This is a genomic window from Pedobacter suwonensis (assembly GCF_044762335.1).
Lineage (GTDB): Bacteria > Bacteroidota > Bacteroidia > Sphingobacteriales > Sphingobacteriaceae > Pedobacter.
Genome location: NZ_JBIWEB010000002.1, coordinates 460,700 through 518,370, shown reverse-complemented (window position 1 = coordinate 518,370; position 57,671 = coordinate 460,700). Strand labels below are relative to the sequence as shown.

The 57,671-nt window shown below is 45.3% G+C and carries 53 protein-coding genes and 1 pseudogene (2 of these 54 running past the window's edge); 40 read left to right on the top strand and 14 right to left on the bottom strand.

The window, feature by feature from the left end; translation table 11 throughout:
• The 5 genes in view from gcvP to ACIQXP_RS05785 are tightly spaced (at most 29 nt apart) and all read right to left on the bottom strand, a layout consistent with a single transcriptional unit that may run on beyond the window.
• Nucleotides 1–1,064, bottom strand: the 5' portion of a protein-coding gene (gene gcvP / locus ACIQXP_RS05805) for an aminomethyl-transferring glycine dehydrogenase (protein WP_387504835.1). Its footprint begins 1,822 nt before the window's first position; the window shows 1,064 of its 2,886 coding nt (coding positions 1–1,064); its start codon is at nucleotides 1,062–1,064; its stop codon lies off the left edge, out of view.
• A gap of 12 nt (nucleotides 1,065–1,076) precedes the next feature.
• The gene (gene gcvT, locus ACIQXP_RS05800) at nucleotides 1,077–2,159 is read right to left on the bottom strand and encodes a glycine cleavage system aminomethyltransferase GcvT (protein ID WP_387504834.1); all 1,083 of its coding nucleotides are present in this window, start codon (nucleotides 2,157–2,159) and stop codon (nucleotides 1,077–1,079) included.
• 5 nt (nucleotides 2,160–2,164) lie between these two features.
• A complete protein-coding gene (gcvH, locus tag ACIQXP_RS05795; protein ID WP_387504833.1) occupies nucleotides 2,165–2,551 on the bottom strand; it encodes a glycine cleavage system protein GcvH in 387 nt (128 codons plus the stop codon).
• A gap of 19 nt (nucleotides 2,552–2,570) precedes the next feature.
• Complete coding sequence (gene pckA, locus ACIQXP_RS05790; RefSeq protein ID WP_387504832.1) at nucleotides 2,571–4,145, bottom strand: phosphoenolpyruvate carboxykinase (ATP); 1,575 nt, start codon at nucleotides 4,143–4,145, stop codon at nucleotides 2,571–2,573.
• Nucleotides 4,146–4,174: 29 nt separating this feature from the next.
• Complete coding sequence (locus tag ACIQXP_RS05785) at nucleotides 4,175–5,416, bottom strand: aminotransferase class I/II-fold pyridoxal phosphate-dependent enzyme (protein ID WP_387504831.1); 1,242 nt, start codon at nucleotides 5,414–5,416, stop codon at nucleotides 4,175–4,177.
• Nucleotides 5,417–6,072: 656 nt separating this feature from the next.
• Here ACIQXP_RS05785 and ACIQXP_RS05780 point away from each other — a divergent pair.
• The 10 genes from ACIQXP_RS05780 (at nucleotide 6,073) to ACIQXP_RS05735 (ending at nucleotide 16,947) form a co-directional block, all read left to right on the top strand.
• The gene (locus tag ACIQXP_RS05780; RefSeq protein ID WP_387504830.1) at nucleotides 6,073–6,654 is read left to right on the top strand and encodes a PhnA domain-containing protein; all 582 of its coding nucleotides are present in this window, start codon (nucleotides 6,073–6,075) and stop codon (nucleotides 6,652–6,654) included.
• A 304-nt stretch (nucleotides 6,655–6,958) separates the two neighbouring features.
• Entirely contained in the window at nucleotides 6,959–7,696 is a 738-nt protein-coding gene (locus ACIQXP_RS05775) for a YoaK family protein (RefSeq protein WP_387504829.1), read from the top strand.
• Nucleotides 7,697–8,255: 559 nt separating this feature from the next.
• Complete coding sequence (locus ACIQXP_RS05770; RefSeq protein WP_387504828.1) at nucleotides 8,256–8,771, top strand: methyltransferase domain-containing protein; 516 nt, start codon at nucleotides 8,256–8,258, stop codon at nucleotides 8,769–8,771.
• Nucleotides 8,772–8,796: 25 nt separating this feature from the next.
• A complete protein-coding gene (locus ACIQXP_RS05765) occupies nucleotides 8,797–9,060 on the top strand; it encodes a hypothetical protein (RefSeq protein ID WP_387504827.1) in 264 nt (87 codons plus the stop codon).
• Between the two features lie 289 nt (nucleotides 9,061–9,349).
• Nucleotides 9,350–10,585 (top strand): NADP-dependent isocitrate dehydrogenase, encoded by a 1,236-nt coding sequence (locus ACIQXP_RS05760; RefSeq protein WP_427429415.1) that lies wholly within the window; start codon nucleotides 9,350–9,352, stop codon nucleotides 10,583–10,585.
• 139 nt (nucleotides 10,586–10,724) lie between these two features.
• Nucleotides 10,725–11,102: a DUF983 domain-containing protein gene (locus tag ACIQXP_RS05755; protein ID WP_387504826.1), complete on the top strand. Its 378-nt coding sequence runs from the start codon at nucleotides 10,725–10,727 to the stop codon at nucleotides 11,100–11,102.
• A gap of 835 nt (nucleotides 11,103–11,937) precedes the next feature.
• Nucleotides 11,938–13,188: a beta-ketoacyl-ACP synthase II gene (gene fabF / locus ACIQXP_RS05750; protein WP_387504860.1), complete on the top strand. Its 1,251-nt coding sequence runs from the start codon at nucleotides 11,938–11,940 to the stop codon at nucleotides 13,186–13,188.
• Between the two features lie 1,082 nt (nucleotides 13,189–14,270).
• Nucleotides 14,271–14,978 (top strand): Crp/Fnr family transcriptional regulator, encoded by a 708-nt coding sequence (locus tag ACIQXP_RS05745; RefSeq protein WP_387504825.1) that lies wholly within the window; start codon nucleotides 14,271–14,273, stop codon nucleotides 14,976–14,978.
• Between the two features lie 404 nt (nucleotides 14,979–15,382).
• Nucleotides 15,383–16,012, top strand: coding sequence for a hypothetical protein (locus ACIQXP_RS05740; protein WP_387504824.1), 630 nt, complete (start codon nucleotides 15,383–15,385; stop codon nucleotides 16,010–16,012).
• Nucleotides 16,013–16,368: 356 nt separating this feature from the next.
• On the top strand, nucleotides 16,369–16,947 hold the full coding sequence (locus ACIQXP_RS05735; RefSeq protein ID WP_387504823.1) for a methyltransferase domain-containing protein: 579 nt from the start codon (nucleotides 16,369–16,371) through the stop codon (nucleotides 16,945–16,947).
• A 180-nt stretch (nucleotides 16,948–17,127) separates the two neighbouring features.
• Here ACIQXP_RS05735 and plsX read toward each other — a convergent pair whose 3' ends face one another.
• Nucleotides 17,128–18,066: a phosphate acyltransferase PlsX gene (plsX, locus tag ACIQXP_RS05730; RefSeq protein ID WP_387504822.1), complete on the bottom strand. Its 939-nt coding sequence runs from the start codon at nucleotides 18,064–18,066 to the stop codon at nucleotides 17,128–17,130.
• 591 nt (nucleotides 18,067–18,657) lie between these two features.
• Here plsX and ACIQXP_RS05725 point away from each other — a divergent pair.
• A complete protein-coding gene (locus tag ACIQXP_RS05725) occupies nucleotides 18,658–19,587 on the top strand; it encodes a molybdate ABC transporter substrate-binding protein (RefSeq protein WP_387504821.1) in 930 nt (309 codons plus the stop codon).
• A gap of 488 nt (nucleotides 19,588–20,075) precedes the next feature.
• On the opposite strand, the gene ACIQXP_RS05720 is transcribed toward ACIQXP_RS05725, so the two are convergent.
• On the bottom strand, nucleotides 20,076–20,531 hold the full coding sequence (locus ACIQXP_RS05720; RefSeq protein WP_387504820.1) for a rhodanese-like domain-containing protein: 456 nt from the start codon (nucleotides 20,529–20,531) through the stop codon (nucleotides 20,076–20,078).
• Between the two features lie 455 nt (nucleotides 20,532–20,986).
• A complete protein-coding gene (locus ACIQXP_RS05715; RefSeq protein WP_387504819.1) occupies nucleotides 20,987–21,526 on the bottom strand; it encodes a cytochrome c oxidase subunit 3 in 540 nt (179 codons plus the stop codon).
• A gap of 1,422 nt (nucleotides 21,527–22,948) precedes the next feature.
• Between ACIQXP_RS05715 and ACIQXP_RS05710 the strand changes: the two genes are divergently transcribed.
• From ACIQXP_RS05710 to ACIQXP_RS05570, 29 genes and pseudogenes are all read left to right on the top strand, one after another.
• Nucleotides 22,949–23,593, top strand: a complete 645-nt coding sequence (locus ACIQXP_RS05710; RefSeq protein WP_387504818.1) for a peroxiredoxin — start codon at nucleotides 22,949–22,951, stop codon at nucleotides 23,591–23,593.
• Nucleotides 23,594–23,666: 73 nt separating this feature from the next.
• Nucleotides 23,667–24,284, top strand: coding sequence for a methyltransferase domain-containing protein (locus ACIQXP_RS05705; RefSeq protein WP_387504817.1), 618 nt, complete (start codon nucleotides 23,667–23,669; stop codon nucleotides 24,282–24,284).
• A 587-nt stretch (nucleotides 24,285–24,871) separates the two neighbouring features.
• On the top strand, nucleotides 24,872–27,040 hold the full coding sequence (locus tag ACIQXP_RS05700; protein ID WP_387504816.1) for a cbb3-type cytochrome c oxidase subunit I: 2,169 nt from the start codon (nucleotides 24,872–24,874) through the stop codon (nucleotides 27,038–27,040).
• Nucleotides 27,037–28,044 carry a cytochrome c gene (locus tag ACIQXP_RS05695; protein WP_387504815.1) on the top strand — a complete coding sequence of 336 codons (1,008 nt, stop codon included), beginning with the start codon at nucleotides 27,037–27,039 and terminating at the stop codon, nucleotides 28,042–28,044. The genes ACIQXP_RS05700 and ACIQXP_RS05695 overlap by 4 nt, the downstream gene beginning before the upstream one ends.
• A gap of 3 nt (nucleotides 28,045–28,047) precedes the next feature.
• Complete coding sequence (locus ACIQXP_RS05690) at nucleotides 28,048–28,308, top strand: hypothetical protein (RefSeq protein WP_387504814.1); 261 nt, start codon at nucleotides 28,048–28,050, stop codon at nucleotides 28,306–28,308.
• 1 nt (nucleotide 28,309) lies between these two features.
• Nucleotides 28,310–28,711 (top strand): cytochrome C, encoded by a 402-nt coding sequence (locus ACIQXP_RS05685; protein WP_387504813.1) that lies wholly within the window; start codon nucleotides 28,310–28,312, stop codon nucleotides 28,709–28,711.
• A 3-nt stretch (nucleotides 28,712–28,714) separates the two neighbouring features.
• Nucleotides 28,715–29,590 carry a helix-turn-helix domain-containing protein gene (locus ACIQXP_RS05680; protein ID WP_387504812.1) on the top strand — a complete coding sequence of 292 codons (876 nt, stop codon included), beginning with the start codon at nucleotides 28,715–28,717 and terminating at the stop codon, nucleotides 29,588–29,590.
• Nucleotides 29,591–30,092: 502 nt separating this feature from the next.
• The gene (locus tag ACIQXP_RS05675) at nucleotides 30,093–30,734 is read left to right on the top strand and encodes a Crp/Fnr family transcriptional regulator (RefSeq protein WP_387504811.1); all 642 of its coding nucleotides are present in this window, start codon (nucleotides 30,093–30,095) and stop codon (nucleotides 30,732–30,734) included.
• Nucleotides 30,735–30,873: 139 nt separating this feature from the next.
• Nucleotides 30,874–31,671 carry a sulfite exporter TauE/SafE family protein gene (locus ACIQXP_RS05670; protein WP_387504810.1) on the top strand — a complete coding sequence of 266 codons (798 nt, stop codon included), beginning with the start codon at nucleotides 30,874–30,876 and terminating at the stop codon, nucleotides 31,669–31,671.
• A gap of 85 nt (nucleotides 31,672–31,756) precedes the next feature.
• A complete protein-coding gene (locus ACIQXP_RS05665) occupies nucleotides 31,757–33,175 on the top strand; it encodes an MBL fold metallo-hydrolase (protein ID WP_387504809.1) in 1,419 nt (472 codons plus the stop codon).
• Nucleotides 33,176–33,181: 6 nt separating this feature from the next.
• Nucleotides 33,182–33,805: a class I SAM-dependent methyltransferase gene (locus ACIQXP_RS05660; RefSeq protein WP_387504808.1), complete on the top strand. Its 624-nt coding sequence runs from the start codon at nucleotides 33,182–33,184 to the stop codon at nucleotides 33,803–33,805.
• 7 nt (nucleotides 33,806–33,812) lie between these two features.
• Entirely contained in the window at nucleotides 33,813–34,151 is a 339-nt protein-coding gene (locus ACIQXP_RS05655) for a rhodanese-like domain-containing protein (RefSeq protein ID WP_387504807.1), read from the top strand.
• A 12-nt stretch (nucleotides 34,152–34,163) separates the two neighbouring features.
• Nucleotides 34,164–34,931: a hypothetical protein gene (locus tag ACIQXP_RS05650; RefSeq protein WP_387504806.1), complete on the top strand. Its 768-nt coding sequence runs from the start codon at nucleotides 34,164–34,166 to the stop codon at nucleotides 34,929–34,931.
• A complete protein-coding gene (locus ACIQXP_RS05645; protein WP_387504805.1) occupies nucleotides 34,924–35,481 on the top strand; it encodes a YeeE/YedE family protein in 558 nt (185 codons plus the stop codon). The genes ACIQXP_RS05650 and ACIQXP_RS05645 overlap by 8 nt, the downstream gene beginning before the upstream one ends.
• A gap of 18 nt (nucleotides 35,482–35,499) precedes the next feature.
• Nucleotides 35,500–35,913: a DUF6691 family protein gene (locus tag ACIQXP_RS05640; protein WP_387504804.1), complete on the top strand. Its 414-nt coding sequence runs from the start codon at nucleotides 35,500–35,502 to the stop codon at nucleotides 35,911–35,913.
• A gap of 81 nt (nucleotides 35,914–35,994) precedes the next feature.
• Nucleotides 35,995–36,315: a DUF983 domain-containing protein gene (locus ACIQXP_RS05635; RefSeq protein ID WP_400453186.1), complete on the top strand. Its 321-nt coding sequence runs from the start codon at nucleotides 35,995–35,997 to the stop codon at nucleotides 36,313–36,315.
• Between the two features lie 86 nt (nucleotides 36,316–36,401).
• Entirely contained in the window at nucleotides 36,402–36,611 is a 210-nt protein-coding gene (locus tag ACIQXP_RS05630) for a YgaP family membrane protein (protein ID WP_387504802.1), read from the top strand.
• 2 nt (nucleotides 36,612–36,613) lie between these two features.
• Complete coding sequence (locus ACIQXP_RS05625) at nucleotides 36,614–37,819, top strand: NAD(P)/FAD-dependent oxidoreductase (protein ID WP_387504801.1); 1,206 nt, start codon at nucleotides 36,614–36,616, stop codon at nucleotides 37,817–37,819.
• Nucleotides 37,820–37,855: 36 nt separating this feature from the next.
• The gene (locus tag ACIQXP_RS05620) at nucleotides 37,856–39,196 is read left to right on the top strand and encodes an MBL fold metallo-hydrolase (RefSeq protein WP_387504800.1); all 1,341 of its coding nucleotides are present in this window, start codon (nucleotides 37,856–37,858) and stop codon (nucleotides 39,194–39,196) included.
• Nucleotides 39,197–39,204: 8 nt separating this feature from the next.
• Complete coding sequence (locus ACIQXP_RS05615) at nucleotides 39,205–40,290, top strand: c-type cytochrome (protein WP_387504799.1); 1,086 nt, start codon at nucleotides 39,205–39,207, stop codon at nucleotides 40,288–40,290.
• A 1-nt stretch (nucleotide 40,291) separates the two neighbouring features.
• Nucleotides 40,292–40,747 carry a DsrE family protein gene (locus ACIQXP_RS05610; protein WP_387504798.1) on the top strand — a complete coding sequence of 152 codons (456 nt, stop codon included), beginning with the start codon at nucleotides 40,292–40,294 and terminating at the stop codon, nucleotides 40,745–40,747.
• Between the two features lie 10 nt (nucleotides 40,748–40,757).
• Nucleotides 40,758–42,185 carry a bifunctional metallophosphatase/5'-nucleotidase gene (locus ACIQXP_RS05605; RefSeq protein WP_387504797.1) on the top strand — a complete coding sequence of 476 codons (1,428 nt, stop codon included), beginning with the start codon at nucleotides 40,758–40,760 and terminating at the stop codon, nucleotides 42,183–42,185.
• A 32-nt stretch (nucleotides 42,186–42,217) separates the two neighbouring features.
• Nucleotides 42,218–42,634: a hypothetical protein gene (locus ACIQXP_RS05600; protein ID WP_387504796.1), complete on the top strand. Its 417-nt coding sequence runs from the start codon at nucleotides 42,218–42,220 to the stop codon at nucleotides 42,632–42,634.
• Nucleotides 42,635–42,719: 85 nt separating this feature from the next.
• On the top strand, nucleotides 42,720–44,096 hold the full coding sequence (locus ACIQXP_RS05595) for a TolC family protein (protein WP_387504795.1): 1,377 nt from the start codon (nucleotides 42,720–42,722) through the stop codon (nucleotides 44,094–44,096).
• Nucleotides 44,097–44,098: 2 nt separating this feature from the next.
• Nucleotides 44,099–47,290, top strand: a complete 3,192-nt coding sequence (locus ACIQXP_RS05590; RefSeq protein ID WP_387504794.1) for an efflux RND transporter permease subunit — start codon at nucleotides 44,099–44,101, stop codon at nucleotides 47,288–47,290.
• A gap of 1 nt (nucleotide 47,291) precedes the next feature.
• Nucleotides 47,292–48,395: an efflux RND transporter periplasmic adaptor subunit gene (locus ACIQXP_RS05585; RefSeq protein WP_387504793.1), complete on the top strand. Its 1,104-nt coding sequence runs from the start codon at nucleotides 47,292–47,294 to the stop codon at nucleotides 48,393–48,395.
• An 11-nt stretch (nucleotides 48,396–48,406) separates the two neighbouring features.
• Nucleotides 48,407–49,039 carry a TlpA family protein disulfide reductase gene (locus tag ACIQXP_RS05580; RefSeq protein ID WP_387504792.1) on the top strand — a complete coding sequence of 211 codons (633 nt, stop codon included), beginning with the start codon at nucleotides 48,407–48,409 and terminating at the stop codon, nucleotides 49,037–49,039.
• Nucleotides 49,029–49,490, top strand: a complete 462-nt coding sequence (locus ACIQXP_RS05575; RefSeq protein WP_402757785.1) for a YidH family protein — start codon at nucleotides 49,029–49,031, stop codon at nucleotides 49,488–49,490. The genes ACIQXP_RS05580 and ACIQXP_RS05575 overlap by 11 nt, the downstream gene beginning before the upstream one ends.
• A 10-nt stretch (nucleotides 49,491–49,500) precedes the next feature.
• Nucleotides 49,501–50,249: pseudogene (locus tag ACIQXP_RS05570) on the top strand (substrate-binding domain-containing protein).
• 963 nt (nucleotides 50,250–51,212) lie between these two features.
• On the opposite strand, the gene ACIQXP_RS05565 reads toward ACIQXP_RS05570, so the two are convergent.
• The 6 genes from ACIQXP_RS05565 to ACIQXP_RS05540 form a co-directional block, all read right to left on the bottom strand.
• A complete protein-coding gene (locus ACIQXP_RS05565; protein ID WP_387504790.1) occupies nucleotides 51,213–51,392 on the bottom strand; it encodes a hypothetical protein in 180 nt (59 codons plus the stop codon).
• A 28-nt stretch (nucleotides 51,393–51,420) separates the two neighbouring features.
• Complete coding sequence (locus ACIQXP_RS05560) at nucleotides 51,421–51,984, bottom strand: hypothetical protein (protein ID WP_387504789.1); 564 nt, start codon at nucleotides 51,982–51,984, stop codon at nucleotides 51,421–51,423.
• Nucleotides 51,981–52,211, bottom strand: coding sequence for a hypothetical protein (locus ACIQXP_RS05555; RefSeq protein WP_387504788.1), 231 nt, complete (start codon nucleotides 52,209–52,211; stop codon nucleotides 51,981–51,983). Before ACIQXP_RS05555 ends, ACIQXP_RS05560 begins: the two co-directional genes overlap by 4 nt.
• A gap of 69 nt (nucleotides 52,212–52,280) precedes the next feature.
• The gene (locus ACIQXP_RS05550) at nucleotides 52,281–53,360 is read right to left on the bottom strand and encodes an efflux RND transporter periplasmic adaptor subunit (RefSeq protein ID WP_387504787.1); all 1,080 of its coding nucleotides are present in this window, start codon (nucleotides 53,358–53,360) and stop codon (nucleotides 52,281–52,283) included.
• 12 nt (nucleotides 53,361–53,372) lie between these two features.
• Nucleotides 53,373–56,594, bottom strand: coding sequence for an efflux RND transporter permease subunit (locus tag ACIQXP_RS05545; protein ID WP_387504786.1), 3,222 nt, complete (start codon nucleotides 56,592–56,594; stop codon nucleotides 53,373–53,375).
• A gap of 7 nt (nucleotides 56,595–56,601) precedes the next feature.
• Nucleotides 56,602–57,671, bottom strand: partial view of a TolC family protein gene (locus ACIQXP_RS05540; protein WP_387504785.1) — the 3' portion only. Its footprint extends 322 nt past the window's final position; 1,070 of the gene's 1,392 nt are visible here — the last part of the coding sequence; the start codon falls outside the window, past its right edge; its stop codon occupies nucleotides 56,602–56,604.

The window sequence follows — 57,671 nt, the reverse complement described above, 5'->3', positions numbered from 1 at the left end:
CCTTTTGGACCATGGTATACCGCATACATGCTGGCAATTATAGCAGGTAAAGCCTGAGCAGTGCAAAGATTAGAGGTTGCCCTTTCTCTTTTGATATGTTGCTCACGTGTTTGCAAGGCCATTCGATAGGCGGTTTTCCCACTAGTATCTTTCGATACACCAATGATCCTTCCAGGTGCCAATCTTTTAAAAGTTTCCTTACAAGAGAAGAATCCAGCGTGGGGGCCGCCAAAACCCAATGGCATACCAAACCTCTGGCTATTCCCGACAACACAATCCGCACCCCATTCTCCGGGTGGATGTAAGAGCAATAGGGCCAAAAGATCGGAGGCAACACAAACTTTTACGTTCTGTTCATGAGCCTTTGTCACCATTTCCTGAAAATCAGCCACCTCTCCGTTGACATCTGGATATTGTACCAAAAGCCCAAAAAAAGATTGGTCAAGGGCTATTGAATTGATGTCACCGACGACAAGCTCGATTCCCAAAGGTTCAGATCTTGTCCTAAGCACATCAACAGTTTGTGGGAAGCAGTTTTCCGAGACGAGGAATCTGACCGCACTGCCTCCATCTGCTGCATGGGCGTTAAAGAACATTAACATTGCTTCGGCAGCCGCTGTACCTTCATCTAAAAGTGATGCATTGGCAATTGGAAGGCCGGTCAGCTCTGAAATTACAGTTTGATAATTCAATAAAGCCTCGAGTCTACCCTGGGATATCTCTGCCTGATATGGTGTATAGGCGGTGTACCAGGCTGGATTCTCAAAAATATTCCTTTGGATCACAGCAGGCATCGACGTCCCATAATAGCCAAGGCCTATATAGCTTTTATACAATATATTTTTTGAGGCAGCTACCCTCAAGGAGCTGATATATTCCTCTTCTGATAATCCTGAAGATATTTTCAACGGCCGGGTATATCTGATTTCTTCGGGAACGATTTGATTGATCAGTTCATCAAGCGTATTCACACCGATAACCTTTAACATGCCTTCCACTTGCGAATTGTCGGGTCCGATATGTCTGCTTTTGAACTTATATATGGATTTCATTTCTTTATTCATTTTGCGGAAAAACTATTTTTTAACAAACGGGAATCTGGCTATTCTCGCCGCGAGATACCGGTTGCGAACATCTATGTAAACCGTAGTTCCAGGTTTGGAATAGTCTATACTGACATAGCGCATTCCTATACCGGTTTTTAAGGTCGGGGATTGGGTACCCGAAGTGATATGTCCAATGACTTCATGCTTAGCATTCAAGATTCTATAATCATGCCGTGGAATCCCTCTATCGAGCATTTCAACCCCAACCAATCTCTTCTTCGGCCCGTGGTCCTTTTGAACCTTTAGGATGTTCCTGGCCATGAAATCTTTTTCGAACTTTGTGATCCACCCCAATCCGGCTTCAAGTGGAGTGGTCTCATCATCTATATCATTTCCATAAAGGCAAAATCCCATTTCCAGGCGCAGGGTATCTCTGGCTCCCAAGCCAACCGGGCGAATATGATACTCTTTACCCGCGGAGAAAATTGCCTCCCATAGCGTTTCCACATCACCGTTATCTATATAGATTTCAAACCCACCGGCCCCGGTATATCCCGTGTTTGATACAATAACATTGGGCATGCCATTTAGCTCAATACGCTTAAAATGGTAATACGGAATTGCGGACAGGTCTGTTTCGGTGAGCTTCTGTAGCGTATCAATTGTACGTGGGCCCTGTACGGACAACAGAGAGATCGCATCGGACCTGTCGACAATCTCTGCCTTATGTATATTGTTGGTCTCGAGCCAGTTCCAGTCCTTTTCGGTATTTGAGGCATTAACAACCAACATGTAGGACTCTTGATCCAACATATAAACCAAAAGATCATCAATGATCCCTCCCCGCTCATTGGGCATGCAGGTATACTGGACCTGCCCAATGGTCAATTTCGAGGCGTCGTTCGTTGTTATCCTCTGGATCAGTTCAAGCGCATTTTCCCCTCCAACAATGAATTCCCCCATATGTGACACATCGAAAACACCTACGGCCGTCCTAACTGTTTCGTGCTCTGCGTTGATCCCTTCATATTGAATGGGCATATTATAGCCCGCAAAAGGGGCCATCTTTGCTCCGAGGGCCTCGTGAACCTGACTTAATACTGTATCTTTCATAGCTCCTAATATCCGTTCGCTCCAATCAGGGTTTTGTAGGCATCCGCCGTTAACAGGCATGCTTTTTCTTCCGGGTCACTTACTAAAACCTTGATCATCCATGTACTGTACGGCTCCTGATTTACAAGCTCGGGCTTTTTTTCAATATCCTGGTTTACAGCAACCACCTGACCGGTAACAGGCATAAATAGATCCGATACCGTTTTAACTGCTTCAACAGTACCAAAAACCTCTTCTTTGCCGACCGTCGAATTTAGTGTCGGTATGTCGACATAAACGATGTCGCCAAGTTCCTTTTGAGCAAAATGTGTAATCCCGATCAAAGCATATTGGCCATCGAAACTGATCCATTCATGGTCTTTAGTGTAAAACAATTTTTCTGGATACTCCATAATTTATCTTTGTTTAATATTAACAATGTGTTTTTTGCGTTTCATACGCTTGAAATCTTTTAAAGTTTTTCCTGAATTCCCCAGCTAAATTTCTGGCCGTTGCTTGATATTCCTTTTTATCGGCCCATGCATTTTCCGGATTTAAAAGTTCAGCAGGAACCCCCGGACAGCTCACCGGCATTTCCATCTCAAATAGCTCGTGTTTTTCAAATCCAAGACGGCCCAACTGCCCCGACAGGGCTGCGGAGACCATTGCCCTGGTATATTCTAGTTTAATGCGTTCACCATTTCCAAAACTTCCCCCGGTCCATCCTGTATTGACCAACCATACTTTGATAGAAGAGCCTCTTAACTTTTCGCCGAACATTGAAGCGTACCGCAGCGGGTGTAGCGGCAAAAATGGTTCTCCAAAGCATGCTGAAAAAGTAATTTGTGGTTCCTTGATTCCAATTTCCGTACCTGCAACTTTTGAGGTGTAACCAGAAATAAAATGGTACATGGCCTGTGCCTCATTTAATTTTGAGATCGGTGGCAGCACGCCAAATGCATCCGCAGTCAGCATAAATATGTTCTCAGGTGCCCTTCCCACAGAAGGCACAACGATGTTGTCTATAAAATGAATGGGGTAGGCAGCGCGTGTGTTTTCGGTGGTGGAGGTATCGGTATAATCCACCACCTGGCGTTTCGGATGAAAGCAGACATTTTCCAGCAGGGCACCAAATCTGATGGCATTAAAAATCTGCGGCTCCTTTTCATAACTTAAGTCGACGCACTTTGCATAACAGCCCCCCTCCAGGTTGAAGACAGATGCTGCGTCCCAAGCGTGTTCATCATCGCCGATCAACCTACGCATCGGATCGGCGGAAAGTGTGGTTTTTCCTGTCCCTGAAAGCCCAAAGAAAATAGCCGTGTCACCGCCTTCTCCCACGTTCGCGCTGCAGTGCATTGGCAGGACCTCTCTGTCTTGCGGCAAAATGTAGTTTAACACGGTAAATACCGCCTTTTTAATCTCACCGCTATAGGCCGTACCGCCAATCAGAATGATTTTTTTCTTAAAATTGATAACCGTGAAGTTTTCTGACCGGATGTCGTCCACCTTTGGATCACCGATAAAACCCGGCGCAGACAATATCGTCCAGTCCGCTGCAAATTTTGATAGCTCCTGAGTCTTCGGCCTTAAGAAAAGATTGTTAGCAAAAAGGCTTTGCCAGGCATTTTCCGTAACGACCCTGATTTTAAGCCTGTACGCCTCGGCCGCACATGCAAATACATCCCTGACATATAGATTCCGGCTTGACAGGTAAAGCGTCGCTTTCCGATAAAGACTTTCAAAAGATTCCGTGGAAAGCTTATGGTTCACCTCTCCCCACCAGATGCTATCCTCGGTTAGGTCATCAGCTACGATGTACTTGTCCTTTGGTGATCTTCCTGTAAATTTGCCGGTGTTACAGGCCAGCGCACCTGAGGAGGTGAGTTGACATTGGTGGTCACGGATAGCGTTGCTGATGAGATCGAAGGTAGAAATGTTCCAGTGGATAGACCCATTGCACTCGATGCCCAGATACGATAAGGATGCTTGTTCCCTGTTTATCATAAAATGCTTTAGTGTTTTAGTATGGATGCTTATTGGGACAGTTGAAGTTGTCCACGATATTTCCCGGTGCACAGGTCCTGTTTGACCTGCTTAAAAACCGCAACAGTCCGCTCAACCTCTTCCCTTGTATGGGCAGCTGTTGGAATTAACCTCAAAATGATCATGCCTTTTGGGACAACCGGGTAAACAACCAGAGAGCAGAATATATCGTATCTCTCCCTTAAGTCCCTTACCAGTGCAGTAGCCTCATTGATCGAGCCTTCCAGGTAAACTGGTGTAACGGGCGATTGGGTATTGCCGATTTCGAGTCCAGCGTTTTCAAGCCCAGTTTGTAGTTGTCGGGTGACTTCCCACAATTGGGTTCTTAATTCCGGTTTCTCCCTGATCAAGCTGAGCCGCTGGTGCAGACCAAATACCAATGGCATTGGCAACGCTTTGGCATAAATCTGGGAGCGCATATTATATTTCAGATATTGGATAATTTCTTTTTTCCCAGAGACAAAAGCCCCAATGGCGGCAAAGGATTTTGCGAAAGTGGCAAAATACAGGTCTATGTCTCCCTGGACACCTTGAGCCTCACCTGTTCCGGCACCTGTTGCCCCCATAACGCCGATACCGTGGGCATCATCGACTAGCAAGGTAAAATCATATTGCTTTTTAAGGGCGCTGATTTCTTTCAGCTTTCCCGTATCCCCGCGCATTCCGAACACCCCTTCGGTAATAACAAGTATGCCTCCCTTACTCACATCGGTCAATTTTTTGGCCCTGATGAGCTGTTTTTCAAAATCTACGATGTCGTTGTGTTTGTATGCAAAGCGTTTACCGATATGTAGCCTTAAACCATCTATTATACAGGCATGCGATTCTGAGTCATATACAGCAACGTCATGACGGTCAAGTAGGCTGTCGATAATCGATAACATACCCTGATATCCATAATTCAATAAAAAGGTATCCTCCTTGCCTACAAAAGCGGAGAGCTTCTCCTCGAACATTTCATGTAGAATTGTGTTTCCTGTCATCATTCTGGCTCCCATCGGATAGGCAAGCCCGTATTGTCTGGCACCTTCTTCATCAGCCTTCCTCACCTCAGCGCAGTTAGCCAGCCCCAGGTAGTTGTTCAAACTCCAAACCAGTTTTTGCTTTCCGTTGAAAAACATGTGATTTCCCAACTCACCTTCAAGTTTTGGATAAGCAAAGTATCCGTGCGCATAATGAGCATGCTCACCTAAAGGCCCCGGTTTTAATAGGTTTTTTTCTAATAGATTCATTATCTAAATTTTGTAGTGTTGCGGCTTTCATCTATTGATAGCTTTCCCGCTCCCCTTGAAATGTGGAAAAATATTCTTGTCCGATTGCAGCTTTTTAATGTATGTGAGTTTAAAAATTCTTTTGTGAACATTGCTTCCATTGTTTTAATTCCTTTTACAATATAAGCTCATTTAAATCTTTTATGATCTTTGGTGTTCCTATCGATTATACCATCTGTCCTGGCCTATTTCAAATGCCTGTCTTTGACCCCTTCAAGAGCAAATTTTGGCTTCTTCAAAACGAACATCCAGATCGGGACACCAAGAAGTAGGTAAAATTTAATCACATGCAAATCTATTTGCTAATCCAATGCGTTTCGCAGTAAGAAATCATTGGTGAAAGTGATATTTATCAGTTTTTTTCTAGTTGGAACTCCTCATTTTCTCCTCAAAACAAACAGTTAGATACCAACCCCTCTGCAACAACCTCGCAGCATCCACGATGTACGAGGACAAGTTGGCTTTTTTGGGCGCTCCAAATTTTTTGCTGTCTTATCTAACGACCTGACAAGGTGTGTTTACTTCGGACAGAGGAGGTCGATATGTGGCATCCATAAATCCATTCAGTATTAAATTATTTTAAATGTGTACATTCGGCGCCTTTATCAGTCATAAATATGAAAATCGAAGAACAACTGCTTGAAAGAAGCGGGAAAAAATGTGAACTCTGTGGGTCGGTAGATCAACTAAGTGTTTATGAGGTGCCGCCACATGTCACTTACTCAGTGGAGGAATGTGTTTTGGTATGTGGAAAATGCCTTTCGCAAATTGAAAAGAGAGAAGTATTAGACAGTAAACATTGGCAATGTCTCAACTCAAGCATGTGGAGTGAAGTTCTCGGTGTACAGGTGCTTAGCTGGCGCATGTTAAACAGATTAAGACAGGAAAGCTGGGCAATTGACAACCTCGAGATGATGTATCTGGATGATGCTACACTTGGATGGGCAAAAGCCACGGGAGACCATGAGAATGATTCTGATGTTGAATTTCATAAAGATTGCAACAACAATATCCTCGAAAACGGTGATACAGTGGTTTTGACAAAGACCCTTGATGTCAAAGGATCAAGCTTAAGTGCGAAACTCGGAACAGTAGTAAAGAACATTAGACTCGTGGAGGATAACAAAGAACAAATTGAAGGCCGGATTGAAGGACAGCTTATCGTTATACTTACCAAATTTGTGCGTAAACAAAGCTGATTGCTATATTGGCCCATCCTTGAGCGGGTTTTCATTACATTTTTCTTTACTGTCAGAACATGAAACTGGCATTGAAAATGTTATTTCCAAACCAGGGCAGGGAATTGTGAGCAACGGTTGAGGTGAGCGGAATCGTTGCCCGTATTGCCATTTGTTAATTTAAAAATAGTTTCTTCAAATTTTGTAGTGAGATGTTGTGATTATTCCTAAATTGGTCGGCTCAGGACTTATATTATAAGTTATACCAATGGTTCATTTGATTATGATGGTCCCAGGCCATCGTTGAAAGTCAATAAAGACAGTTATGCTAAGACACTTAGGCGCAAAGCGTACGCTCCAACATAACCTGAAATTAGCAACCCTTCTGGGGCTAACCGCGGGATTCGTAAATGCGGAGGGATTTCTTGGATTTGCAGTTCTGACTACAAACGTTACCGGGCATGCGGCATTGCTGGCAGAGAAAATCGCTTTGGCAGACTGGCATACTGCCCGGGTAGTAGCCCTCTGGATGTTTCTTTTTTTGGCGGGCGCGTTTGTATCCAGCCTGATCCTCGCGCTTACAGGTCATAATCAACGCTATTCTTATTCTATTGCTATTTTCATTGAAATTATCATCCTGCTTTTCTGCGCACTGTGTGGCCAAAAATATGATGGATCCTTAGCTTCCAAAGAAATTTTTGCCGGGAGCCTGCTTTTTGCCATGGGCCTGCAGAACTCTTTAGTTTCAATGATCTCCGGTTCCGTGGTAAGAACCACGCATCTTACCGGAACCTTTACAGATCTTGGTATAGAATTGGCGCAGTTGTTTAATAAAAAAAAACCAGACCAGCAGGCCCTTAAAGCTAAAATCAAACTCCGTTTTGTAATCATCTTCTTTTTTATGGCAGGGGCCGTTGCAGGTGCTATTCTTTTTGAACATTTTGGTTTCAACGCTTTTTATGCACCTATCGGTATTTTGATTTATGCTCTCCTTTATGATATCTTCAGGATTAAGGCCAAAAGATACTACCGAAAAAGAGTCAATGCAGGCAAAAGGCAGTGAAGTTTTGGGAAAACAATGCTACATCATGTTCCTTAAAGAAAAAGAGCCCATTTTTGTTAATTAATGCCGGTCACATCTGCGAGCGAACAATAAATGGACGCCAATCTTTCTCTTTTTGTAAATGGTCAACAATCAAACAGGAAAAAATTGATATCATATCTTACCAAAGATGATTTTTATCATTGGTCCGAGTGATAAGTTTCTATAAAAGAAGCATAGATTAAGGCTAGTTTTGTGTCGTGAAAAAGACTAAGATCTTTGGATAACTGCATGATTATGGGCAATAAAGAAAAGCATCCGGATGAAGATTCATTTTGGATGAAATATAAACGGTTTGCGAGCACTGAGATTCTTATGTACTTGATCATGATCATTGGAATTTTTCTCGGCTTGATAATCCTGATGTAATCGTCTTGCAACATCGCCTATTGTCCTCATCAATCACACCATTTTAATGAATACTGAACAACATAATCTCACGGATTACAGCTTACTGCCTTCTAACTATTTCTCTCATGATACTGTATTCGATAGCTTTTTCCCATCCCGGATAAAAAAAATGTCAAAAATACATTGGACCCCCCTCGCAATTGCCAAAACAGCAGCCTCATTTTTGGCTCCCGTAGCAGGGTCCAGAGTCTTGGATATTGGAAGTGGCATTGGTAAGTTCTGCATTTCGGCAGCCCATTTTTTTCCTGATTCTGAATTTCATGGTGTAGAGCAGAGAAAAGATCTTGTCGATCTGGCCATTGCGGCCCAACAAAGAAGTGAGATGACCAATGTTCAGTTTCTGCACGGGAATTTCACGGAATTAAGTCTAGAACACTATGACAGCATCTATTTTTACAATGCATTTGCCGAGAACATGATCGATGTTGCACGAATTGACGAATCCATAGACTATTCGCCAGGCTTATATACCTATTATTCCAATTATTTGTGCAAGGGGCTGGAAAATATGGCAAGCGGAACCAGGTTGGTGACCTTCCATGGGTATGGCCATGAAATTCCGATGGGATATAAAATGGTTGAACAGGATATCCAGAAAAACCTGAAAATGTGGATTAAAATCTAGAAAAGACTGCTAAAACAATAGGAAAATGCATTTAGAAAATTACACTTCTTCAGTTCTGAGACAGCTGGGCGATGCGAAAACCTACTTCCAGGTTGAGGTTGTCATCACTGATTTCGTTGAGCTGCTCTGCAAGGAAAAATACCCGGTTGTTGACTACCTTGGCGAACTGGAAACGAAAATAGAGAAGTTGTCTCCCTTACATTTAAGCAGTACCCAGTTTAGCTGCTATAGATATGCCCTGTTATATTTACGCAGCTATGTTACCCTTCCACAAGAGGCATCATTTTAAGGTTGATGTTTCGGAGTTGGATTTTTATGCCTTGCAAGCCCAGTTCAAGACAGGTAAATCTGCGGACAGCTAAGACTGGAAGCCAAGCAAGAATGCCTCTGTTAAGGATAATGGGATTGATTTTAAATTGTAAATGCCGCATCAGTACATGTGGGGTAATAAGGGGCAAACCTTGAAAGAACCATGATAAGACCTCACTCCCGGGCAGATTTCAATGAAGATAACCGGATCCTTGAGTTGACTGGGAAAATTGGTTTTCCCGCTATGTAAATCTTTTATTGTTAATATTATGGAAATTAAAAAAATTAAAGTTGTCAACCCTATCGTAGAGCTTGACGGAGATGAAATGACTCGCGTAATCTGGAGATTTATCAAGGACAAACTGATTCTTCCTTATCTTGAACTGGAAATCAAGTATTTCGACCTTGGCATTCAATACCGTGATCTGACATCAGATCAGGTAACTATCGATGCAGCCGAAGCCATAAAGAGATTCGGAGTCGGTATCAAGTGCGCGACCATAACGCCGGATGAAGAACGCGTAAAAGAGTTTACGCTCAAACAAATGTGGAAATCGCCTAATGGAACGGTCAGGAACATATTGGATGGCACTGTGTTTCGCGAACCTATTGTTATTGAAAACATCCCCAGGCTGGTCCCAAGCTGGACGAACCCGATCTGTATAGGACGTCATGCATTCGGAGACCAATACCGGGCAACCGATTTTCTGACCAAGGGCCGTGGGAAATTGACTATCACGTTTGCACCGGACGACGGACGGCCAGAGGAGTCCATGGAGGTATATAATTATCAGGGGGACGGAGTGGCAATGGCCATGTACAACACGGATGATAGCATATACGGGTTTGCGAGGGCATGTTTTAATCAGTCGCTGGCAAAAAAATGGCCGCTTTACCTATCCACAAAAAATACAATATTAAAAAAATATGACGGGAGGTTTAAAGATATCTTTCAGGAAGTTTATGAAAATGAATTCATCGGGCGCTTTTCTGAAGCTGGCCTTACCTACGAGCACCGCCTGATTGATGATATGGTCGCCTCCGCCCTAAAATGGAATGGCAATTTTGTTTGGGCCTGTAAAAATTATGATGGCGACGTACAGTCCGATATCGTTGCACAGGGCTTCGGATCACTTGGTTTGATGACCTCCGTTCTTATCACCCCCGATGGAAAGATCATGGAGTCTGAAGCCGCGCATGGCACAGTCACCCGACATTTTAGGGAGCATCAGGCTGGAAAAGCAACTTCCACAAATCCAATTGCATCTATTTTTGCCTGGACAAGGGGATTGGAGTTTCGAGGCAGGCTGGACAACAATCAGGAGCTTGTAGAGTTCTGTAAAATACTTGAAGAGGTTTGTATAGGTACAGTAATGTCCGGTAAAATGACCAAAGACCTTGCAGTCTGCATTCACGGGCCAAAGGTAGAACATGGTAAAGACTATCTATATACAGAGGAATTTTTATCTGTCCTCGATGATAATCTTCGAAGAAAGCTGGCTTAGCCCGTTAAGCCTCTTCTATCGGTATGAAAACGGATTTTATTGGACCTGCGTGACTAAATATGGTTAATTATAAATTATTTTTCCGGATGTATCAATACGAAAATCATCAGCAACGACCTAACCGTAAATTTTAATCATAATGGATACATCAAAATCTTATGCGTTAAGGCATGCAAAATGTCCTAGATGCCGAGTAGGCAATATGTTCTCAAACAGTATGTATGGCTTTCATTTCCAGCATATGAATGATCACTGTTCACATTGCCATTACAGGTTTGAGCGTGAACCGGGTTATTTTTATGCCGCCATGTTTATCAGCTATGGAATGAATGTCGTAGAAATGCTGCTGATTTGCGTGGCGACCTATGCAGTGACCGGAAATCTATCTTCTTTTTGGTTATATGCGGGGATACTGATGAGTTCAATCGTCGTTTTGGGACCTTTCAACTTTAGATATTCCAGGGTCATCTTGCTTTACTGGCTTACCCCTGGCGTAAAATATGACCCAAGAAAATAGCGTTTATTTATCTGCTGAAATCATTAAGTGGCCAACCTCATTTTCGTTGAGCCAAAAAAGAGTCCAAAATCATATATCCTTGCCAATTTCCGCAGTATGGCAAGGGCATCCTCAGCCCGGCACTGATAATACTATCGAAACCAAGGGAAATTTAGTTGGTAACAAGAGATTATAGGAGACAATTTTGTTTCATTCCCATTGTTTTTGTCCCCGAATCTTCTGAAGTTATGAAGGAGATGCTTGGGGATATGCAATCGCCGCCGATATTATGTAGAAAATCGATAGACTTAAAGCGTAAAATCTTGTCAACCCATTGCCTCGAAGCCCCTTCCCATATTCATATAATTCAAAGATTTGGCCATCATCAAAAAAAATTCGTACATCCTTAGGAATTTTCCAGCTCGAACATACAAAAAAATCCGACGCGAGATTTATTTGATGCTCGAATGAGCCAATCCTCTTATTGGCGAGATCGCCGGGGCGCGAAGGAATGAGCTACCAACTTACAATTGCATGGAAATAATTACCGGGCTTAACAACCAAAAGATTCTGACCATGGATAACCTTTGGTGGGATAGTCTGAATGTAGTTCATTCTATCAAAAAGGTACCTGACGGGTAGGTGATATTTGTCAGTTCTGCTGATGACAATTTCACGAGTTAAATCCTTTAATATTGAATATGTTTGCATCACACAGGAGGCAAATTAACTTGTCGGTATTTTAAATTCAAAAACAATGCGTGCAGGTTTGGTTTTCCTGAATCGATTAGACTGTCCATTTGGGCTAAATGTAGCCCTGGCAGTTTGTTTAATTCCATCATATATTATTACTTCAATGAGTAAACTTAGTCGTGTTGTAGTTACCGGTATCGGGGTATTGTCCCCTTCGGGATCTGACATTATTTCTTTCTGGAGAAACATTACCGGCGGAAAGAGTACCGCCTCGTTAATTGAGCGATTTGATCCCCGGTTGTTCAGGACACATTTTGCCTGCCAAATAAAGGATTTCGTACCATCTGATTTTCTGGATAAGAGCGAACTGAAGCGAACTGATCTATTTACGCAATATGCTATGGCTGCCTCGGACCAGGCAATTGTTGATTCTGGATTTGAACTATCCAAATTAAGTCCCTTTGATATTGGGGTAATCTGGGGAACCGGACAGGGCGGAATGAATGTTTTTGAAGAGGAAATCAAGGGATATGCCAAAGGTGGGTTCATCCCACATTTCAGCCCTTTTTTTGTACCAAGACTGATCTCAAATATGGCTTCCGGAATGATTTCTATTCGAAATGGTTATATGGGCATCAACTATACGACCGTTTCCGCCTGTGCCACCTCAAATACAGCGATAATGGACGCTTTTAACTATATAAGACTTGGCAAGGCAAAGATCATAGTTTCCGGTGGTTCCGAAGCTCCGATTACAGCGGCCTCCATAGGTGGTTTTTGCGCGATGAAGGCCATGTCGGTTCAGAACAGCGATATTGAACATGCATCCAGGCCATTCGATGTTTCTCGTGACGGTTTTGTTATGGGAGAAGGTGCGGCAGCTTTGGTACTGGAAGAATATGGGCATGCGACCAAACGCGGTGCTAAGATATACGGGGAAATCGGCGGCGCGGCCATGACAGCCGACGCATATCACATCACCTCTACCCACCCTGAAGGGGTAGGGGCTTCACAGGCGATGAAGATGGCGCTCAAGGAGGCCAACGAGGCTTTGGACAATGTTGACTATATCAATGCCCATGGAACTTCTACTCCAGTGGGCGATATCTCAGAAATAAGAGCAATTCAGTCCCTTTGTAAAGGAAATGATCTTAAAGCGATGATCAGCGCTACCAAATCAATGACAGGACATCTGCTTGGCGCAGCTGGGGCTATCGAGGCTGTCATCTGTCTGTTAGCTATGCGTGACCAAATTATTCCCCCAACGATCAATACAACTACAATAGATCCGATGATACCAGAGGATTTTAGAATTGTGCTAAAAGATGCAGTCGATGCAAAAGTAAAAACCGTTTTGAGTAATACTTTCGGCTTTGGGGGACACAACGCTACACTGGTTTTTAAAGCTGTTTAGACTTCTGTCGCTTAGATAAGCTTGAATTTCGCCGCCCATAGTGCTTGCCGTTCAAAAGTTGATGATAAATATCAGCTCATAGCGTGATTTTTATACTAATTAAAGCACCCAAAAGAAAATACCTTTGTGCGTTATATCTTATGCCCGCAAGAGCAGCGGGAAAATCCTTGAGTTCTATAATTTTGAGAGAATAACCTATTGCCATCTCTTACCGACTTTTTTACGAGTTAGCTGGAATTGGCATGAGGTTAGCAATGCTTGGGCTTGGACTACGAGGCGAGCCCACATCAGAGTGCCTTTAATGGACTTCAGGAAAGATAATTTATAACATTGATTAGTGTAATTTAGAGCTGCAAATGATCGGAATCCCGTTAAGCATAACTTATGACCAGAAGGTCTATATGTTCTATATCGTCTCGGCACCAAACAAAAATAAAGTTTCATTTGAGATTCTCTTAGAGGGTAGAAACTACAGTTTTGTTCTTGATGATCGGCAGGCGTGGATCGAAAATACAAGAGATGGTGAAAACACACTTGACGACGGCTTGATACAAAAAATTGCAAAGGCATGTTTGGTAAGTGTCCACAGATAAACCGCTCAATGCTGAACGGAAATGCATACTTATCTCAAAAATAGATCTGCTACCGACAGGATAAAGAGATTCCAATCAGCTCATCGTCAGTAACTGATTCGGGACGATAGGATTGTATAAGCAGAATCACCGAGGAGATAAATAGTATACCGTCTGTTGTTTTTACAATCGCTCCATCGGGACATGCCTGAGAACAATGGAGTTCGCCCCTTACCCCTAGGACGACATTCTTCTCATCAACCCATAGAATAACCTCCCTAGCATTGCACCTCTCCTTCTATTTTTGTTTGGCCGTATGCCTAAAAGTATGGTATATGCCTGAAAATATTCAGACAAGTCTATTATGATTCCTTATGAATGCTGACTTGATCTAAACGATAACGACAGCACTTAGCTTTCAAATTTAAATGATGTTGAAGTTTATCGGCTGGTGAGAAATCAGTGACTAAAATGATATATATCAGGTTTAATAAATCGTATCTTTGGACCATGAGCTTATCAGGAATTTTCCCGATTGATAAATGGAGTTTTACAACTCAATCTATTCTGTCTATTCTATCCGATGAAGAATATAGTTTTCTGATCGGTCGACAGGGAGAGCAGAGATATCACAAAGGAGAGATTGTTTTTAGAGAGGGCGTAGTACCCTATGGAATATTTTTCATCCACCAAGGAAAAGTGAAAAAATACAAGGTTGACCCATCCGGAAGAGAGCAAATTATTTATGTCGCCAATAACGGAGAACTGATCGGTTACCATGCGGTCCTGTCTGAAGAAAGATATCCCGACTTTGCTGCTGCGATGGAGGAAAGTGTGATCAGTTTTATCCCGAAAGACGACTTCCTAACCGTTTTGAACAACTCGCCTATATTTGCAAACCGTTTATTGAAATCTTTAAGCCATGAATATTCAGTTCTTGCCAATAACATCTCAGTATTTGCGCAGCGTACCGCAATTGAACGACTTTCGATAGCGCTGATAGTCATGCGTGAAAAATTTAAGATTGAGACGCCGCCGGGCAAGGAAATTATAATCGAGATTTCAAGGAATGACCTGGCTAATATTGCCGGGATCGCCAAAGAAAACGTCATCAGGTTGTTGAAAGAACTTAAGTCGGAAAGTATCATCCAAACTGAGGGGCGAAAGATCTGGGTAACGGATCTGGAAAAACTAATTGCCAGATCCAACTATAAATAGTCATCAGGTGACTTAATTCCTTCGGGTAGCAATTACACGTCTTTTGTTTAGAAGGGTTTTGCTGGGGGTATCGCTACCTTGAGACGCCCGAGAAATGTCATTCATTGTGATTTCGGCATTGGTGGGCGGCGCTTCGAAAAAAAAGAGCTACAGAACCCTGCTTTAAATCGAAAACTGCCGATATTGTTTTCCTGTAAAGGCCCTGATGTCAGATCGACATGGCCGGGCGGTAACAGACATTCCAAGAGAACATCCTAACCATGCCAATTTTTGTATGTGTGTACCTGTGCGGATATTATTCTTAAAATAACGGAACATGAAAGAGACATCAAAAGCGCTCAACAGATATATTACAAGCAATTAAAATATTTTTGTTTATTTTTCGTTTTTAAGACTTGACCCCTATGCACGAGATTGAACCTGCGAAAATGATGGGCGATCCTACAGACCCATTAAGCTTGGTCAAATACAACCAAAGGTTCATGGATGGCCTTGAGGAATATCGTAATGAGCTTCTCCATTATTTTGATCTTAATGGCTGGATGAATATCCTCAACTATTATGCTTTGTTATGCATAAAAAATGTTGAGCTTAGGCTATTTACTGTGATCTTAAATGAAGAAAAACCGGCTCTACAAAACGTGGTTTTTCTTCGAAAAGTTTTGATTGTCATCAAGCACATTAGGGAAAAAACAGATGAGCAAGAATTCAAACTCATTTACTTTTTTGCCAGCAATGACAATAATAATCTTAAAGTTGGGAAGAAAGCACTTAGGACCTTCAAACAGAAAGCAGAAAATCTTGCGAGCTCACCCTCCTTTACCCCAACATTTTATCAGGAAAATGTAGGAAATGATTTTTTGCAATACCTGATGTCTGATAGGCCACCTCAGGTTAATATCGGGACTTTTATAAACCTTCTGCAAGAATATCTGGCCTCAACGGCTGACCTGATGGAACTGATTCAGAGAACCTATATCGAAAACATTCTTGCGCTTCAATCACATTTGGATAAATTAAAAAAATCAGGATGATTTAAACTGCGCAATCCCTCACTTACTACCAAATTTATTATAAAAATTGATTTGTAACAATAAGATTGAGGCCAAATGTCCCATCCCGGCCCGCACCTCAGCAGAGATGTATGGTATTTGGGCTCTTGAGATAGCATACAAGTTGGAAATGAGTTCAAAATATGCCAGCAGGAACGAATTTAATAAATGTATCATTGCAATAGTGACTATGGGACAGCCTCCGTAAGTCTGCCCCATTATGAAGGCCGGAAAAGCCAGGTTGCTGAAAATCCAATCCCGCTAAAAGAACGACAAGAGACCAACTCAGACGGCCTAAAAGCTAATCCAGCATAACATTCTCAGCATTAAACTTTACCATGATTAACATTTATTTTGAGCACGATCTACACTTCGATGATGTTTATCCACCCCATATACAAAAATTGTCTCCGGTTCATTGGACACCAGTTGAGATAGCGAAAAAAGCTTCGAAATTTCTTTCGGTAGAGGGTAACAGGGTTATGGATATAGGTTGTGGGGTGGGTAAGTTTTGCCTAGCGTCTGCTTTTTTTCACCCAAATACTGAATTCTTCGGCTTCGAGCAGAGAAAAGAATTGATCGGGCATGCTGAGGTCGCAAAAGCAACCTTAAGATTGAGAAATGTCAATTTTATTTATGCCAATCTAAGCGAGATAGATTTAAGAGAATATCAAAGTCTGTATTTCTTCAATTCTTTTCATGAAAACCTTCATCTGGAATACAGCATTGACTCTTCAATAAACAGAAATGCAGACCTATACAGATTTTATGCGCAACTTCTCTACAAGAAACTAGAAATGCAACCATCTGGCTGTAGGCTCGTGACTTATTACTCCAAGCGAAAACAGGTACCCGGATCGTATAAGCTTGTCGGGAAATTTGAAAATTTGGAGCTTAAAATGTATGTAAAGATATAGGCCTAGTGCAGTCACTGTTCATGGAGGTTTTGGCATAAGAACCGTCTACAGCCCCATGATATCGTCAAGAAATGTTTACCAGCTTGAAATGGCCCAGTTGGACACTTAATTTGATAAGAAAGAATACAAATCTGAATTTATCAGGTTTGGCCTCTGATGAAGCAGGCTAAATCTATTGGTTTAATCCAATGCTTCCCTGATCTTTTCGACGAGACTATTGGAGACTATATTTCGTGATTGCAATATCATATTTTGTATGGCCACTGGTGTCGAAATGCCGTGCCCTATAACGGCAGCTGCATTTATACCCAAAATCGGGCTTCCGCCATAGCTCTCATAGTTAAACCTATCGAAATAATCATCACGGAGACCTCTGTTGAGGGTTGCGGTATAAAAAGACTCTGCCAGCTTGAGCATTATATTCCCTGTAAAGCCATCACAGACAATTACGTCTGCCTTATCGTTGAACAGGTCATTGCCCTCAACATTTCCAACAAAATTGAGTGATTTCGCCTTATCCATCAAAGGGAAAGTCCCAAGGCTAAGAATATTTCCTTTTTCATTTTCCTCACCAATATTCATGAGCGCTACTTTGGGATTCGGAATCCCCAAAATATGTTCAGCATAAAGGCTTCCTAATATACCAAATTGTACCAGCATCTCCGGCTTGCAGTCCGAGTTCGCTCCGACATCAAGCAATAAGCCAACACCACTGTTAACCTTGGGCAAAAACGTCGAAATGCATGGTCGCAATATACCTGGGATTACCTTTACTGAAAGGACAGCACCTACCAACATAGCCCCGGAGTTGCCTGCGCTTGCAAATGAGTCTATCTTACGCTCCCTTAACAGGTTAAAACCAACCGCAATACTAGAATTTGGTTTTTGGACAAAAGCCTTGGTCGGGTGCTCTCCCATTCCTATGGTTTCGTCACAATGTATATATTCAAAAACATGTGGATCAAAACCGATTTCAGACCGCATGTCCTCAATTATCCTGGTATCCCCGATCAGTACAATTTGCTCATCCTTTGATAGCAATGAATTGGCTGCAATTGCTCCTAAAATGTTTGCCTTGGGCGCGAAATCGCCACACATTATATCGAGACCAATTTTCATGCGAAATATATTTTTTTATGTTACTGTTACCGATGTTATAATGTCGCTAAGTTAATGAAATGTATTAAGTTCATAAAAAAGAATCGATTTCAAACGGGCAACTCCCTTGATTTCTTAAAGTTATATGAGCAAGCTTTGCTGTTTTAAAAAAACCAATATCAGGCCTGGATTGGCTATGCTAAATAGCGTTCAGGAAAAAAAATTACCCCCATCGAGTCATTTGATTATAAATACGTTAAGAAACCAATAGTTCTTCAGTATTATTCGTAAGTTGAACGAATGAATTGACCATTTTTTTAAACTCATTTCGCCAAGTTCAAGTTGAGAAAACATAATAACCACAATCTGATATGAATATTTTTCCTCATATCTGACTGTAATTTAATAACAAAACAGATGATATAATGCACGGGTTTTAAGTATGTGATTTTCTTAATTCCAGAATCGTAAAAAGTTTTTTATTCAACCTTAGAAGTGATGACCATGCTTTTTCCCGATAATAAATAAAACCGAATCAAAAGAGATTCGTTTAACATTTACCGATATGGCAAACATCCTATGAGGATACCACTAAAAAATAACACGCAGATTATGTTTTTAAGAATAATGATTTTAATCCTCCTGTCATTCCCGTTGATGGTACATGCGCAGAGTATTGGAGATACAAAGCTCCGTTATGACCTACCCTGGAACAAGCCATGGAACAACTCATTGAATTTTACGGTAAAGGGTGTTGACAACCTTCCTGACATTTATGGGGAGATAAACGATCCTCAGCTTGTTATATTCATGGGAGGAAATCAGTTTATGGTATTGGATGAGCTGATACCTGCGTTTAAAAAAAAGTTCCCGCAATATCAGCGTATTCTTATCGAGACCCTTCCCCCTGGACTGCTCTTCCAGCAGATCGAACATGGAACTTTGACGATCGGCAATATGCAGATTTCGGTAAAGCCTGATATCTATACCGCTGGCGCCGACAAGATTGAACAAAATATGAAGATGTTCAGCCGTGCGGAAGCTTTTACATCAACGAAACTTGCCCTGATGGTAGCAAAAGGGAATCCAAAAAAGATAAATGGATTTTTAGATCTGCAGCGCAAGGATTTAAGGATCAGTATGCCTGATAAAAAGATCGAAGGGATAGGCAGAACTATTGAAGACGCCTATCTTAAGGCGGGCGGAGATGCCATGCATCAAAGGATAATGGTCGAAAAAGTGGCGGAAGGCACAACTTTCATTACCCAGATCCACCACAGGCAGTCACCAATGCGGATTCTTAATGCTGATTCAGATGTTGCTCCGGTATGGGAAACGGAAATCCTCTATCAGCAGAAGCTCGGTCACTTAGTTGAAAGTATAACCATTCCCGATGAATACAATAAAGTGTCCGTAACCAAAGCAGGGTTATTAAAATCAGCCCCGCACAGGCAGGCGGCACAAGACTTCCTTGATTTTTTGACAGGCGAGGAATCCCAGCAGATTTTTCAAAAATTTGGATTCGGGCCTGCGAATAAATAGGCCAGTTGGAGTTGTTTTCATTGAATCAAAGGAGTTAATTTCCTCTGGTAAAACGGAGAAGAAATTGCAAATAAAATGTAACTATAAATGACGGAGAAATGGAAAAATCAAATCCTGTAAAGGAATACCGGGTGGGCCGCTATAGATCTAAAGATATTGGATGGGATTGTTCAGGCAATGAGATCTCCTTAGGTCAAGAAGGCGCACGAGCTGCTAACGGATATGGGCAAACTTATCGGCCTGTTATTTGACAGGTCTTTTGCATACAGCTTTCCTTTTGGAGGAATATTAAAAGAATACAACACTTTGTTTGCGGGTCCATTTAGTGACCAGACATATGGAACGCTGTTATAATTCCGTAGCATCAAAGAATGGCTATGAACTGTTCATCTCTTTGGCTAAGCGCTAAAGAGATAGGACAGGCATCCCACTTAGCTATGCGCCGTCAATGGGAAATGCCTGATCGCCAAAATTAAGACGCAGCGAGATCAGTCCTTTTTTTGAAGCGGAAATCCATTATCTATCCAGTCTTTACGAAGATTAGTTGGGATGTCCAGCACATACAGATTTGTAAATCCACGGGATTTCAGCAAATTGAAGGCCGGGCGGATATTGGGACACTTTTCCATGGGGCAGCAACCACAATAAAGAACAGTTTGTCCGCTTTTGGGAAACTTTCCGGCCAACCGGCCCAGGTTATCCAGCGACGCCTGTTCACTAGCCGCACCAACATGAACAGCACTTTTGATGTCCTGAACGGATCCAATGTTAAATATGGTGACCTTTGAATTCTTGCTGATCAAAGATGCCAACTTTTGCGTCTGCATCAACTGATCATTTTTCCAGGGACTGTCAAGACCTGTTGTGGCACGTTGTGCATAAGTGATGCCGCTATCGAAAAGCGACGCTAAAACAAACATTAAAACAATCAGTCCTGCCCTCATTTTTTATAATTAATTCAGTGCAATTTAATCATAAAAATCTAATCACTCGAAAATAAAATCCTAAAATTTGATAACAATAAGCAATCCGCCATCGTTTCGCGAAAGTCTGTAGAGGTCACGGTGTTCTGCTTGCACCGCATCAAACAAAAATGAACAGCCTTTACCACAACGGCAGCTACAGTAGCGCAGTGATGGGCCTGATAAGAACCCCTCAATTGTCAAACCGTGAAAAACTTGTGTTTTATAGTGTAGGCATATAAATTCGTTAGCGCTATAGGAAAGCGGATTAAACCCTGCCGAGCGACTATGAAAGCGCCGGACCGCTTTCGGGCAACTGAGTATTTTAGCCTCCAGGTTCATACGCTGGAAAACATCATACGGCTTCTCTCCGATAGCAACTCATCCACTTGAGAACTCAGTTCCAAGCCGGAAAAACCGGATACATCTCCTTGAGACTAGAGCAGTATCAAAAACAAAAAATATAAGTACAGCCACAGGAAACCAATAAATTGCCAAAAAATCGTGGTCATTTTCACCCTGTTTCCTATCCTTTGATGAGGGGTTCCGTTCAGCGAGAATATCGTGTAAAGAAGAATCAACAGTCCCATCATTACATGGAGCGAGTGGGCGATCACTAGGATATAAACTATGGCATTGTAGTTAGCGCTGGACGCCGCTCCATGTTCGACCATCGTGTGCCAAGCGATGAGCTGAACAGTTAAGAATAATAAACCCAGAACAGCAGTTAACCACATATATCGCTTATGTGCTTTGAACTGCAACATTTTAAATTTCATATTGGAAATATGCAGCGCTATACTGCTTAGGACAATCAGGGCTGTGCTCACAATAAACATAGGTGGCATGGAAATACTATAATCCGCTAGGAACAGGACACTGGTTAAAGCGGTGAACAATATGAATGAGCTTAAGATGATGAGCCAAACAATGAAGACTTTAGCTTTGGGATTGGTACGGTCGATATTATTTTGCATGAATATAAAACCAAATTTCGCGGGAATTGTTTAACAGGAAAACAGGTGCCTTGATTGAACCTATCGCCATGACCTTAAATCACTTACCTCCACATGAACCCTTCTAACAAAATATATTTTTAGTCAGGATTACAAAATGATAGCCAAGCAGTTTTTGATTACCGGGATCGTGGTGGTGGTGTTCGGGACGTCTCTTCCCATTCTGTTTAGAATTTAGCTTGACCCGATACAACTTCCCATGGCATATTACGGCGTACGTTTTACATCGCCTGGATCATCATCATGCACATGACCAAGCATTATGACAGGGTGGACCAGTTTAAAGGAAACCTGTTGCATGAGATAAACTGGATGGAGTACGTCACCATTCTGGGGCCCTTTATAGTTCTGCTCTTGGGGGTTAAGAAGTTTCGAGAGAATGTTAAGGGAGGAAAGATTGGCTTTTTTGAAGGCTTTTTCGAAGGACTAAAAATAGCCGGGATAGGTGGCGAGATTGGTATCTCCCGGAGGGATGGTTTATCGGGAATGTGTAGGAATCACCATGCAGACCGATTTTTTAAGCAGGGTATTCATGGTTGGCAACACAGCTATTCTGTATGTCCTGGTCGTGGCTGTATTACTGATGAATCGTCATAGGAACCTCTGATGCTTTTTTGAAGCAGAATGTTACATGGGATTTTTTCACTGGGCGGTTTTAATTTGATTTTCTTTTAATACAATGATGCATACTAATTTTTTCTCGCCCAGAGTTCTGAATAAAAGCAAAAAGACATTCCTGGTGATATTTCTGATTATTTTCAGCGTTTCCTTGCGGGCACAGTGCGCGACCTGTAAAACAGATACGGAGCGTTCTGTTCGTCATGTCAACAGGGAGGGTAGCAGATTGAATATGGGCATTATCTGCTGGTCATGCCATACCTCGCCGCCGTTATAGTTGGAGTGGTCTGGCATAGGAAATATAGAAGGAAGAAAGTCCTTACCGACATAAAGGACGAGAAAATTAACCTGAACTAGAACATCGCTGTCATAGGCAGCAATAACCAAAAAAATCCGATTCGCTTCTCGTCATGAGAAGCAATGCGTGTTGAGTATCCGTCATCGGTCGAGTTCCACCATGGCGCTCTGGTATTGAGCGGACAACCGGTTTCTCTGCTCAGCTATGCCCTAATCGTTGTAATCTGGCTGTAGAGGTGCTATTTCCAGAACCCCGCATATGCCCGCTTTTGTGTATTTAGGATTATCCCTAGTACAAGTGGTGGTGAGCAGTACAAACAAATTATTAAGCGCTGGGGAAACCTTAAAAAATTACTGAAAAGCCCTCTGTGACTTTTGTCACCTTAATGCTGATGCCAATGTACTAGATTTGTTGTTAGCGGGATGTACGGTACTATTAACTGTACCGTTACGAATCTCAAACATGATATGGAAGAAAATATGATCAAAATGCCTGTAATAGGCGACACAGCTCCGGACTTCGATGCCGTGACCACCACGGGACCTATGAAGTTCTCGGACTACAACAAGGGAAACTGGATTATCCTTTTTTCCCATCCTGCAGACTTTACACCTGTTTGCACCACGGAAATGAGCGGGTTTGCACTCGAAAAGGATTTTTTCGAGTCGCGCGGAACCAAGCTGTTGGGGCTCAGCATCGATAGCATACATTCCCATATCGCGTGGGTGAATGCGGTTCAGGAAAAGACGGGCGTGCTTTTTGATTTCCCCATTATTGCGGACATTGACATGAAAGTATCCAGGCTTTATGGCATGCTTCAACCGGGAGAGAGTGAGACGGCGGCGGTAAGGGCAGTTTTTATCATTGATCCCGAATCAAAGGTAAGATTGGTGATGTATTATCCAATGAATGTCGGCCGGAGCATGGCTGAGATCAAGCGTACCCTTGAGGCGCTGCAGACATCCGATGAACACAAATGTGCAATGCCGCTCAATTGGCTTCCCGGGGATAAGGTTATTGTTCCTGCACCAAAAACCATTTCAGCATTGGCTGAGCGCAAAAGCAGCGACCTGGAAATGGTTGACTGGTACTTAGCAAAGAGAGCACTTTAAAACCAAGATATAGTCAAATGTTATCTGCGGGTCTGCCCATTGGCAGTCCGCGGATTTCTCTTAACAAAGAAGAATGAAATCAGAAAATCAGAGATCAGAAGGTTTAAGCAGTTCAGCCGGAGCCGGATACTGGGAAGAGCGGTACGAACGTGAACAAACCGGCTGGGACCTTGGGACCGTTTCCCCTCCCATTTACAGTTTTTTCGAAAAACAAACCAATAAAAAGGCACGCATACTTATTCCTGGCTGTGGAAACAGCTATGAAGCCCAGGCTCTTGCTAAACTGGGATATGAAAATATCACCGTGATTGATATATCTAAAACACTGACCGAAAAGCTGAGGCGTAGTTTCAAGTCTGAGTATCCGGATATTGAAGTCCTTACAGGCGACTTTTTTGAACATTCGGGAAGTTATGACATCATTATTGAGCAGACTTTCTTTTGCGCGATACATCCATCGATGCGCACGGGATATGTTGAAAAATGCGCTGAGCTGTTAACTCACCAGGGTCAAGTAATCGGTCTCCTTTTTGACAGAGAATTTGTTGAGGGACCGCCCTTTGGTGGAAGTAAAAATGAGTATTTAACATATTTTAAGGCATACTTTGAGATACAGCATATGGATAAATGTTATAATTCGATAAGCGCAAGGGCAGGAAGTGAACTGTTCATCTCCCTAACAAAGCGTTAGTAATCCGGTAACGGAAAAAACGGGAACGCAGGGCAAATCCGTAAATCCTGACAAATGGCTTTGATCAAATCTAGGTTCTCGCCATTCAAATGTCAGGTGCAGCGGGCATAGGACAATAAAAAACTTGCGCATAAGTTTGTGTTTTCGGGCTTGCACTGATGTATCAATTACCTGATTCTCATAAAATTGATTCGGGACTACCCCGAACAAACTTTATTCATTCATGAGTTGGCAGTTCAAGTGCGACAGCTCTCGAAATACACAAAGCTTTTGAGGCCACAGCTCCCCACGATGGTTGTCAGCGGACAAGGAATCAAAAATCAAGGATTACATTGATCCGGCAGCGCCATGTGATCAAACAGCACTATCGAATCGAGGTCCACTTGAATCAATAGATCCAACCCATCTTTTCGGACTGCAATTCGACAGACCTAATCATCTTTACGGCAGGTTTTTAAGCATATTGTGGCAAGAGCATTTCCCAGGGTTAAAATTACTTACTGTAAAAAGTACCACGATTTCATAGGATATCACCATATCGGGGGTGATTTATAGTGGATATTTGTTTATTAAAAATTTCGATCTACATGAAAATAAAAAAGTTAAAATGGCCCAAAGCTATAATTCCCATCATGTTGACCGTGGCAGTAATTTTGCTTTTCGCGGATAACCTAATGGCACAGACTGACAAGCCCGGGGGCTTTTTCCCGGGTGCCAGGGTCAGCGAAAAGTCGCTGCTCACCTTCTCTGTTTTTTTAGTCCTGGGGGCAATTGCGTTTGCAGCCTGGAAAGTATATAAGATCATACAGTCGAACCTTCAGAAGGTCCAGGATGCCGGCGAGCTGGAACTGGATGAGGCAGTCAAAAAGCTGAATGCCGGGGAGATAAGCGAGATCCAAAAGGTTAGAAATCGTTTGCCGAAGTTAATGATCTGGCTGGTGCTGGCTGTTGGGACACCTTTGGTCTCTTCCGCTCAGGATTTACCGGCTACAAGGGGCGGGATGATGTCGGAGCCTGGCGTGGTGATCACCATACTGCTGGTTCTTATTCCAATATTTGCAGGGGTGGTTTTTGCGCTTTTTAAAGCCAGACGGTCGTTGCTTCAGTTCTTTGAATCAAGAGCGGTCAAGCGGGAAGTCCTGCTCGCCCGTGGCATTGCCCGCGAGACAAAAAAATTCAGCGATTCAGAACTAAGAGAAAGAAAAGAAAGGCTGGAATTCGCCTTGAGCGACAATGAGCTTTCGGGAACTTCGGCTCCCGGGGATGACAGGGGCCTTATCGGCAATATAAAAACTGTAGACAATCCCAGGTTTTTCTCGGTAAAACGTCCGAGCATCAAAAGGCCAAAGATAGACCCGCAACTTTCAAACCTTATACTCTGGTACCTGGGGACTGCCGTTTTCTGGCTTCTGCTGGGGACAAGTGCTGGAGAATATGTTGGAATAAAATTTACGGCCCCCGACCTTGATTCGATAAGCTGGCTGAGCATCGGAAGGCTGAGGCCGGTACATACCAACCTGGTTTTCTGGGGATGGTCTACGCTGGGAATCATGGGGCTGGGATACTATATAGTACCCACTGTAAGCAATGCAAAGATAGATAACCTCAGAAGAGGTTATCTATCACTGATCTGCGTGAACGTAGCTATGCTGGCCGGGATGATACTGCTGATGGCGGGAATCAACAACGGCGGGGGAGAATATAGGGAAATTGTGTGGCCGGCTATGGCAGTGTGGGGATACGGCCTGTTCCTTACACTTCTTAATTTCATTTCTACGGTATCAAAAAGGACGACCAAAGAAATCTACATCTCAAATTGGTATATCATCTCCGCCTACATATTTATACTTATTGTCGCTACCATTGCCTATCTGCCAATGGGACAGAACGGCATCGGAGAGACAATAATACAGGGTTACTATATGCATCAGGCGGTAGGGATGTGGTTCATGTTCTCCCTACTTGGAATTCTTTACTACCTTCTACCCCAGCAGCTCAATAAGCCATTATATTCTTACGGCCTGGGGATACTGGCATTCTGGTCTCAGATCCTGTTCTACACGGTGATCGGGACGCATCATTTTGTGTTCAGTGCGCTTCCCTGGTGGCTGCAGACCGTTGCAATTGTAGGCAGTGTGGGGATGCTGATCCCCGTCTCTGCAGGAACGATCAACTTTCTGATGACCATGAGGGGTTCCTGGTCCAGGATAACCAACAGTTATTCCCTTCCATTTTTTCTTGTCGGGGTGATCTACTACTTTACGGGTTCCTTTCAGGGAACCGCAGAGGCCTTCCGGTCTACCAACCTGATATGGCACTTTTCAGACTTTACGATTGCCCATTCGCACATCACCATGTATGGAATCATCGCGTTCTTGCTTTTTGGGGGAATCTACGCTATCGTTCCAAGGCTTACGGGTAAAGAGCCATCTGAGCTGGCCGTGGGCGCACACTTTTGGATGGCTCTGATCGGACTACAGTTTTACACAATACCGCTGATGATCGGCGGAACCTTGAAAGGGCTCGACTGGGCAGAGGGGAAACCGTTTATAGACAGTGTGGCACTTATGGCGCCCTACTGGCTTTGGAGGGCAATCGGTGGCACGCTGATGTGGATGTCCCACATCGTACTGGCCTACAATCTTTACAAGATGATCGCGGGCAGGGACTATTCGGATATCAGAGATGCAGCCTTTCTCCAGTTGGAGCAAACAGATACAGATGAAAAAAAGAACAACAGCCTTGAAAACTTATGACGACATTTAACAACCACGGAAGACTGTTCAGGACAGCAACATTTCTTTTTCTTTTTCTTACCTTTTTTGTGGCAGTGCTTCCCGCGTTCAGGAACGAGGCGATGAATACGCCATTGGAACAGAGCCATATCCTGACCCCGAGCGAGGAAGCGGGAAGGCAGCTTTACATCAGCAACGGTTGTGTCGGCTGTCATTCCCAGCAGGTAAGGGATGTCGAAATTGACAGGGTATGGGGAAGCCGTCCCGGAATTGCGGCGGATTATGCACTGAGCAGGAGGACTTCGGTATGGCAAAATGCGGGAACGCTTATGGGAACGGAAAGAACAGGGCCGGACCTGACCAATATCGGCGTTCGCCAGCCGAGTGCCGAATGGCATTTTGCGCACCTGTTCAACCCGAGAATCGTGGTTCCGCAGTCTATAATGGCCCCCTACCCCTGGCTCTTTGAGATAAAGGAACGCGCGAAAGCAAACGATGTACGGGTGAGCATCCCTCAGGCATTCATGCAGGGAAAAACAGGTGTGGTGATTGCGACAAGGGATGCAATCAATCTGGTTGCATACATCAAAAGCCTCAAACAGGTGAAGCTGCCGGACGGAACCCCTGATCCGACTTTCCTCTATGCGAAGGAGGCCACTGAGGCCGGAAAGCCTGCAAAGGATGGAAAGATGGACGGAAAGATTTTGTATTCGGTAAACTGTCAGAGCTGTCATCAGTCAAATGGCGAGGGACTCAAGGGCGCTTTTCCCGCCTTAAAGGGCAGTCCGATCGTGCTAAATGATAATCCGGAAACCATGGTCGACATTATCATGAACGGCTATAACCCGAGGGAAGAGTATGGAGTGATGCCGGCAGTGGGAACCAACAGCAACCTGAGTGCAGAGCAGGTGACAGCGATCATGAACCATGAGAAGAGCAGTTGGGGAAACAATGCAAAACCGGTCACTGTCTCGCAGATCAGCAAGATAATGGCATTTTTAAAGTCCCAAAAACCAAAACCCTAAAAGATGAAAAAGACATTTTTATTTATCGCTTCGCTGCTTCAAACGATAGCAGCTTTTGCGTGCCCTGTGTGTGACAAGCAACAGCCAAAGATATTGCGGGGAATTGCGCACGGCGCCGGCCCTGAGTCCGGCCTGGATTATATCATTGTGTGGACGGTCGTTATCGTTGCGCTAATCACGCTGTTTTACAGCATAAAATATTTGATTGGACCAAGAGAGGCCGAGACGACACACATTAAGCGGACGATTTTAACTTTTGACTGATATGGAAAAGAAAAGCAGTATTGTCGTCTTTATTGACAATGAGCAACAGCCTGTCGGGGAATTCGAAAGCCCTGTAAATTTTGAGCTCGACACACGAAAACTTCCCGACGGCCCCCACCAGCTCAGAATTGTGGGCAAGGATACGCTTGGGAAAGAAGGCTTGAACATCATCGACTTCACGGTAAGAAACGGTCCGGCAATCTCGGTGGAGGGCTTAAAGAAAAACGATGTGGTCGACGGTGTTTTGAACCTCATGGTCAATGCCTACAGTAAGGGAAACCAGAAGCAGTTTTTGATCGAAGGCAGTGAAAGCCCGAAAAGCATTCCTTCATGGCTATGGGCTGCGATCCTGGTATTTGTTGCCTGGGCGGCCTATTTCTCGATAACCTCCCTGATATACTAGCGTATGGACAGCATAAAGAATATAAAAAGCATAGAATGCAGCGAGGTCACCCAGAATGAGCTCAAATTTGCGGTTTACCATACCTCGGATTTTTTGCCTTTTATGCAACGGCTGAGCGTACCCCATCGGCACAGATATTTTATGGTCCTGCTGAATGAATTCAACAGCGGTACGCAGCTGATCGATTTCAGGGACTGCCGGATTGAACCGCTCTCGGTTACCTGTATGTATGCCGGACAGATACACCAATGGCTGGACTACGAGAACCTGGACGGATACATTATCGTATTTGAGACCAGCTTCCTTGATTTCCATCACCATGCTTCGAAAATGAGCGAATATTCCTTTTTCTCGTATCGTCAAAGCCTTCCGTACATCAGGGTTGAGGAAGGCAAATTTTTGGAATGGAAAACAATCATACAATGGATGTTGAGGGCCTATACTGACAAGCCTGTAGCCTTTGAAAAATCGATCCTTTACCTGTTGCACCTGCTTTTCACCGACTTGAACAGGTACTTTGAGCCCTCAGGCTCCGGCGGGCAGTTGGGCCAGTCCATTCAGCTCGTCCACCATTATGAACAGCTGGTGGACAAGTTTTACCATCAGAAACATTTCGTAAAGGATTACTCCTCGATGCTCTATGTCCGTCCGAACTATCTCAACTCCGTGTGCAACGAGGTAACCGGGCTATCTGCAAGCGAGCTTATCCGGAACAGGATCATCCTGGAAGCGAAGCGCTTGCTGATCAATGACCAGAAGAATATCGCGGAGATCGCTTATCATCTTGGATTTGAGGACAATTCCTATTTTGGAAAATTTTTCAAAAAGCACGAAGGCATGACCCCGGATGGGTTTAAACGGCAGTACCACAAAAAATAGGAAAATCCAATGAACGTATTTTATTTATTGGTGCCGGGACTCGCTTGATTCTAATTGGAGGATATCCGTCAATCATTTACCGAAAACGATGTTAACGGTACAGGCCCTGATTGTCGTATTTTTTTTAGCTTTGAACTTTCATAGGTAGAAAGGGTAATGTTTTCCTGGATTGGAAAATACCTGAATCGGGCGGGATATTGCTATCCCGCTTTTTATTCGTTTGATACGGGGATGACAAATTAAGTTTCCTTGCTTAAGTTATGGCTTGAACAGCGCTGCTCAGCAAACAGCATCCCCTAAAGGCAATGCCGGATAGCACAATATTCATACAGGCAAAGGTTCCTGAATTGTGACAGCTGAATAAAAACTGTTTTTGCCGGAAAAGATTAACACCGATAAAAAGGTTGGGCAATATCGCTTTAAAGACCGGTGCAAGCATCAATTAGAAAAAGTTCTTGCTGCGCAGTCAAGTATCTTTATATTTGGGAGTAAAATCTCGAACATGACAAATCTTACGGTAACTGAGTATATCAACAAACTTTTCGCTCAATTTGAGCCCGCATTAAAAGATATACTGATCAAAAACGCCATGCTGCGCGATTTTGGGGACGGCGATCTGCTGATGCAGACCGGGCAGAATATGCGCTTTACCGTCCTTATTGTAGAGGGCAAGATCAAGCTGTACCGGGAGGGGGAAGATGGGCAGGAATTTTTCATGTACTACCTGCAGCCTGGCGATGCCTGTGCGCTGTCGATGATCTGCGCCACAAAGCAGGAGACCAGCCAGGTCATGGCCAAGGCAATTGAGCAGACCAGGGTCCTGATGATACCTATTGCATTGATGGACCAGCTCATGCGTGACTACAAGACCTGGTATTATTTCGTTATCGAGACCTATCGCACGCGATTCGAGGAATTACTTTTTGTGATCGATAACATAGCCTTCAAGGCCATGGACGAGCGGTTGGCTTTCTACCTTAAAAAACAGGCCGCCGATCTGAACACCAAAGAACTGCACCTTACCCATAGCGAAATTGCCTCAGACTTGAATACCTCCAGGGAGGTAATCTCCAGGTTACTGAAGAAGATGGAACAAGCCAGGCAAATCGTTATGCACCGCAACTACATCGAATACTTAATGTAATCCAAAGGCGATACATGGTTATCCGCCTATTGGCCGGAATAGGTAACTATCATTTTTATTTTCAGAAAAAACCCGCAGTGTGACAAAAGTCACCGACAATGGCATGCGATAAAACGATTTTTGTTAAAAAAAAACAGAAATGGAAATTATTGCATATCTCGCTTCCGCGTTAATCGGGATCTCCCTGGGTTTGATCGGCGGGGGTGGTTCTATCTTGACCATGCCGGTTTTGGTCTACCTGTTCGGGGTGAGTCCGTTATTGGCTACCTCCTATTCCCTGTTTATTGTTGGCTCTACAAGTCTGGCGGGCACGATAAGCAATTTTAAACGTGGACTTGTGAATATAAAAACGGCATTGCTGTTTGGCAGTGCGTCCATCTCGACGGTTTTCCTGACCCGAAAATTCATCATTCCGCTAATTCCCAGAACCATATTCAAGACCGGCAATTTCGAGCTGACAGAGAACATGTTGATGATGGTACTCTTTGCAGTACTGATGGTCGCGGCAGCAAGTGCGATGATCAAAGGCGGAAAAGAAAAAAGCGATGCGCAAACAGTAATACCCAAGTTACATATAAGCAAATTATTGTTTTACGGGGTAGCAATCGGCCTGGCCACTGGATTTCTGGGTGCCGGTGGCGGATTTCTGCTCATTCCCACACTGGTTATCCTGGTAGGCCTGCCCATGAAAGAGGCCGTAGGAACCTCGCTTTTTATCATCGCGCTGAACTCGCTCATAGGCTTTACCGGCGATCTTGGCCATTTTCCAATCGACTGGATCTTTCTGGCCAAAATCACCACCGTCGCCATTGCAGGGATCGTGGTAGGCGGAATATTAAATAAAAAGGTTGATGGCGGAAAACTCAAGAAAGGCTTCGGTTGGTTTGTACTGGTGATGGGCTGCTATATTATCCTCAAAGAGGTATTGCTCAGGTAACAACGGACCGAGGGCAACCTATGTGACAAAAGTCACCGAAATCCATATCACAAAACATTAATTTTGAAATTATAATTCAATAACCATGATCATTGAACAGATTTATACCGGTTGTCTGGCACAGGGTGCCTACTACATCGAAAGCAATGGGGAGGCCGCCATTATTGATCCCCTTCGCGAGGTCAGGCCATACCTGGAGCGTGCAGCAAAGAGCAATGCAAAGATAAAGTATGTGCTCGAGACGCATTTCCATGCCGATTTTGTATCCGGACATCTTGATCTTGCCCACGAGAGCGGCGCAAAGATCGTTTACGGGCCCAATGCGAAACCTGATTTCGATTTCTATGGCGCTGAAGACGGAGAAGTTCTGCGGCTCGGTGGCGCAGAGATTGAAGTGCTGCACACCCCGGGGCACACGATGGAGAGCACCTGTTTTCTGGTTAGTGACGAGCAGGGAAAGCAAATTGCACTTTTTTCCGGCGATACGCTTTTTATCGGCGATGTCGGAAGGCCGGACCTGGCGCAGAAATTTGTTGGTGAACTAACGAGTGAAATGCTTGCGGGCTATCTCTTCGATTCCCTGCGTGGCAAGATCATGCCCTTGGGCGATGATATTATCGTTTATCCGGCACACGGAGCGGGCAGTGCCTGCGGAAAGAACATGAGCAAAGAGACCACGGATCTTTTGGGAAATCAGAAGAAGACCAATTATGCCTTAAGGGCAGATATGTCCAAGGCCGAGTTTATCAGGGAAGTTACCAATGGACTGATGCCGCCGCCGGCGTACTTTCCGGAGAACGTGATGATGAATATACATGGCTATGATAGCTTTGACAAAGTAATGCAAAGAGGCATGCAGCCCCTAAGCCCGGATGCTTTTGAATTGGTGGCAAACGAAACCGGTGCGATCATTCTGGACACCAGGGAACCGCAGGTTTTTGTAAGGGGATTTATCCCCAACTCGATAAATATTGGCATCGATGGAAATTTTGCACCATGGGTGGGAACGCTCATACCGGATATCAAACAGCCCATTCTACTCATCACTGATGCCGGCAGGGCTGAAGAAGTGCTTACCCGCCTGTCCAGAGTTGGTTTCGACGCCACAGTGGGTTATCTTGATGGTGGCTTTGATGCATGGAAAAATGCCGGTAAGGAGACTGACGAAATTGAATCCATTTCTGCGGAAGTGTTTGCGCAAATGCTCAAAACAGCACCATCACAGGTGCTCGATGTGAGAAAAGCAAATGAATACTTAAGTGAACACGTTGAGGATGCCATCAATCTTCCCCTGGATTACATTAATGAAAACTTCAGCGCTATCGACAAGAGCAAAACGTATTTTGTGCACTGCGCGGGAGGTTACCGTTCTGTAATCTTCAACTCCATCATGCGGGCGAGAGGTTATGACAACCTGGTTGATGTCGCAGGTGGATTTAAGGCCATAAAAGATAGCGGGGATGTCCCTGTTACGTCCTTTGTCTGTCCAAGTACGTTAGGATAAGGGGATATGGATAACTGGAAACAACTGCACTGGGATAAGGTCTACCGGGAAAAAGCCCCGGATCAGTTGAGCTGGACGCAGGTCTATCCGGTAGTCTCGATGGAAATGATCAAGGGGCTGGATCTGGATAAATCTGCACCCATAATCGATATCGGCGGGGGGGACAGCCTCTTAGTGGACTTCCTGCTTCAGGAAGGGTACACCGATATTACCGTGGTTGACATCTCTGAGAGGGCTTTGGAAAAAGCAAAGGGACGGCTTGGAGAAACTGCTGATCAGATTGAATGGATAGCTGCTGATATTACGGATTTTGAGCCTGCCCGGGCATATTCTCTTTGGCACGACCGGGCTGCTTTTCACTTCCTTACCGCTCCCGAGGATATCTTTCGATACGCAGCGATCGCAGAAAGGTTTACAGATCGCTACCTGATCCTGTCTACCTTCTTTTTGACGGGACCTGAAAAGTGCAGTGGCCTTCCTGTGACCAGATATGACGGCCGCGGACTGCAAGGGGTATTCCAAAACGCGTTTACCATAAGAGAATCCAGGGTGCATGAGCACCTGACTCCGATGCACAGCAGGCAGGACTTCCTGTCCTGCAGCTTTGATAGACGACAATTAGTTAGATAAATAAAAGATGAATAAAATATTGCATATGCTAAGCAGCTTCTTTTCAAAAAGTGAGTTTGACCTGGATGGTTATCACTTTAAAAACGAATATAAAAAAGACAAAAATAATGTATTACTGGATGTTAGAACGGTAACAGAGCATGATAGCGGTTCATTGCCTTCGGCTATCAATTTGGATTTTTTAAGTTCTTCCTTTTCCTCATCCGCCGCGGCGCTTCCCAAGGACAAGGCATATTTTGTTTTTTGCAGAAGCGGTAGCCGATCATCGTCTGCGGTATCTATGATGAGAAAAATGGGCTATAACTCATATAATCTCGTTGGCGGGATAGGTGCCTGGCCAAGTTAAGTAAAAGGCGCTATGATAAGCATAATGATTTACAGTCCGTCCTTTGGTGATCATGATAGTATTCTGCAGTTGGGTGCAAAATTAAATCAGCTGTTTGGGGCCAGGCTACATTTTTTGCAGCAAGCCGGGGAGCCAAATACCGGCGGGCATCACCTGTTAGCTGATCAAGGAGATACGGGCTTATCGGGTTTGAAGATCAATGAACATCGGGTTACCAAAGTCACCGGAGATATTGCCCGTTCTTACATAAAGGCTGTTGATACCGATCTGGTCATTCTGCAGCTCGGTGAGGATGGATTTTCGGCACGGCATGTTCAAGCAATAAGCCAGATGGTTGAGGATCTCAGTCTGCCGGTTCTGTTACTAAAAAACGATTTCAACATTACTAAACTTCATCATGTACTGTTGATTCTTGATGCAGAATATTTTGGCAGGGGCTTGCAGATCAACAAGCTCAGGCAACTTTTCGAAAGCCAAAACACAAAGATCCACCTTCTGCATGTGATGCAAAAACGAGAGAGCGAAGATATCGCAAAAGAGCAGCTTAGATTTTTTGCAAAGACCTACGGGATTACCCATGAGCATGCACATGTGGCATTGGCGAAAGAATCTGAAGCGGTCATCCTGAAAATCTGCCGGGAAAGCTCCATTGATTTACTCTGCATCCGAACCAATGGAGGCAAATCGAAGGGAAAGCCTATGGTAAAGGATATAGACCTGAATTTTTTACTGGAAACAAAAACACCGATATTAACATTTCATTTAAAACACTATGATTGATTTCATTAAACAGCCATGGCCCTGGTACCTCTCGGGCGGCATGATCGTACTGATTATGCTGGCACTACTTTTTTTCGGAAAGTCATTTGGATTTTCATCTAACCTGCGAACGATGTGCAGCATAGCCGGAGCCGGCAAAAAGGTCAAGTTTTTCGACTTTAAATGGAAAGACCAGGTCTGGAACCTGATGTTTCTCATTGGCTCGGTAATAGGTGGATTTGTTGCCACCAACTACCTGACCGAGCCTGCTCCACTAAACTTATCTGCGGCGACAATCTCAGATTTAGACCAATTGGGGGTAAAGTTCGATGGCGGGCTCAACCCATCCGCTCTGTTTTCCTTCGAGGCCCTTAAGGACGTAAAGGTCCTGGCCATATTACTCGTAGGCGGCTTATTGGTAGGATTTGGATCGCGTTATGCAGGGGGATGTACTTCGGGGCATGCGATTTCCGGACTTTCCAACCTCCAGATACCTTCACTGATCGCCGTAATCGGCTTTTTTATCGGGGGGCTGATCATGACTTATCTGATTATGCCATTAATTTTTTAGCATTTTAAACAAATTGACATGAAGTTCGTTAAATATATAGTAACCGGAACGCTTTTCGGAATCGTTATGACCAAATCCGAGGCGGTTTCCTGGTATAGAATACAGGAGATGTTCAGATTTCAATCCTTTCATATGTATGGAATCATTGGCACCGCTGTGGTTCTGGGCATGCTTGCGGTATACCTGATCAAGAAAACCGGTGCAAGGGATATCTCCGGTGACCCTATTGTCTTTCAGGATAAGGATCGGTCCTTCCCGAGGTATATCATTGGCGGGACGATTTTCGGACTGGGCTGGGCACTGACCGGGGCTTGTCCGGGACCGATGTTCGTCAACCTTGGCGGCGGTTATCCGGCGATGGCGGTCGTGATATTGGGCGCATTGCTCGGCACATATCTTTATGGAATCATAAAGAACAGGCTGCCACATTAATTCAAAGTTTTAAACAGAGCGTAAATGACAAAGTTAGGTGCCATAATAGATCATAGGTGTCCAAGATGCAGAAAGGGAAAAATGTACAAACATTCCATGTTTCATTGGAAATATGATCAGATGTATACGAACTGCTCATGCTGTAACCTGAAGTATGAAATCGAGCCGGGATTTTTCATTGGCGCGATGTATGTCAGCTATGTGTTCATCGTCGCGGAGTTGGTCAATGCCGGAATTCTGGCCTTTATGCTGTTTGGTGACAAGGATGAATGGGCAATCATCGGCACCACAATCGCACCTGTCATCCTGCTCTTCACTTTCAACTACAGATACGCCAGAACGTTACTGCTACATGTTCTTTCCCATATCAAATATAGTGAGGATGCCGGAAGAAACTGTTAGGCAGGAACATTTTTTTGCTGTGTGACAAAAGTCACAGACGGAAAAACTTAGAATCGTTAGATTTGGTTAAATCAACATATAAAGTTATGAGAAAGAATATGGGCAACCTGGATAAAGGTTTACGGATAGCATTAGCCATAGGCGTTGGCGTACTGTACTATATGGGAATTATCAGCGGAACCGCGGCGATTATTCTACTGGTCATCTCGGTTATATTAATCGCAACCAGCTTTATGAGCTTTTGTCCGCTTTATCTTCCTTTCGGAATCTCAACCCGTCGAAAAAACACAGAATGAATATGAAGAACCACCATCAAATCCTCATCGTAGGGGGAGGAAATGCAGGCATCTCCGTTGCCGCACAGTTATTAAAGAAAGACCATAACCTGGATATCGGCATTGTCGATCCGGCTGAGAACCATTACTATCAGCCTGCCTGGACACTGGTGGGTGGAGGTGCTTTCGATATCCATAAAACAGTAAGAAAGGAGGCCGATTGCATTCCTGAAAAGGCCACCTGGATACAGGATGAGGTCCACTCCTTTAGCCCGGAAGAAAACTCGCTAAAATGCATAACCGGACGAACAATCAGTTATGACTATCTGGTGGTGGCACCGGGCATACAGTTGGACTGGGATAAGGTAAAAGGGCTAAAAGAAGGCCTTGGAACGCAGGGAATCTGCAGCAACTATACTTACCAATCCGCACCATATACCTGGAAGACCTTAAGTGAACTGGGAAGTGGAAGGGCTATCTTTACCAATCCCAATACACCTATCAAGTGTGGGGGTGCGCCACAGAAGATCATGTACCTTGCAGCGGATTATCTTCGCAAAAATGGCTTTCTGGCATCTTCTCAGGTTCATTTTTATAGTGGAGGGGGTGTGATTTTTGGTGTTAAGAAATATGCAGATGTCCTTAACAAAGTCATCGAAAGATATCAGATCCAAACGCATTTCAACCACAACCTTGTAGAGATTGATGCCGGGAGCAAAACGGCAGTTTTTGAGACAAAAAATCCCGCGGGAGAGATAATAAAGGTGGAGCAGGGATTTGATATGATCCACGTGACGCCACCCCAGTCCGCTCCCGACTTTATAAAAAACAGTCCATTGGCAGTAGCAGACAATCCCCTTGGATGGGTAGATCTCAATAAGGATACCATGCAGCATAATCGCTACCCAAACATCTTTGGCTGTGGCGATGCCGGCAGTACACCCAATGCAAAAACAGGTGCAGCCATAAGAAAACAGGCCCCCGTTTTGGTGGACAACCTGCTCGCACTCCTACAGGGCCGGAAGCCGGCCCAAGTCTACAATGGCTACGGGTCATGCCCACTGGTTACCGGTTATGGAAAACTGGTACTCGCGGAATTTGATTACAATAATGAACCGATGGAGACCTTTCCCTTTAACCAGGCTAAGGAAAGGTATAGCATGTGGTTGTTGAAGACAAAAGTTCTTCCCTGGTTATATTGGAACAAGATCCTGAAAGGAACGGCTTAAAATAGAAAAAAGTATTTGTCGATTTAGATTAATAATATGAAGATAGAGCAATTTGAGGACAAGCACCTCTCCCATTATAGTTACGCGGTATTAAGCGAGTGTGAAAACTCGATTGTCTTAATAGATCCCTCGAGAGATCCGGCAGTCTATTACAGCTATGCACAAAAGCATGATGCAAAGATCGTTGGTGTCATCGAGACCCATCCCCATGCAGATTTTGTAAGCAGCCATTTGCAGATTTTTGAGGAAAAAGGGGCAAAAATTTACTGTAGTAAGCTAACTTCCCCAGGCTATCGGTTTACCCCATTTGATGAAAACGATAAAATAGTTTTGGGTAAGGTTACACTACGGGCAATCAACACCCCGGGGCATTCTCCCGATAGTATAAGTATCGTACTTGAACATGAAGGTCTTGATAAGGCACTTTTCTCTGGCGACACATTATTTATTGGCGACTGTGGGCGTCCCGACCTGAGGGAAAGCGGTGGAGATATCAACGCCGAGCGGACTTTTCTGGCCCAGCAAATGTATCATTCACTAAGGGAGAAACTTATGCCATTGGCTGATGAGGTATTGCTTTACCCCGCCCATGGCGCCGGTACACTTTGCGGAAAAGCGCTTAGCGAGGCCAACAGCAGCACAATAGGTGCCGAAAAAAATGCCAACTGGTCACTACAGCAAATGAGCGAGGCCGATTTTGTTAAGGAACTAACTTCCAACCAGCCTTTCATCCCCGCGTATTTTCAATTCGATGTGGAGCTGAACAAAAAAGGTGCCCCGGGATTTGAAGAATCCGTGAGATCTGTTGAAATTGCGAACGAGGAATTTCTGCCCGCTGATAATGCCGTCATCATCGATACAAGGCGGGAGGATATTTTTAAAGCGGGCCACATCGATGGCGCTATCAATATTATGGACGGCAACAAGTTTGAAACATGGCTGGGAAGTATCGTTTATCCTCAAGAGCCGTTTTTTCTTGTCGCTGATGATGTTCCCGCCTTACAGAGATTGATTGCCAGAACCGCATCTATCGGATATGAGCAACAGATAGTAAAAGCCTTCACACTTTCCGGTGGCGAAAAAAGCGATAGTAAGCTTGATATTGAAAAATTTGCTCAACATCCTTCAGCATATACTATTGTAGATGTCAGAAATTTGGCTGAGACTACCGAACATCCGATATTTGAAAATAGTTTATCAATACCACTAGGTGAGCTAAGGACTCGCCTGGACGAAATTCCGTTAGATAAGCCGATTGCTGTTCATTGTGCGGGTGGCTATCGAAGTGCAGCAGCAAGTTCAATGATCAGCGGACATGTGGCCGGCAGTCAGCAGGTATTCGATTTTGGCGAGGCAATTAAGACTTTCGAGAAATAGTTTTCCAAATGGGCAAGGATATTGATAACGGTGAGCGCTTGAGGATTTTTTCAAGTCTGAGCCGGCAACTTGCTTTGATTGCCTGGCTCGCTGTCATCGGTATGGGGGTCTGTTTGATGCTTTTATTGGAAGGTTCACCTGGTGAGGATTCGACGGCTGGCCGAGCAATGGTGCATGAGCAAAATATTGGCCCTGAGGGAAAAAGTAGTCCGCCGAAGATAACCTCACAGGCCATATACTGGACCGCGCCGGATACAACCGATCTTTCCGCCAACCGGGATGCCGCAATGATACAATACGGGAAAGAACTTATCGTAAATACCTCAAAGTATTTTGGGGCACAGGGAAAGATCGGACGGCTTGCAAATAATATGAACTGCCAGAACTGTCATTTGGAAGCCGGTACCAAGGCTTTCGCAAATAACTTTTCGGTATTTTTTTCCAGCTATCCCAAGCTGAGTGAGAGAAGCGGGCGAACCGAGGAAGCGTTTGAGCGTATCGAGGAATGTTTCGAGCGAAGTATGAACGGAACCGCGCCGGGAAAGGACTCAAAAGAGATGCTTGCGATGTTGGCCTACATGAAATGGGTTGGCAAAAAACAGCATGATGTAAAGGTTCTCTCGGACAATTCAGTCAAAAAACCTGAATATATGCCCCATGAGGCAGATCCTTTAAAAGGCAAGCTTGTTTATCAGCAAAAGTGCAGCAGCTGCCACAGCAGTGAAGGCAGTGGGACACTTAACGCAAGCGGCAATGGATATATTTACCCGCCCCTCTGGGGAGCGGAAAGCTATAACGATGGTGCGGGCATGTACAGGCTAATAAATTTTGCCGGTTTCGTGAAGAACAATATGCCACTGGGCACCACTTACCAGGCTCCTGTGCTAAGCGATGAGGAAGCCTGGAATGTAGCCGCCTATGTCAACAGCCGGCCCCGCCCCCATTTTGATCAGCGCAATGATTATAAAAAACTTTCAACAAAACCTCTCGACTATCCGTTCGGTCCATATGCGGATGGCTTTAGTGCCTCGCAGCATAAATTTGGTCCGTTTATTGAAATAGCGAAACAACAGCAATTAAAACAAAAGAAATAACATGAAAAAATTCCTGATCCTAGTCTCCTTCTCTATACTCATCTCGATAAGCTCCAGTGTTTCCGCCCAGGAAAAAGCAGGGGTTTTCACAGGTGCGGTAGCGAAAAAGAAAACTTATCATGCGCTTTATGTGCTGAACAGCGCTGATGAAAAACATATATCCGGCACGCTAAGGAACATCAACAATGCCCTTGAAGACCCACGTTTAAAAGGGAAGCTGCAAGTGGAACTGATTGCCTTTGGAGACGGATTTACCGTTTACAGAAAAGATGGTAAATTTTTAGACCAGCTCAACATGCTCCGATCAAAAGGGGTTATCCTTGCGCAGTGTGAAAACACTGTTCGCGAGCGAAAGATTGAAAAATCTTCCCTATTTGATTTTATCAGTTATGTACCCAGTGGAAACGGCGAGATTATCATTCGTTCAACAGAAGGCTGGGCGATCGTTCATCCTTAAACCAGAAAATATGAAAATCGACATTGCCTATTTCAACGATGTGCATGGCTATCTGGAGCCCCATCAGGAGATATTCTTCGAGGGAAGAGGAAAAGAAACCCGCCTGGCCGGCGGATATGCACGGCTGAAAACCCTTATTGAGGGCATCAAGGCAAAAAATCAAAACACCCTCGTTTTTGATGGCGGGGATACCTTTCACGGCACCCTCCCGGTGCTGGATTCGAAAGGGGAAATACTGCCGGATCTGCTCAACAAGATGCACATCAGGGCAATGGTTGGGCACTGGGATTTCGCCTATGGAAAAGACCAGCTCCTCAAGCTTCAATCCATGCTCAGCTATCCTATTCTGGGCTGTAATGTCTATCAGGATAATGGATCGCTGCTATTGGATCCCTACCTCATTATTCCATGCGGAGAGGTCAGCATCGGCGTGATCGGGATCTGTTCGAGTATTATCGACAAGACCATGCCATCAAAATTCAGTGAGGGCCTCAAAGTTACCGATGGCGCTGAAGAACTGCCAAAATATGTGGCAGAAGTAAAAGGGCAAGGTGTAGATATTATCATTTTGCTTTCACATAATGGCTATCCGCAGGACCTCAAAATGATCTCGGAAGTTGCCGGAATTGACATTTGCCTGAGCGCGCATACCCACAACCGACTTTTCGAGCCAACCCTAGTGGGGGAAACAATTGTGATCCAGTGCGGTTGCCATGGATCATTTCTGGGCCACCTTTCACTGGATATTGCCGAGGGAAAAATTTCATCCTATGACTATCAGCTGATCCCGGTTCTAACCGGTATTGCACCAGAAAAGGAAACAGCGGCCCTGATCGATCAAGTATTGGAGCCCTATCGGCAGATGCAGGCTGAAGAAGTCGGCATGACCGAAACCCTTTTGCACCGCTACGATTCCATCAATTCGAGTATGGATGAGCTCTTGCTGCGCTCGATAAAAAGCTTTACCCGGGCAGATGTTGCTTTTTCCAATGGTTGGCGATATGGCGCTCCAATACCGGCAGGCGTGATCACCAGGTTCGATCTTTATAACATGGTGCCCATGAACCCGGTCATCTCTATCGTCGAGCTGACGGGAAAAGAAATTCTTGGGATGTTGGAGGAAAACCTTGAAAGAACATTCTCAGCTGATCCCATGGGACAGATGGGCGGATATGTCAAGCGCTGTTTGGGCATCAAAGCCTATATGAGAATAGAAAACCCGAAGAAGCACCGGATCCAGCAGCTTTTCATCGGCGATCAGCATGTGGAAGATGCCGGCACCTATTTATGTGCTTTTATCACCAGCCAGGGCGTCCCGGAAGATATCGGAAAAAACCGAAAAGACCTCACGGATACCACTATAGATGCCATTGTTTCCTATCTTCAATCCAATAACCCCTACAGTTCATCGGGAGCAGAAATATTCAGCCTGGTTTGATATTTAACACAAAAAAGCTACATTTGTAATTGATGCACAAAACATTAAGTCAATATTTCAGAATTGAGCAGGCCCGGGCCGGCATCGCCACTGCTGTGGTGCTGATTGCACTGGTTTTGTTCTCGTCTTGTGCAGTCCGCAAGGGTATTGAAACAGTTTTTGGATCATCCGCACCTGTTGCAAAACAGTCGACGGGTTTGAAAAGCCAGCTGCTTCCAATGCAAGCCTTTGCAGCGGGAACATGCAATGTGGCTAAAAGTGAGCAGATCTTTACTTCTTACACAGCAATGGATATTGTCCTAAAGCAATTGCCATTTCTGCTGATTTTTACGGCATTGTTCTGCGTCGTGACTGCATTGTCACAACAGCATGTCTTTGTCGGCGATTCAAAAAAACTCAGATTTTCCAGCGTTCCCCTTTTCATCAGGAACGGCCTGCTGCTGATATAGGATAAAACTTCCTTCTTTGCCTTCCGGCAATTTGCCCCGCTATCCCGGGAGCACGATTCATTATCCATTTTATTTCAAGAAAACAATGAAGAATTATCTTCTGTTGCCCTGCTATCTGATTTTGGCAGGCAGTAGCGCAATATATGCGCAGGATTCCCCATACATCACCTTACAACAGGCTTTTGAACAGTCTGAACAGCGCTACCCGGGCATCACCCAGCGCGAGGCCGTACTCTCTGATTTCCAATTGCGCAAGGTGGAGACCAAGGCCAGAGCCTTACCCCAGCTCCAGATGCAGATGCAAAACACCTATGGTTCCTTTGAAGGAAACAACGGAGCCTTTATACCCGTTCCGGGCGTATTCAATGTTACCGGTAATACAGCTGATGCTAATGGACAGGTCAACGCGGTATCGAATACGTTTGCATCAGCGGTCATGGACTGGAAGGTATTTGAGTTTGGCCGCCAGCGAAAGGCTGTCGAGGCCGCCGAATACCAGGTGCGCGGCGCAGCTGAAGGGCTTGAAGGTTCAAAGCTTGCCCTTAAGGCCAAAGTGGCTGGTCTTTATTTTAACATCCTTTATGCAGAGGCTGCACTGGACTGGTCGGAAAAAAATCTTTTGCGGATGGGCCAGATCCTGGAGTCATCAAAAAGCCTTGCCGAGGCCGGACTGAAGCCCGGGGCTGACACCTCGCTGGTCGCCTCCTCCTATGCCCAGGCGAGGGCATACCGTTCCGAATGGCTGGGAAGGTACAGGGCAAGTCTGGAAAGCTTTCGGGAAGTAATGGATGTGCCGGCCGGAAAATTGCCGCTGGAAATCTTTTACCGTTACAAAATGCAGGCAAAGACATACGACTCGGTTCGCCTGTCCCACCCTTATCTCCAGGTACTGGAGAACGAAGTGGGTTACCAAACTGCCCAGCAGTCTTTGGCAGGGAAAAACGCCCTGCCATCGCTGTCTATCCTTGGCGGGCTATCTGCCAGGGGCAGTGGGATAAACGGCAGGGGCGGATTTGACGGCAGTATCGGCGCGGGCTATGGCAATTACGCGAACAACTACCTGGTCGGAATCGGCCTTACCTGGAACCTGACCAATATTTATTCCTCGGGGATATCCCGTAAACGAATCGGTGAATCGATCAGAAGTACCCAGGCCCGGTATAATCTGCAGCGGCTGCAGATGCAAACTACGCTTCGTGCCCAATATGAATCAATAGCAGCCCAATACCAAAAGCTTGCACAGCAGGAGACTGCTGTGGCCAAGGCCGAGAGTGCCTATGCGCTTTATCTTTCCAGATATGAAGGCGGGCTGATCAACCTCACTGAACTTTTACAGATACAGTTGCTTTTGCAGGGCGCAGAGAAGGAGCGCATTGAATCTACGCAAAAAATGTGGGCGCTGTTGACCAGCCAGGCAGAATTGGCAGGCGATTTTAACTTTTTGACAACCTTAACCCGATAGTGATGAATATGATCCGATTTGCATTAAAAAAGCCATTGAGTATAATGGTAGCGGTAATTGCCATCGCTTATTTCTCCTTCACGGCGATAAAGAACATCAACGTGGATATCTTTCCCAAAGTCGAGCTTCCCGTTATCTATATTGCAATGCCCTATGGGGGGCTTACCCCATCCTATATGGACGGGTTCATGTCCAACGAGTTCCAGAAGGTGTTGATATTTGTCAGCGGGGTGCGTGAGATTGACTTTAAAAGTGTCCAGGGGTTTACCTTGATGAAACTCACATTTTACCCCGGCACGGATATGGCCCAGGCATCTGCCGAAGTTTCCACGCAGGTTTCCAGGGCAATGGGCTTTCTTCCCCCCGGAGCGGTTCCGCCCCAGGTGGTACGGTTTGACGGAAGTTCCCTGCCCATCGGGCAGCTGGTATTTGAGAGCCCGAAACGCTCGATAACCGAGTTGCAGAACCTGGCGCTGACCAAGATACGCCCCATGTTCGTTACCATTCCCGGGGTTACCGCCCCGGCACCCTTTGGGGGAAACATACGGACCATGGTGGTCAAGGTAAATCCCGGGCTCATGCAGTCCTATGGTCTCTCTGCCCAGGAGGTTACCCTGGCCATTGCCAAGAACAACTTTCCCTCCCCTGCGGGCAATATACGCATTGGCGGACAGAATCTGATGAGCCCCTTGAACTCCATCGCAAGCGGGCCTGAGGAATTTTTGAATATTCCGATAAAGACCACACCGGGAAATACGATATTTGTAAGGGATGTGGCCAGTGTGGAAGATGCCGCAGACGCCACTACCGGTTATGCGATCATCAACGGTAAGCGCTCGGTTTACCTTCCGGTTATCAAAAAGGCCGATGCCTCCACGCTGAAAGTCGTTGAAAATCTTAAATCATCCATTCCAAAACTAAAGGCAGCGATGCCGGAGGATGTGGATATAAAATATGTGTTCGATCAGTCGGGCTACATCGAACGGTCATTGGAGAACCTGATTCACGAGGGCATACTTGGTGCGGTGCTCACGGGAATCATGGTTTTCCTTTTTTTGGGCGACTCCAGGGGTGCGTTAATCGTTGTATTGACCATTCCAATCGCCATCCTGTCTGCTGTCATCATGCTCTATATGTTTGGCCAGACAATAAACGTGATGACCTTAAGCGGTCTTGCCCTTGCCATCGGAATTCTGGTGGATGAGGCTACGGTGACCATTGAAAACATACACCAGCATTTTGAGATGGAGAAACCCAAGCAGCGGGCCATTCTGGATGCGTTGGTGGAAATATCCGTTCCAAAGATTCTGATATTACTTTGTATCCTTGCAGTGCTGATCCCCTCTTTCATGATGACGGGCATACCCAAGGACATGTTTATGCCGCTGTCGATGGCGGTGGCCTTCTCCATGATCGCTTCCTTCATTGCCTCGCAGACCTTTGTCCCGATTCTTGCCAACTGGCTGATGCGGCCGGAACTGTTGAAACATGCCAAGGTAAGCTTCCATAAGAAAAAACTGACCTTGTTCGAACGGTTTAAACGCCGGTACCTGTTGTTCATCCGTTTTGGACAAAACCATAAGGCGGGTGTACTGGGGATTTACGCACTGGTTGTCGCCTTGTTGCTTACTGCCGGAGCTTTGCTTATCGGAACGGACATCCTGCCCTTGAGCAACAGTGGCGATATACAATTGAGGATTGTCGGCCCGGAAGGCAGCAGACTTGAAACCTCGGAAAATTATCTTAAAAAGGTTACGGCCATTATTAAAAATGAACTTCCTGAAGGCGCGGTAAAAATCAGCTCGGCCTATGTGGGGCTCCAGCCCTCTGCCACGGCAATCAATCCGATTTTCCTTTTCACCAGCGGAACCCATGAGTCTGTCCTGCAATTGTCCATCGACCAGGAAATCTATGAAGGAAATATCAGCGATCTGAAGGAAAAAATCAGGAAAAAGATAAAACATGACCTGCCTGGGGTGAGCATAAATTTTGAACCTATTGAACTGGTGGAAAAAATCATGAGCCAGGGTGCCATGACGCCAATACAGATCAAGGTTGCAGCCGGACAGCTAAAGGTTGCCGAGGGTTTTGCCAAGAAGATAGAGGCCAACCTTCTGGCAGTTCCCCAGCTAAGGGACATCCGGATTGCTGAGCCCGTGAATTCACCGAGTGTACAGATCAACGTCAACCGGGAACTTGCAGCGCAGTTTGGCCTGAGTATGGAAGATGTGGCCAGGTCCCTGACCATTGCTACATCTTCCACCCGTTTCACCAATAAGAATCTTTGGGTGGATCCAAAATCCGGGCTGGTATTCCAGGTTCAGGTACAGATTCCGGAAGCGGATATGCAGTCCCTGGACCGCTTGCGATCCCTTCCGCTGAAATCAGGCAGCTCCCGTCCGGTGCTTGAGGATATTGCAGAACTGAAGATGGTCAAGCTGCCGGCCCAGGTAAACCGCCAGGGACCGAACCGGTATGTGAGCGTGATTGCCAATACCTATCAGTCCGATCTGGGTACGGCGTCCAAAGCGGTAAGGGAGGCGATCGCCAAAGCGGGCGAGGCTCCAAGGGGCGTACTGGTATCTACAGAAGGGCTGATGCAGCTTTTGGATGAGACCATGACCGGGCTTCAGACCGGACTGTTGGTCGCCATTGTTGTGATCTTTTTAATGCTTACTGCCTATTACCAGTCATTTGCGGTCTCGGGACTGATCCTTTCAGTGGTACCCGCGGTAATTGGGGGAAGTCTGATGATGCTGCTGACCTCATCCAGCACCTTAAACTTACAGAGCTATATGGGCATCATCATGTCGGTAGGGGTTTCGGTATCCAATGCGGTGCTGATGATCAACCAGGCCGAGGTCAACCGGTTAAAGCACGGCCTGCCCGCTCAAAACGCGGCCTTCCTTGCGGCCTCTTCAAGGCTTCGTCCGATTATCATGACCACCCTGGCGATGATTGCCGGGATGATCCCGATGTCCTTGGGCATGGGTGAGGGCGGAGAGCAGGTTGCACCGCTCGGGCAGGCGGTGATCGGGGGACTCATTCTTTCCACCTTGACCGCATTACTCGTTCTGCCGCAGCTTTATACGGCGGTGATGAACAAAAAGAGCAGGTTCAGCCCGACGCTCGACCCGGATGATCCGGAGAACAAAGAACTGCAACGAACAAAACTTTCACCATCAATCAATTAAAATGAAAATTCCAAGTTTTAAAAATATCCATCTTTGCATGCTATCCGTTGTGATCACGGTCCTGGCCGCCTCCTGCGGCGAAAAGCAAAAGGAAAATAAAGAGAAAGCCCCGAAAGACAAAACAACCTCTGTCAAGGTCGTCCATCCGACCGCAGACCGCCCGACATATCTTCTTGAGCTGCCGGGAGAGCTAAAACCTTACGAGGAGGTCTCGCTGTTCCCCAAAGTGAAAGGCTTTGTGAAAACGGTCCTGGTTGACCGGGGCAGCGTGGTCAAAAAAGGGCAGCTCCTGGTCAGACTGGATGCACCCGAGCTCACTGCGCAGTACCAGTCCTCAAGGTCTGATGAAAACAAGTTACGCGAGGACCTGACCTATAGCAGACAGGCCTATGCAAGGCTCAGGAAAGCATCTCTGAAAACCGGGTCTGTGGCAGAGATAGAGCTTGACCGGGCACGGAGCAAATACCGAAGCGACAGTTCCGCACTCTCCGCCGCCTTTTCTAAAACGGGCGTTTCCGGACAGTTGCGCGACTATCTGCGCATCACCGCGCCTTTCAATGGTGTGGTGACCAGTAGAAATGTCTCTGCAGGGGCATTGGTCGGCGATAACATACAGACCCCGCTGCTCAGTATCGCCCAGACCGAAAGGCTGAGGCTGACTGTTGCCATTCCGGAAAAACATGCCAGGTCCATTGCGAAAGGTTCAAAGGTTAGCTTTTCCGTCAGCGATCATCCCGGAAAGGTCCTATCGGCAACACTATCGAGAATGAGCAGTTTCCTGGATCAGTCCAGCAGATCGATAACTGCAGAATTTGATGTAGACAACAGCAGCGGCGAGCTTGGAGGGGGCGAATATGCACAGGTGAAGCTTCAGATGAAAAGGCCTGCCCCGTCGCTGTGGCTACCCTTCACCAGCGTGGTCAGCGCCCAGTCGGGTGTATTTGTCTTGCGGGCCAACGATGATATCCTGGAACGCGTACCTGTCAAGCTGGGGATCAGAAAAGGGGAATTACAGGAAGTCTTCGGCGATCTGACCAAAGCGGATAAGATCCTGATCAAAGGAACGGAAGAGCTCGAGGAAGGCAAAAAAGTTAAAATACAATAAAAATATAGATTATGAAAACTAGCAAAATTAATCGGATAAGTGTCGAGAGCGGCAAAAAAAAGTGGTTCACCGTATCAAACGTGGGCACGGGAGTACTCGTTTTATTTTTTCTTGCTATGCTCCTCAGTCCGGACTTCAAGGGCAAGGTGCTGCAGGGCCTGATGGCCATCGGATTATTTCAGCCGGACATACCTGATACGCAGGAGGGTGCAACGGCTGCCGTTCCTCCGGCGGCCGGCCAGGACCTTACCCTTATGAACCAGAGCGGCAAGCAGGTGCAGCTTTCCTCTTTAAAGGGAAAAGTTGTCTTTATGAACTTCTGGGCTACCTGGTGTCCACCGTGCATCGCCGAAATGCCATCCATTGGCAAGCTTCAGGAGCGCTACAAGAATAACGAAAAAGTTGCCTTTGTCATGGTGGATGTTGATGGGAACATGGACAGTTCAAAAGCTTTCATGAAAAAAAACAGCTATACCCTTCCTGTTTTTGTGGCAATGAGCGAAATCCCGCAGGATTACTTTTCGGGATCGATGCCCACCACGGTAATCCTTGACAAAAACGTCAACATCGCCTATCACCACCTTGGGGGCGCAGATTACAGCAACCCCGAAGTTGCAGCTTTCATTGAAAAGCTTGCCAGGTAAAACAGCTTTGGCTTTATTTTGTTTATCAGGTGTGCCGGAAGGCGGCATACCTCTACCCAAAGACATGGAAGAAGAATTCCCACGCAAGACAAATAATATCGGAGACCATCTGGCCAATGAAAGAACCTTTCTGGCCTGGATCAGAACGAGCATCGGCATCATGGGCTTCGGTTTCGTGGTGGTTAAATTTTCGCTCTTCATCAGGCAGATCTCGATTGCCCTGGGCACGCGTGCGACTGTACACCAGACCGGAAACTCACAGAAAATAGGCATCCTTCTGGTTGCATTGGGAGCAATGACGATCATATTTGCGTTTATGCGTTACCAAAAGACCAGGGTTCAGCTTGAAAAGGGCGGCTATTATCATTCTACGCTGTTCATTAAAATCATTACAGTAGCCATATTTCTGTTCAGCATATTGTTGCTGATATATTTAATGCGCACCACATAACTATTTCCCCATGAAAAAATCCCTGCTTGTTTGCTTGATGACCATAACATCAATTTTTGCCTCCAAAGATTCCTTTGCCCAGGACACCCTGTACGTTTATGGCCCGGGCGGACCATTAAGCGCAATGAAGGCTTGTGCAGATGCCTTTTCCAAAAAGAGCGGAATTCCTGTCAAAGTCACCGGTGGGCCTGAAAAAAACTGGCTGGAGCAGGCGAAGGTCAATGCAAATCTGATCTATGGCGGTGCATCGTATATGCTGACCCAGTTTGCACAGGCACATCCCGGAATGATCGATGCAAAAACCAGGGTGGAATTATATTCCAGGGCAGCGGGGATTTTAGTCAGACCTGGAAATCCGAAAAAATCCACAAGCTTGAAGACCTGGCCAAAGCGGGCATAAAGTTACTGGATGTTAATGGTGCCGGCCAGTTGGGGATGTGGGAAGATATTGCAGGTCGGGCCGGGCTCATCGCTGAGATCGGACAGAACATAAAGGGCTCCTACGCAAACACGGCACTGGGCATCCAGGCATGGAAAGAAGATCAAAGCTACGATGCCTGGATCAGTTTCTCCTCCTGGCACAACAACCTTCCGGACATTACCGAACTCGTTCCGCTAAGCGCAAAATTCGATCTGGTCAGAGGTACGCCGATAGCCATAACCAGCGGTCCAAGAAACAGGAAATCAGCACAGGCGTTCATGGAGTTTCTGCAAACACCTTCGGGACACGAAATATTCCAAAAATGGGGATGGAGATAGGCATGTCCACGACCGAACAGCAACCTCTATCAATAGCGAATTTTGCTATTTGCGGGTGTTATGGCGTGATCATGCCTGATTTCAAGTTGCTCATTAATGAAGTCGTCCGGTTTATACGGTTAGTTAAATCCTACCCGCAAGCATCCTGCAAACTTAATAACTACTATACCCGATAGGCCAAGGCCGGTTGGTCATTTCTCGCCGGGAATTGGATTTACACTGAATATTAATTTCCCTGAAGATATGGATTTGGCTCAATTGGGCTTAAATCGATTGGTTTGCCAATACTAGTTCAAAAGGATAATTTGCAAATCCATGACTCTTTTCAAAAAAAATCGTCAATCCCGCTTATCAAGAGAATGGCCCAAATATCCATTTGGGCCAAACGCTAAAAAATCTTACTAATCAGGGATGGGGATGGTCAAAGCCCAAATTTGATATTTAAATATTAACCCAGCGTTACCGAATAGTTAAATAACCACAATGGATAAAAAACATCCAAGGAATATGGTCATTTAACAAGCATAAGGCGCAAAAAGAGATTATTTTCGCTCAGGAATATTTTTGATCTAGTTGCCTTTACGCAAAAAAGATCAATATCAAATCGCTTTTGCAAATAATTTGATAAAAAGTAAACAGGACAAGTTCTCCGCTATACATCGCTGACAGGTTAGAAGGACATATTTCACAAATTTGAAAAACAAAACTTGTTTACAAAGCTCAATGCGATCTTCATTTTTGTTTGCATATATTATCCGCGCATTTCAGAGGGAGATTCCAGGGATTGCGCGATATTTACAAGACGAACAGCAGTAGGAAATTGAAATTGGCGAACCTGTTATCTTTCAGTACTTTACTTTTTTGAGCAATGGTCAAACACTAATTTGATGGAATGCGCAAACTTTCTCACTTTGTTTTGGTAAGTCAATGAAAATTAGATTTGTGAAGGTCTGAAAAATGGATCTAATGTTTATTTTTTTTAGAAAATCCAGTCTGTTCATTAAGGCGTTCCAAAAGAACTTTTAAAAATCGTTGCCTTGATTCCAGGTCTTCGGGTGCGCGATTTCCGACAAGGCTTAAATTTTTCAGAATAATCTTTCCAGCAGATTCATCAATAGAGTTGTTATCTTTCACTTTTGTCATAATCATTTATTGGATTTAAATTTCCAGATCATTTGTTTTTTCCTATTGCAAAGGCCGCACGCAAACCAAAAAAAGAAACCTGCGCGCCATTACCTTTCCATCCTTCATAACGCAGTCCGAGATCTGCCCCATAGCTTTTGGAAAAAGGCAGAAAAACCCCAAGCGTCGGGCCGTAGGAAAAGGATGAGGTGATCCCATTTTCCAGGGTATTTGCAGCGCCGAGCTCCAGTGCTGCATAGTAAATTCCTCCAAAATAATATTTGGCCCCGAGTTTTATTGCCACTACACCATCCGGCTGTGTTTCCTCCTGGTTGTATTCGAGTCGTTTTTTGACATCATCCCGGTAACGGAATGCCTGATAACCAACGGATCCGGTGAGGTTAAGGGATCTTAAGATATTGTATTCGGCCTTAAACGAACCCCCGTAGCCATTTATATAAACCTTGGCTGTTTTGCCTGTTGGGAAGCCCATAACAAAGCCCAGAGAAATTTTAGAAAAAGCAGCATTGTTCTGCGCCTGCAACATCGCCGCGGTCAGCAAAAGAACAGCTGTAAGAAAAGACCGTGATGTCCATTTGAGCAAACTATTCATACCAAAGCGCCGTAAAAAATGTTCAGTTCGCTTATTATGCGATCCAGGTATGGATCAAGTTGATAATCCCCTGAGATAAAGGACGTGATTCCCTGCTTCCTGCATTGCCAGACCGTTCCGAGGAGTTCGCCCTCGATATAAACCTGATTACATTTTTTCTTTGGTATGTCTATACAAATGTGCATACAATCCATTTCAAACTCATGGTTGAATTCTAAATCTTTCATATTTTCCTTTTTTCCTATCTGACCGGTTAAAAGATTTGCCGGACGGATTAGCACCCGCCCGGCAAACGGTTAAAGCGCCTGACCGCTTTTGATCTCATCGTTCGCAGGCGAAATGATCTCTGCTCCTGCTTTGATTGCGCCAAAAACCTCGGTCATATCCGTTCCCTTCATTCCTTCCTTGATATCAACGAGCTTGGCCTTACCCTTTTCCACTTCTACTACATATTTCCGCTCTGTAGACCGGACGATAGCCGAATTGGGCACAAGTAGCGAAGTCGCACCGGATTTTAACGGGATTTCAACCTCGGCATACATGCCAGCCTTTAATCTATTGTCCTTATTGGCCACATCTACCTCCACGATTTCCTGGCGCATGTTGCCCAATGAATTTGCCGACCGGCTGATCTTTGCCTGGTGCTGTTCTCCCGGCAAGGCATTGAAGCGGAATTTGACCATCTGGCTCAGGTCCACCTTGTCCACATAATCTTCGGGAATAGATACTTCAAGCCTCATATGGGTCAGGTCCTGCAATACCAGCATAGGTAGGTCAGAAGATTTGCCTGCCGATACCAATGCCCCGGGAGAAACATTCCGGTCAACAATGACCCCGTCAAAAGGCGCATATACTTTTAAGTAATTCTGCATGGTACGAACAGAGGAAACGTTTGACCGCTCAGCCTCTGCAATGGCCTTATCTCCTTTCATCCTGGACAGCGCATTATCAAGTTCTAGCGGAGATACCGAACCTTCCTCCTTTGCAGCCTCTTTCAACCGCCTATACTTTTCGCTGCTCGCCGATGCAGTCTCACGGGCCTGCAGGTAACGGGAGTTTGCCGACTGCAGTTGCGACTCGAGCTCGGGTGCTTCCAGGGTCATCAGCAGCTGGCCCTTGCTCACTTTCGAGCCTAAGTCGACCGATATCGCTTTCACAAAACCATTGGCCTTGGGAAAAATGTTCACCTGGTTGAAAGGCTTGAGCACGCCGGGAATGCGGGTAAAACTCGAAAGGGCCTCTTCTTCGACCTTTGCGGTTTCATATTTGGCTTCCTTGCCGTTTTTTTCGGGACTGATGTCCACAGGCTTCTGGTTTCCGCCACAGGCGGCCAGAGAACTTATCATTATTATGATGGGAATGAATCTGGTTTTCATGATTTAGCTTATTTAAATTTTTGTTTTTCTAGGCATTAGGTTTGGTTCGACTAAGCTGCTTTTTTTCTGCACCCAGGCGAAGACCTGCGGAAGGATGAAGAGCGCAGCCAGGGTGGAAAAGAACAGCCCGCCAATAACAGCCCTGCCGAGCGGTGCGGTCTGTTCACCGGATTCGCCCATTCCGGAGGCCATCGGGATCATCCCCGCTATCATAGCAAAACTGGTCATCAGGATTGGTCTTAGGCGGATCCCGGCACTCATGATGGCTGCCCGGGTAGAATCCTTGTAATCCAGTCTGAGTTTTTCAGCATTGGTAACGATCAGTATCGCATTGGCCACTGATACACCGGTGGACATGATCATCCCCATATAGCTCTGCAGGTTAAGTGTTGAACCGGTCAATAATAGCGCAGTAAGTGAGCCGAGGATTACGGCCGGAACAGTGGAAAGTACAGTGAGGGAAAGCTTGAAAGACTGATAATTGGCTGCAAGCAGCAGGAAGATCACCAAGATCGCAAAGGCAAGTCCGCCCTGAAGGGAAGATAGCGTCTCGGTCAACAGGCTCGACATTCCTTTCACTTCCGCGGTCAGTCCCTTTGGCGGGGTACCGACCGAAGCCAGCTCCTTTTCCACATCGGCAGTTGCAGTTCCAAGATCCTTTTTGTAGATGTTTGCGCTCACGGTCAGAAAGCGCCTCGGGCCCGAGCGGTCGTATTCTCCGGGAACATAACTGGTACTGAATGTGGCAATATCGCCAAGCACCGGACTGCTCTGCCCTTTGACAAGGGGAATTTCCTTCAGTTCATCCATGGTATTCATCACGTATTCGGGAACCTGTACCTGCACCTGGTAGGTATAGGCCGTTTTTTCATCAAGCCATTGGTTCTTCTCGGTAAAGCGGCTGGATGAGGTGCTGGCGGTAACGGACCTGGCGATATCCACCACATTCAGCCCAAACTGCGCCGCCTTTAACCTGTCAAGGGTGATGGATACCACAGGAATGTGCAGGGGCTGGGCAATCTGGATATCCCGCAGGTAATCTATTTTTTTAAGTTTAGAAAGTACCTTATTTGAATAAGACTCGATCTGATTCATATCCTTTCCTGCTACCCTGATCTCGATCGGTGTGGCAGCGCCCTGGCTCATGATCTTTTCGGTCATGTCAATCGGCTCAAAGGTGATTCGCAGATCGGGAAGCTTATAAGCGATGTTTTTTCTCAGTGCATCTTTCAGCTCATCCATATTCACCTTGTAATCTTCATCCAGGTTAACCTGTAGCACGGCCTCATGAGTACCGGTATTGAAGATATACAGGTTACTGGTTCCGTAACTGCTGGGGATAAGTCCTACATAGCCCGAACTGACCGCGACATGGTTATCCACGGTTTGGTTGATAATGGAAAGCACCTGTTTAAATTTTTCCTCGGTACGCTCTAACCTGGTGCCATCGGGCGCTTTGATGCGGATCTGAAACTGTCCGTTGTTGAGTTTGGGCATCATGTCCTTGCCGATAAAAACGAAGCCCAATCCTGCAAGAACAATAACCAGGACCAAATAAATTCCGACAATACCTTTTTTCATCGGCATCCACCGTTCGATGATGGCCATAAACCGCACTTTTACCCTTTCAAAGAAATCGTTTTTTTCCGGTTCATCCTTTTCGTTTTGCAGATGCTTTTCTACCTGCTCTCCTTCCCTTTCGTTCAGCGCTTCCCCGGCATGGGCATGGATCTTGCCATGGTCATAGTGCTGGTAGCGTTCTTCTTTGATCATCCAGTTGGATAGAATGGGAACCAGGGTTTGCGCCACGATAAAAGATACAATCATGGTAAAACCGATTGAAAGGGACAATGGAAGGAACATCGCCTTTGGTATCCCGTTCATCATGAAAGATGGCGCGAAAACAGCCAGAATACACAGCAGGATGAGCAGCAGCGGAAATGCGATTTCCTCACAGGCATCGTAAATGGCTTCGCGTTTGGGCTTTCCCATTTCCAGGTGTTGGTGGATATTTTCTATCGTTACCGTTGCCTGATCGACCAGGATGCCGATGGCAAGTGCAAGACCGCTCAAGGTCATGATATTAATGGTCTGACCGAACATGCCCAGTAAAAGCACGCCTATTAGAATTGATACCGGAATGGTGATCACTACGATAAGACTGCTTCGCAGGTCGCGCAGGAAGAGCAATACCATCAAACCCGTTAACAGGGCACCCAGACCACCTTCGGTGATCAGGCTTTTTACCGAGTTGATAACGGCAACAGACTGGTCAAATTCATAAGAGATGTGGACATCGTCCGGCAAGAGGCTCTGCATTTCGGGAATCTTGGCCTTTAAGGACTTAACCACCGACCAGGTGGAGGCATCCGCTGTTTTTACTACGGGAATATATACAGAGCGTTTTCCGTTAATGAGTGCGTAATCTACTGTAACGTCAGCCGCATCGGCGACCCTTGCCACATCCCTTACCAATATTGAAACACCGTTTTTTGTGGCAATTGGAATATTGTTGAATTCATCCACAGTCTTGACAAGTGAGTTCATCGAGGTTACCATCATGGTATTGTCCAACCTTAAGTTTCCTGAAGGCGACATGACATTGAACTTGGATAGTGCGCCAACGACTTCATCCGGGGTAAGGTTGTAGCTCCTCAATTTGCTCGGATCGACACTGATGGTAATCGAGCGGGAATTGGCTCCAAATGGCGGTGGCGCGGAAAGCCCGGCCACGGAGGAAAACATGGGCCGGATACGCGTTGCCGCCATATCATAGATTTCCTTCAGACTGCGGGATTTGGCTGAGAGTACAAGTTGACCTACAGGGAGTGAGGAGGCATCAAAGCGGACCACCTGCGGAGGCAGTGCACCCGGGGGAAAGAACTTCATGGCCCGGTTGACCTGGAGGGCGACCTGGGCAGAGGCTTCGGCCATGTTGGTGCTCTCATAAAAACTGAGCTTGAGCATCGTCAAACCCTGGATGTTCTTCGCGGTAATACTCTTGACGCCATTGACATAAAGGAACTGATCCTGCAGACGGGTAGAGAAAAAACCCTCCATCTGCTGTGGGGACATGCCGCCATAGGATTCGATGACATATATGGTTGGAGAGTTAAGCTGGGGGAAAATATCTATTGGGATCTTCAGCGCACTGAGCACTGCAAAGAGCAGTAAACTCGCGGTGATCACCACTGTTGTAATCGGCTTTTTCAGGGCCGAGGTAACCATTGACATAGCTTTATTATTTTAATGCGTTTAACAGGGAATCTACTTGGTTGGTGGCAATAGCCTTTTGAAAAAGTGCCCGGATGTACAGGTACTTTGCATTTACAAAATCGGTTTCTGCACGGTAAAGGATGGTCAGGGCTGCATTGAGTTCAATGATATCGGTAAGCCCGTTTTTATAAAGGGAGAGCTTTTGCCGGTAGCCGGCATTTGCAGCCTTCAACTGATTGGGTATTTCATCGAGTCTTTTATGCGCTGTACTGATTTCCAGACCTGCCTGGAGGGCAGCATTTGATAACATCAGCCGCTCCTGCTGTAATTCCTTTAAGTAAAAGTTGCTGCTCGCCTTTTGGGTCTTAAGCTTTAGTTGCCTCCTGCGCAAATCAAAGAGGTTATAACTGATTCCCAGGCCCACAAGGTAATTTTGCCTTTGCCATTCCAGGCCATTCGAGAGGCTGTTGAAATTGTCATTAGCATCGATACTTGAACCTCTGGACCAGGCCGCAGCTTGCAGGCTTACTTTTGGGTTATAGGATTTTCTGACCAGATTTTCCTTCTCCATACTGCTAAGGTAATTGCTTTTGTAAAAATCAAGCAACGGATGGTTTGAACTATCGGTCAGGTTTACAGACAGGTTTACCTCAAGCGATTTTAGCCGGTCGAGAATCGTACTGTCAGCAACGATACCTTCCGGATTCAACCCGCTGATTGCTGCAATATCGAGCTGTACCTGTTTATAGGTATTGTCCATTTCGATATAGTTCAGCCTTGATTTGGAAAGTTCGGCACCCGCGATACTGGTATCTACGCCAGGACGTACACCGCTTCTGGCCAGGGAAAATATGGATCGGTTGATCTGCTCATTACGCCTGATGTTGCTTGCTTGAATAGATAGCATATCCTGCAGTTTTAAAAGACTCAGGTAATCATCAATCGCAATGGCCTTGGACTGGTAGCGCCGCTGGGCAAACCTGGAACGCTCAGCAGCAAGTTCTGATTTGGCTACCTCAGTTTGGGCGTTGTAGGCGCCAAAATTATAGACCTCCCAATCCAGGGAAACAATGCCAAGATTTGTGAGTGCGGCCT

Coding starts and splice junctions, on each gene's coding strand:
- gcvT (WP_387504834.1), bottom strand. CDS start 2,159: ATGAAAGATACAGTATTAAGTCAGGTTCACGAGGCCCTCGGAGCAAAG.
- gcvH (WP_387504833.1), bottom strand. CDS start 2,551: ATGGAGTATCCAGAAAAATTGTTTTACACTAAAGACCATGAATGGATC.
- pckA (WP_387504832.1), bottom strand. CDS start 4,145: ATGATAAACAGGGAACAAGCATCCTTATCGTATCTGGGCATCGAGTGC.
- ACIQXP_RS05785 (WP_387504831.1), bottom strand. CDS start 5,416: ATGAATCTATTAGAAAAAAACCTATTAAAACCGGGGCCTTTAGGTGAG.
- ACIQXP_RS05780 (WP_387504830.1), top strand. CDS start 6,073: ATGAAAATCGAAGAACAACTGCTTGAAAGAAGCGGGAAAAAATGTGAA.
- ACIQXP_RS05775 (WP_387504829.1), top strand. CDS start 6,959: ATGCTAAGACACTTAGGCGCAAAGCGTACGCTCCAACATAACCTGAAA.
- ACIQXP_RS05770 (WP_387504828.1), top strand. CDS start 8,256: ATGTCAAAAATACATTGGACCCCCCTCGCAATTGCCAAAACAGCAGCC.
- ACIQXP_RS05765 (WP_387504827.1), top strand. CDS start 8,797: ATGCATTTAGAAAATTACACTTCTTCAGTTCTGAGACAGCTGGGCGAT.
- ACIQXP_RS05760 (WP_427429415.1), top strand. CDS start 9,350: ATGGAAATTAAAAAAATTAAAGTTGTCAACCCTATCGTAGAGCTTGAC.
- ACIQXP_RS05755 (WP_387504826.1), top strand. CDS start 10,725: ATGGATACATCAAAATCTTATGCGTTAAGGCATGCAAAATGTCCTAGA.
- fabF (WP_387504860.1), top strand. CDS start 11,938: ATGAGTAAACTTAGTCGTGTTGTAGTTACCGGTATCGGGGTATTGTCC.
- ACIQXP_RS05745 (WP_387504825.1), top strand. CDS start 14,271: ATGAGCTTATCAGGAATTTTCCCGATTGATAAATGGAGTTTTACAACT.
- ACIQXP_RS05740 (WP_387504824.1), top strand. CDS start 15,383: ATGCACGAGATTGAACCTGCGAAAATGATGGGCGATCCTACAGACCCA.
- ACIQXP_RS05735 (WP_387504823.1), top strand. CDS start 16,369: ATGATTAACATTTATTTTGAGCACGATCTACACTTCGATGATGTTTAT.
- plsX (WP_387504822.1), bottom strand. CDS start 18,066: ATGAAAATTGGTCTCGATATAATGTGTGGCGATTTCGCGCCCAAGGCA.
- ACIQXP_RS05725 (WP_387504821.1), top strand. CDS start 18,658: ATGTTTTTAAGAATAATGATTTTAATCCTCCTGTCATTCCCGTTGATG.
- ACIQXP_RS05720 (WP_387504820.1), bottom strand. CDS start 20,531: ATGAGGGCAGGACTGATTGTTTTAATGTTTGTTTTAGCGTCGCTTTTC.
- ACIQXP_RS05715 (WP_387504819.1), bottom strand. CDS start 21,526: ATGCAAAATAATATCGACCGTACCAATCCCAAAGCTAAAGTCTTCATT.
- ACIQXP_RS05710 (WP_387504818.1), top strand. CDS start 22,949: ATGGAAGAAAATATGATCAAAATGCCTGTAATAGGCGACACAGCTCCG.
- ACIQXP_RS05705 (WP_387504817.1), top strand. CDS start 23,667: ATGAAATCAGAAAATCAGAGATCAGAAGGTTTAAGCAGTTCAGCCGGA.
- ACIQXP_RS05700 (WP_387504816.1), top strand. CDS start 24,872: ATGAAAATAAAAAAGTTAAAATGGCCCAAAGCTATAATTCCCATCATG.
- ACIQXP_RS05695 (WP_387504815.1), top strand. CDS start 27,037: ATGACGACATTTAACAACCACGGAAGACTGTTCAGGACAGCAACATTT.
- ACIQXP_RS05690 (WP_387504814.1), top strand. CDS start 28,048: ATGAAAAAGACATTTTTATTTATCGCTTCGCTGCTTCAAACGATAGCA.
- ACIQXP_RS05685 (WP_387504813.1), top strand. CDS start 28,310: ATGGAAAAGAAAAGCAGTATTGTCGTCTTTATTGACAATGAGCAACAG.
- ACIQXP_RS05680 (WP_387504812.1), top strand. CDS start 28,715: ATGGACAGCATAAAGAATATAAAAAGCATAGAATGCAGCGAGGTCACC.
- ACIQXP_RS05675 (WP_387504811.1), top strand. CDS start 30,093: ATGACAAATCTTACGGTAACTGAGTATATCAACAAACTTTTCGCTCAA.
- ACIQXP_RS05670 (WP_387504810.1), top strand. CDS start 30,874: ATGGAAATTATTGCATATCTCGCTTCCGCGTTAATCGGGATCTCCCTG.
- ACIQXP_RS05665 (WP_387504809.1), top strand. CDS start 31,757: ATGATCATTGAACAGATTTATACCGGTTGTCTGGCACAGGGTGCCTAC.
- ACIQXP_RS05660 (WP_387504808.1), top strand. CDS start 33,182: ATGGATAACTGGAAACAACTGCACTGGGATAAGGTCTACCGGGAAAAA.
- ACIQXP_RS05655 (WP_387504807.1), top strand. CDS start 33,813: ATGAATAAAATATTGCATATGCTAAGCAGCTTCTTTTCAAAAAGTGAG.
- ACIQXP_RS05650 (WP_387504806.1), top strand. CDS start 34,164: ATGATAAGCATAATGATTTACAGTCCGTCCTTTGGTGATCATGATAGT.
- ACIQXP_RS05645 (WP_387504805.1), top strand. CDS start 34,924: ATGATTGATTTCATTAAACAGCCATGGCCCTGGTACCTCTCGGGCGGC.
- ACIQXP_RS05640 (WP_387504804.1), top strand. CDS start 35,500: ATGAAGTTCGTTAAATATATAGTAACCGGAACGCTTTTCGGAATCGTT.
- ACIQXP_RS05635 (WP_400453186.1), top strand. CDS start 35,995: ATGTACAAACATTCCATGTTTCATTGGAAATATGATCAGATGTATACG.
- ACIQXP_RS05630 (WP_387504802.1), top strand. CDS start 36,402: ATGAGAAAGAATATGGGCAACCTGGATAAAGGTTTACGGATAGCATTA.
- ACIQXP_RS05625 (WP_387504801.1), top strand. CDS start 36,614: ATGAAGAACCACCATCAAATCCTCATCGTAGGGGGAGGAAATGCAGGC.
- ACIQXP_RS05620 (WP_387504800.1), top strand. CDS start 37,856: ATGAAGATAGAGCAATTTGAGGACAAGCACCTCTCCCATTATAGTTAC.
- ACIQXP_RS05615 (WP_387504799.1), top strand. CDS start 39,205: ATGGGCAAGGATATTGATAACGGTGAGCGCTTGAGGATTTTTTCAAGT.
- ACIQXP_RS05610 (WP_387504798.1), top strand. CDS start 40,292: ATGAAAAAATTCCTGATCCTAGTCTCCTTCTCTATACTCATCTCGATA.
- ACIQXP_RS05605 (WP_387504797.1), top strand. CDS start 40,758: ATGAAAATCGACATTGCCTATTTCAACGATGTGCATGGCTATCTGGAG.
- ACIQXP_RS05600 (WP_387504796.1), top strand. CDS start 42,218: ATGCACAAAACATTAAGTCAATATTTCAGAATTGAGCAGGCCCGGGCC.
- ACIQXP_RS05595 (WP_387504795.1), top strand. CDS start 42,720: ATGAAGAATTATCTTCTGTTGCCCTGCTATCTGATTTTGGCAGGCAGT.
- ACIQXP_RS05590 (WP_387504794.1), top strand. CDS start 44,099: ATGAATATGATCCGATTTGCATTAAAAAAGCCATTGAGTATAATGGTA.
- ACIQXP_RS05585 (WP_387504793.1), top strand. CDS start 47,292: ATGAAAATTCCAAGTTTTAAAAATATCCATCTTTGCATGCTATCCGTT.
- ACIQXP_RS05580 (WP_387504792.1), top strand. CDS start 48,407: ATGAAAACTAGCAAAATTAATCGGATAAGTGTCGAGAGCGGCAAAAAA.
- ACIQXP_RS05565 (WP_387504790.1), bottom strand. CDS start 51,392: ATGACAAAAGTGAAAGATAACAACTCTATTGATGAATCTGCTGGAAAG.
- ACIQXP_RS05560 (WP_387504789.1), bottom strand. CDS start 51,984: ATGAATAGTTTGCTCAAATGGACATCACGGTCTTTTCTTACAGCTGTT.
- ACIQXP_RS05555 (WP_387504788.1), bottom strand. CDS start 52,211: ATGAAAGATTTAGAATTCAACCATGAGTTTGAAATGGATTGTATGCAC.
- ACIQXP_RS05550 (WP_387504787.1), bottom strand. CDS start 53,360: ATGAAAACCAGATTCATTCCCATCATAATAATGATAAGTTCTCTGGCC.
- ACIQXP_RS05545 (WP_387504786.1), bottom strand. CDS start 56,594: ATGTCAATGGTTACCTCGGCCCTGAAAAAGCCGATTACAACAGTGGTG.